51 protein-coding genes, 3 tRNA genes, 1 pseudogene and 2 riboswitches (2 of these 57 cut by a window edge) are annotated in these 57,496 nt (G+C 60.0%); of the genes and pseudogenes, 35 read left to right on the top strand and 20 right to left on the bottom strand.

The features are described from left to right. The 6 genes from gltB to spoVAD all read right to left on the bottom strand — a co-directional run. A protein-coding gene (gene gltB, locus B5G42_RS02545; protein WP_087266340.1) for a glutamate synthase large subunit crosses the window boundary here: on the bottom strand, positions 1-232 show its 5' end (the start). Its footprint begins 4,307 nt before the window's first position; only the first 232 of its 4,539 coding nucleotides appear in the window; it begins with the start codon at positions 230-232; its stop codon lies beyond the left edge, outside the window. Between the two features lie 114 nt (positions 233-346). After that, positions 347-883: an ANTAR domain-containing response regulator gene (locus B5G42_RS02540; RefSeq protein WP_087187413.1), complete on the bottom strand. Its 537-nt coding sequence runs from the start codon at positions 881-883 to the stop codon at positions 347-349. A gap of 41 nt (positions 884-924) precedes the next feature. Next, positions 925-2,256: a type I glutamate--ammonia ligase gene (glnA, locus tag B5G42_RS02535; RefSeq protein WP_087187412.1), complete on the bottom strand. Its 1,332-nt coding sequence runs from the start codon at positions 2,254-2,256 to the stop codon at positions 925-927. Positions 2,257-2,493: 237 nt separating this feature from the next. Beyond that, positions 2,494-4,104, bottom strand: coding sequence for a CTP synthase (locus B5G42_RS02530; RefSeq protein WP_087266339.1), 1,611 nt, complete (start codon positions 4,102-4,104; stop codon positions 2,494-2,496). Positions 4,105-4,219: 115 nt separating this feature from the next. After that, a complete protein-coding gene (gene spoVAE, locus B5G42_RS02525) occupies positions 4,220-4,588 on the bottom strand; it encodes a stage V sporulation protein AE (RefSeq protein ID WP_087266337.1) in 369 nt (122 codons plus the stop codon). Between the two features lie 9 nt (positions 4,589-4,597). Next, on the bottom strand, positions 4,598-5,611 hold the full coding sequence (gene spoVAD, locus B5G42_RS02520; protein WP_087266335.1) for a stage V sporulation protein AD: 1,014 nt from the start codon (positions 5,609-5,611) through the stop codon (positions 4,598-4,600). A gap of 192 nt (positions 5,612-5,803) precedes the next feature. On the opposite strand from spoVAD, the gene B5G42_RS02515 reads away from it, so the two are divergent. The 12 genes from B5G42_RS02515 (at position 5,804) to B5G42_RS02460 (ending at position 20,984) form a co-directional block, all read left to right on the top strand. Continuing rightward, on the top strand, positions 5,804-6,421 hold the full coding sequence (locus tag B5G42_RS02515) for a hypothetical protein (protein ID WP_087266333.1): 618 nt from the start codon (positions 5,804-5,806) through the stop codon (positions 6,419-6,421). A gap of 3 nt (positions 6,422-6,424) precedes the next feature. Next, positions 6,425-7,177 (top strand): acyl-[acyl-carrier-protein] thioesterase, encoded by a 753-nt coding sequence (locus B5G42_RS02510; RefSeq protein ID WP_087266331.1) that lies wholly within the window; start codon positions 6,425-6,427, stop codon positions 7,175-7,177. 39 nt (positions 7,178-7,216) lie between these two features. Further along, positions 7,217-8,692 carry an IMP dehydrogenase gene (gene guaB / locus B5G42_RS02505; protein ID WP_087187407.1) on the top strand — a complete coding sequence of 492 codons (1,476 nt, stop codon included), beginning with the start codon at positions 7,217-7,219 and terminating at the stop codon, positions 8,690-8,692. A 3-nt stretch (positions 8,693-8,695) separates the two neighbouring features. Next, the gene (locus B5G42_RS02500) at positions 8,696-8,953 is read left to right on the top strand and encodes a hypothetical protein (protein WP_087266329.1); all 258 of its coding nucleotides are present in this window, start codon (positions 8,696-8,698) and stop codon (positions 8,951-8,953) included. Positions 8,954-9,067: 114 nt separating this feature from the next. After that, positions 9,068-12,385, top strand: coding sequence for a PD-(D/E)XK nuclease family protein (locus B5G42_RS02495; protein WP_087266327.1), 3,318 nt, complete (start codon positions 9,068-9,070; stop codon positions 12,383-12,385). Positions 12,386-12,509: 124 nt separating this feature from the next. Continuing rightward, positions 12,510-13,925 (top strand): alanine/glycine:cation symporter family protein, encoded by a 1,416-nt coding sequence (locus B5G42_RS02490; RefSeq protein WP_343286682.1) that lies wholly within the window; start codon positions 12,510-12,512, stop codon positions 13,923-13,925. Between the two features lie 44 nt (positions 13,926-13,969). Beyond that, positions 13,970-17,527, top strand: coding sequence for a helicase-exonuclease AddAB subunit AddA (addA, locus tag B5G42_RS02485; protein WP_087266323.1), 3,558 nt, complete (start codon positions 13,970-13,972; stop codon positions 17,525-17,527). 128 nt (positions 17,528-17,655) lie between these two features. Beyond that, positions 17,656-17,862: a 50S ribosomal protein L31 gene (gene rpmE / locus B5G42_RS02480; protein ID WP_007489589.1), complete on the top strand. Its 207-nt coding sequence runs from the start codon at positions 17,656-17,658 to the stop codon at positions 17,860-17,862. A 118-nt stretch (positions 17,863-17,980) separates the two neighbouring features. After that, entirely contained in the window at positions 17,981-18,484 is a 504-nt protein-coding gene (locus B5G42_RS02475; RefSeq protein ID WP_087266321.1) for a flavin reductase family protein, read from the top strand. A 34-nt stretch (positions 18,485-18,518) separates the two neighbouring features. Further along, positions 18,519-19,811 carry a GTPase HflX gene (gene hflX, locus B5G42_RS02470; RefSeq protein ID WP_087266319.1) on the top strand — a complete coding sequence of 431 codons (1,293 nt, stop codon included), beginning with the start codon at positions 18,519-18,521 and terminating at the stop codon, positions 19,809-19,811. A gap of 13 nt (positions 19,812-19,824) precedes the next feature. After that, complete coding sequence (locus B5G42_RS02465; RefSeq protein ID WP_087266317.1) at positions 19,825-20,358, top strand: GNAT family N-acetyltransferase; 534 nt, start codon at positions 19,825-19,827, stop codon at positions 20,356-20,358. Next, entirely contained in the window at positions 20,355-20,984 is a 630-nt protein-coding gene (locus B5G42_RS02460) for a YigZ family protein (RefSeq protein WP_087266315.1), read from the top strand. The genes B5G42_RS02465 and B5G42_RS02460 overlap by 4 nt, the downstream gene beginning before the upstream one ends. A gap of 35 nt (positions 20,985-21,019) precedes the next feature. On the opposite strand, the gene B5G42_RS02455 is transcribed toward B5G42_RS02460, so the two are convergent. The 10 genes from B5G42_RS02455 to B5G42_RS02410 form a co-directional block, all read right to left on the bottom strand. Continuing rightward, positions 21,020-22,075, bottom strand: a complete 1,056-nt coding sequence (locus B5G42_RS02455; RefSeq protein ID WP_087266313.1) for a sulfate/molybdate ABC transporter ATP-binding protein — start codon at positions 22,073-22,075, stop codon at positions 21,020-21,022. Then, the gene (modB, locus tag B5G42_RS02450) at positions 22,075-22,773 is read right to left on the bottom strand and encodes a molybdate ABC transporter permease subunit (protein WP_087266311.1); all 699 of its coding nucleotides are present in this window, start codon (positions 22,771-22,773) and stop codon (positions 22,075-22,077) included. The genes B5G42_RS02455 and modB overlap by 1 nt, the downstream gene beginning before the upstream one ends. A 55-nt stretch (positions 22,774-22,828) precedes the next feature. After that, entirely contained in the window at positions 22,829-23,695 is an 867-nt protein-coding gene (gene modA / locus B5G42_RS02445) for a molybdate ABC transporter substrate-binding protein (RefSeq protein WP_087266309.1), read from the bottom strand. Beyond that, positions 23,688-23,806: riboswitch (molybdenum cofactor riboswitch) on the bottom strand. It overlaps the preceding gene by 8 nt. Before the next feature lie 3 nt (positions 23,807-23,809). Further along, on the bottom strand, positions 23,810-24,295 hold the full coding sequence (locus B5G42_RS02440) for a MogA/MoaB family molybdenum cofactor biosynthesis protein (protein ID WP_087266307.1): 486 nt from the start codon (positions 24,293-24,295) through the stop codon (positions 23,810-23,812). Between the two features lie 2 nt (positions 24,296-24,297). Then, a complete protein-coding gene (locus tag B5G42_RS02435) occupies positions 24,298-24,735 on the bottom strand; it encodes an MOSC domain-containing protein (RefSeq protein ID WP_087187394.1) in 438 nt (145 codons plus the stop codon). A 4-nt stretch (positions 24,736-24,739) separates the two neighbouring features. After that, positions 24,740-25,714, bottom strand: a complete 975-nt coding sequence (moaA, locus tag B5G42_RS02430; protein WP_087266305.1) for a GTP 3',8-cyclase MoaA — start codon at positions 25,712-25,714, stop codon at positions 24,740-24,742. Further along, positions 25,707-26,210, bottom strand: a complete 504-nt coding sequence (mobB, locus tag B5G42_RS02425; protein ID WP_242961105.1) for a molybdopterin-guanine dinucleotide biosynthesis protein B — start codon at positions 26,208-26,210, stop codon at positions 25,707-25,709. The genes moaA and mobB overlap by 8 nt, the downstream gene beginning before the upstream one ends. Continuing rightward, complete coding sequence (gene moaC, locus B5G42_RS02420) at positions 26,203-26,682, bottom strand: cyclic pyranopterin monophosphate synthase MoaC (RefSeq protein WP_087266301.1); 480 nt, start codon at positions 26,680-26,682, stop codon at positions 26,203-26,205. Before moaC ends, mobB begins: the two co-directional genes overlap by 8 nt. Before the next feature lie 32 nt (positions 26,683-26,714). Beyond that, positions 26,715-27,911, bottom strand: coding sequence for a molybdopterin molybdotransferase MoeA (glp, locus tag B5G42_RS02415; protein WP_087266299.1), 1,197 nt, complete (start codon positions 27,909-27,911; stop codon positions 26,715-26,717). Positions 27,912-27,913: 2 nt separating this feature from the next. Further along, positions 27,914-28,939 (bottom strand): molybdopterin-binding protein, encoded by a 1,026-nt coding sequence (locus B5G42_RS02410; RefSeq protein WP_087266297.1) that lies wholly within the window; start codon positions 28,937-28,939, stop codon positions 27,914-27,916. Positions 28,940-29,010: 71 nt separating this feature from the next. Further along, positions 29,011-29,127, bottom strand: a riboswitch (molybdenum cofactor riboswitch). Positions 29,128-29,213: 86 nt separating this feature from the next. Between B5G42_RS02410 and gluQRS the strand changes: the two genes are divergently transcribed. Next, entirely contained in the window at positions 29,214-30,158 is a 945-nt protein-coding gene (gene gluQRS, locus B5G42_RS02405) for a tRNA glutamyl-Q(34) synthetase GluQRS (RefSeq protein WP_087266295.1), read from the top strand. 41 nt (positions 30,159-30,199) lie between these two features. Here gluQRS and B5G42_RS02400 read toward each other — a convergent pair whose 3' ends face one another. Continuing rightward, positions 30,200-31,294 carry a DUF3048 domain-containing protein gene (locus tag B5G42_RS02400; RefSeq protein ID WP_087266293.1) on the bottom strand — a complete coding sequence of 365 codons (1,095 nt, stop codon included), beginning with the start codon at positions 31,292-31,294 and terminating at the stop codon, positions 30,200-30,202. 190 nt (positions 31,295-31,484) lie between these two features. Between B5G42_RS02400 and B5G42_RS02395 the strand changes: the two genes are divergently transcribed. From B5G42_RS02395 to B5G42_RS02375, 5 genes are all read left to right on the top strand, one after another. Next, a complete protein-coding gene (locus B5G42_RS02395) occupies positions 31,485-32,018 on the top strand; it encodes a DUF4364 family protein (RefSeq protein ID WP_087187386.1) in 534 nt (177 codons plus the stop codon). 86 nt (positions 32,019-32,104) lie between these two features. Continuing rightward, positions 32,105-32,190, top strand: a tRNA-Leu gene (locus B5G42_RS02390). 3 nt (positions 32,191-32,193) lie between these two features. Further along, positions 32,194-32,281 (top strand) — tRNA-Leu (locus B5G42_RS02385). Between the two features lie 241 nt (positions 32,282-32,522). Continuing rightward, positions 32,523-33,656, top strand: a complete 1,134-nt coding sequence (locus B5G42_RS02380) for a DUF4317 domain-containing protein (RefSeq protein ID WP_087266291.1) — start codon at positions 32,523-32,525, stop codon at positions 33,654-33,656. Positions 33,657-33,730: 74 nt separating this feature from the next. Then, positions 33,731-34,381: a YesL family protein gene (locus tag B5G42_RS02375; RefSeq protein ID WP_242961104.1), complete on the top strand. Its 651-nt coding sequence runs from the start codon at positions 33,731-33,733 to the stop codon at positions 34,379-34,381. A 71-nt stretch (positions 34,382-34,452) separates the two neighbouring features. Here B5G42_RS02375 and B5G42_RS02370 read toward each other — a convergent pair whose 3' ends face one another. Next, on the bottom strand, positions 34,453-34,656 hold the full coding sequence (locus B5G42_RS02370; protein ID WP_087266289.1) for an FCD domain-containing protein: 204 nt from the start codon (positions 34,654-34,656) through the stop codon (positions 34,453-34,455). A 14-nt stretch (positions 34,657-34,670) separates the two neighbouring features. On the opposite strand from B5G42_RS02370, the pseudogene B5G42_RS02365 reads away from it, so the two are divergent. The 10 genes and pseudogenes from B5G42_RS02365 to B5G42_RS02320 all read left to right on the top strand — a co-directional run. After that, a pseudogene (locus B5G42_RS02365) lies at positions 34,671-35,126 on the top strand (ATP-binding cassette domain-containing protein); the annotation flags it as partial. 131 nt (positions 35,127-35,257) lie between these two features. Further along, positions 35,258-36,913 carry an ABC transporter permease subunit gene (locus tag B5G42_RS02360; RefSeq protein WP_087266287.1) on the top strand — a complete coding sequence of 552 codons (1,656 nt, stop codon included), beginning with the start codon at positions 35,258-35,260 and terminating at the stop codon, positions 36,911-36,913. 189 nt (positions 36,914-37,102) lie between these two features. Next, the gene (locus tag B5G42_RS18815) at positions 37,103-38,389 is read left to right on the top strand and encodes a galactokinase (protein WP_087266285.1); all 1,287 of its coding nucleotides are present in this window, start codon (positions 37,103-37,105) and stop codon (positions 38,387-38,389) included. A 40-nt stretch (positions 38,390-38,429) separates the two neighbouring features. After that, positions 38,430-39,422, top strand: coding sequence for a UDP-glucose 4-epimerase GalE (galE, locus tag B5G42_RS02350; protein ID WP_087266283.1), 993 nt, complete (start codon positions 38,430-38,432; stop codon positions 39,420-39,422). 2 nt (positions 39,423-39,424) lie between these two features. Further along, positions 39,425-40,915 (top strand): UDP-glucose--hexose-1-phosphate uridylyltransferase, encoded by a 1,491-nt coding sequence (gene galT, locus B5G42_RS02345; protein WP_087266281.1) that lies wholly within the window; start codon positions 39,425-39,427, stop codon positions 40,913-40,915. A gap of 324 nt (positions 40,916-41,239) precedes the next feature. Beyond that, positions 41,240-42,517: a hypothetical protein gene (locus B5G42_RS02340; protein WP_162611029.1), complete on the top strand. Its 1,278-nt coding sequence runs from the start codon at positions 41,240-41,242 to the stop codon at positions 42,515-42,517. 38 nt (positions 42,518-42,555) lie between these two features. Beyond that, entirely contained in the window at positions 42,556-43,086 is a 531-nt protein-coding gene (locus tag B5G42_RS02335; RefSeq protein WP_087266277.1) for a hypothetical protein, read from the top strand. 41 nt (positions 43,087-43,127) lie between these two features. Further along, positions 43,128-44,891, top strand: coding sequence for a dynamin family protein (locus B5G42_RS02330; RefSeq protein WP_162611028.1), 1,764 nt, complete (start codon positions 43,128-43,130; stop codon positions 44,889-44,891). Next, a complete protein-coding gene (locus B5G42_RS02325) occupies positions 44,866-46,623 on the top strand; it encodes a dynamin family protein (protein ID WP_087266273.1) in 1,758 nt (585 codons plus the stop codon). Before B5G42_RS02330 ends, B5G42_RS02325 begins: the two co-directional genes overlap by 26 nt. Before the next feature lie 72 nt (positions 46,624-46,695). After that, positions 46,696-48,765: a dynamin family protein gene (locus B5G42_RS02320; protein WP_087187361.1), complete on the top strand. Its 2,070-nt coding sequence runs from the start codon at positions 46,696-46,698 to the stop codon at positions 48,763-48,765. 155 nt (positions 48,766-48,920) lie between these two features. On the opposite strand, the gene B5G42_RS02315 is transcribed toward B5G42_RS02320, so the two are convergent. Both B5G42_RS02315 and B5G42_RS02310 read right to left on the bottom strand, forming a co-directional pair. Continuing rightward, positions 48,921-49,871 carry a homing endonuclease associated repeat-containing protein gene (locus tag B5G42_RS02315; RefSeq protein WP_087266272.1) on the bottom strand — a complete coding sequence of 317 codons (951 nt, stop codon included), beginning with the start codon at positions 49,869-49,871 and terminating at the stop codon, positions 48,921-48,923. 314 nt (positions 49,872-50,185) lie between these two features. Next, positions 50,186-50,271, bottom strand: a tRNA-Leu gene (locus tag B5G42_RS02310). A 151-nt stretch (positions 50,272-50,422) separates the two neighbouring features. Here B5G42_RS02310 and B5G42_RS02305 point away from each other — a divergent pair. The 7 genes from B5G42_RS02305 to B5G42_RS02275 form a co-directional block, all read left to right on the top strand. After that, positions 50,423-51,814 (top strand): hypothetical protein, encoded by a 1,392-nt coding sequence (locus B5G42_RS02305; protein ID WP_087266270.1) that lies wholly within the window; start codon positions 50,423-50,425, stop codon positions 51,812-51,814. A gap of 29 nt (positions 51,815-51,843) precedes the next feature. Beyond that, complete coding sequence (locus B5G42_RS02300; protein WP_087187359.1) at positions 51,844-52,530, top strand: response regulator transcription factor; 687 nt, start codon at positions 51,844-51,846, stop codon at positions 52,528-52,530. Between the two features lie 64 nt (positions 52,531-52,594). Continuing rightward, positions 52,595-54,013: a sensor histidine kinase gene (locus B5G42_RS02295; protein WP_242959421.1), complete on the top strand. Its 1,419-nt coding sequence runs from the start codon at positions 52,595-52,597 to the stop codon at positions 54,011-54,013. 122 nt (positions 54,014-54,135) lie between these two features. Further along, complete coding sequence (locus tag B5G42_RS02290) at positions 54,136-55,116, top strand: DUF1385 domain-containing protein (protein ID WP_087266268.1); 981 nt, start codon at positions 54,136-54,138, stop codon at positions 55,114-55,116. Between the two features lie 54 nt (positions 55,117-55,170). Then, positions 55,171-56,034 (top strand): peptide chain release factor N(5)-glutamine methyltransferase, encoded by an 864-nt coding sequence (prmC, locus tag B5G42_RS02285; protein WP_087187357.1) that lies wholly within the window; start codon positions 55,171-55,173, stop codon positions 56,032-56,034. 41 nt (positions 56,035-56,075) lie between these two features. Continuing rightward, on the top strand, positions 56,076-57,188 hold the full coding sequence (gene recA, locus B5G42_RS02280; RefSeq protein WP_087187356.1) for a recombinase RecA: 1,113 nt from the start codon (positions 56,076-56,078) through the stop codon (positions 57,186-57,188). Next, positions 57,175-57,496, top strand: partial view of a regulatory protein RecX gene (locus B5G42_RS02275; protein WP_087266266.1) — the 5' portion only. It continues 329 nt past the right edge of the window; only the first 322 of its 651 coding nucleotides appear in the window; the start codon lies at positions 57,175-57,177; its stop codon lies beyond the right edge, outside the window. The genes recA and B5G42_RS02275 overlap by 14 nt, the downstream gene beginning before the upstream one ends.

The raw sequence follows: 57,496 nt of genomic DNA, 5'->3' as shown, positions 1-57,496 counted from the left end.
CCTTGGAGAAAAAGCGGTGGGAGATCTGGACCAAAATGCCCACGCCGTCGCCGGTCTTGCCTTCGGCGTCCTTGCCAGCACGGTGTTCCAGCTTCTCCACAATTTTCAGTGCGTCGTCCACTGTCTGGTGGCTGGGTTTGCCCTGGATGTCCACCACGGCCCCGATACCGCAGCTGTCGTGTTCAAAGGCGGGATGATAGAGTCCCCGGGGCGGATAGCCTTCTGTTTTCATGGTTCATTCCCCTTTCCGGGTGAGTTTGGGCAGTGGGACGGTAGTAAAAAACGGCGGCAGTACGTCCCCGACTGCCGCCGTGAGACTGCATTGTCTCGTCCTGTTTAGTTTGCCCTATTCTGCGCTGTCCAGTACCATTTGGGCGGTCTGGAGCAATTTTGTACCGTTGTCCATACTGGACTTCTGTAAAAAGCGGTGGGCCTGCTCCTCTGTCATGCCGTTGCGGTCCATCAGCAGGGCTTTGGCCTGCTGAATGACTTCCAGCTCCTCCGGGGAGCGGCGGGGCCGCAGGGCCCGCTCCAGCCGCCGCCCCATCTGGAGAAGCATCCGCACCGATGCGGTCAGGTCCCCTTTGGATACCGGGGCGGGCAGCTGGAAGAGATCGTCGTTCTGCAGCAGGTCCAGCAGGTTCTGGGAGGCCAGAACCAGGACGGCACAGGAGGAGGGCAGATCGCCTGCCAGAGCCTCCACGCTCTGGTCGGCCAGCTTGAAGCCGCAGATCACTGCGGTGATGTGGAGTTTATTTGCCGTGCGGCGGACCTGGTCGGCAGTCTTGCAGAGAATACAGGAGGCCGTGCCTGAGGTCTCCAGGATCTCCTTGATGCGGCTTGCGCTTTTGGTATTTTCAAAGGCAACGATCACCTGTTCCATGGATCATCACTCCCAACTGTGAGGAGGGTGTTGCTGAGAAATCAATAGTTGATGATGTACTTCTCCCGCTCCCAGGAGGATACACGGGTGCGGTACTCATCCCATTCGGCTTCCTTGCCGGCCAGATAGTTGCTGGTAATGTGCTCGCCCAGAGTGTCCATAATGAGGGAGTCGGCCTTCATAGCCTGGATGGCCTCCTCCAGGGAGCCGGGCAGGGAGTCGATGCCGTGGGCCTCGCGGGTGGCCTGATCCATCACAAAGATGTTCTCGGTGACCTCCGCCGGGGGAACCATGCCCTTCTCGATGCCGTCCAGACCGGCGGCCAGACAGACGGCCAGCTCCAGGTAGGGGTTGCAGGCCGGGTCGGGGGAGCGGAGCTCCACACGGGTGGACTGGCCGCGGGAGGCGGGGATACGGATGAGGGCGGAGCGGTTGGAGGCGGACCAGGCCAGGTAGCAGGGGGCCTCGTAGCCGGGCACCAGACGCTTGTAGGAGTTGACCAGAGGGTTGGTCACGGCGGCCATGCCCTTCACATGGGCCAGCAGACCGGCGATGAAGGAGTAGGCTTCCTTGGACAGGCCCCGCTCGTCACTGGGATCGTAGAATGCGTTCTTGCCGCCCCGGAACAGGGACATATTGGTGTGCATTCCCGAGCCGTTTATGCCGAAGATGGGCTTTGGCATAAAGGTGGCGTGAAGGCCGTTCTTCTGGGCCAGGGTCTTGACCGCCAGCTTGAAGGTCATAATGTTGTCGGCAGCGTGAAGGGCTTCCTCGTACTTGAAGTCGATCTCGTGCTGACCTGCGGCCACTTCGTGGTGGCTGGCCTCGATCTCGAAGCCCATCTGCTCCAAGGCCATACAGATCTCCCGGCGGGTGCCCTCGCCGTGGTCCAGGGGGCCCAGGTCGAAGTAGCCCGCCTCGTCGTTGGTCTTGGTGGTGGGACGGCCCTCGTCGTCGGTCTGGAACAGGAAGAACTCGGCCTCGGGGCCTACGTTAAAGGCATCGTAGCCCATGTCCTTCGCCCGCTGGAGGACACGCTTCAGGGTGCCTCGGGGGTCGCCCACAAAGGGGGTGCCGTCGGGGTTGTGGACGTCGCAGATCAGACGGGCCACCTTGCCGTGGCTGGGCCGCCAGGGAAAGACCACGAAGGAGTTCAGATCAGGATAGAGATACTGGTCAGACTCGTCGATACGGACGAAACCCTCGATGGAGGAACCATCGAACATGATTTGATTGTTGACCGCCTTCTCAATCTGGGAGGCGGTGATGGCCACATTCTTCAGCTGACCAAAGATGTCGGTGAACTGGAGGCGGATAAATTCGATATCCTCCTCGTGGACGATGCGGATGATGTCTTCCTTGGTGTACGACATTGCAGGTATCTCCTTTCCTTCTTTCAAATTGAAAGAAAAAGAAGAAGGCGCTCCCACCCTGGCCGGGTTGGAACGCCTTCGTTCTCAACTGATGGTGTAAGTATAGTGTGGACAGCTGTTTTTGTCAATAGGAAATTGGTGGTACAAATGAATTTAGGAAAGATAACTGTAAACGGGATGCTTTGACAAGCTAAATTTTATGCAACTAGCGATATATAGACTTGCATAAGCGGGAGATCAGGCCTGACGATGGCAATGAGCGGCAGCGGCCACGAAGCCGTGGAACAGGGGATGAGGACGATTGGGGCGGCTCTTAAACTCCGGATGGTACTGCACGCCCACATAAAAGGGGCTGCTGGGCAGTTCCACAGCTTCCACCAGCCGGGCGTCGGGGGACAGGCCGCTGAGCACCAGTCCGGCCTCAGTGAGCGTCTCCCGGAATTGGTTATTGAATTCATAGCGGTGGCGGTGCCGCTCCTGGATCAGGGGCGCACCGTAGCAGTGGTCCAGCGTGGTTCCGGGCTGGACGGCGCAGGGATAGGCCCCCAGCCGCAGGGTGCCGCCCTTGTCAATCTCGTCGCTCTGGCCGGGCATAAAGTCAATGACCTTGTGGGGGCACTGAGGTTCAAACTCACCGGAGTGGGCGTCTGCAAGCCCGGCCCCATGGCGGGCAAACTCGATGACCGCCACCTGCATTCCCAGACAGATACCCAGATAGGGAACCTGGTGTTCCCGGGCATACCGGGCGGCCAGGATCATGCCCTCGATGCCCCGGGAACCGAAGCCGCCAGGCACCAGAATGCCGTCCAGATCCGCCAGTACCTGGGTGTAGTTCTCTTCGGTGACGGTCTCCGAGTCGATCCAACGAATGTCGATCTTGGCTCCCAGGGGATAACCGGCGTGGCGGAGCGCCTCGGCGACAGACAGATAGGCGTCATGAAGCTGCACATATTTGCCCACCAGACCAATGGTGACAGTGGAGCGCAGACCTTTGATCTGTTCCACCAGGGCGGTCCACTCGGCCAGGTCGGGTGCGGGGGCCTCCAGTCCCAGCTCCCGACACACCACGGAGGAAAAACCGGCGGCTTCCAGCATCAGGGGAGCCTCATAGAGGGTGGGAAGGGTGACGTTTTCGATGACGCAGTCCGGTTTTACGTTGCAGAACCCGGCGATTTTTTCAAAAATACTGCGGTCGGTGATGGGCTCGTCGCACCGCAGCACGATAAGATCGGGAGAAATGCCCATGCCCTGCAGCTCCTTCACCGAGTGCTGGGTGGGCTTGGACTTATGCTCACCAGAGGCCTTCAGGTAGGGAACCAGAGTCACATGGATGTAGAGGGCGTTGCCAGGGCCAACCTCCCGGCCTACCTGGCGAATGGCCTCCAGAAAAGGCTGACTCTCCATGTCACCGGTGGTGCCGCCGATCTCGGTGATTACCACATCCGCATTTGTTTTCCTGCCTACCGTGTAGATAAAGCGTTTGATCTCATCGGTAATGTGGGGGATGACCTGAACTGTCTTGCCCAGATATTCTCCCCGGCGCTCCTTGGCAATCACGTTGGAATAGACCCGGCCGGTGGTCAGGTTGGAGAACTGATTCAGATCCTCGTCAATGAAGCGCTCATAGTGGCCCAGATCCAGGTCGGTCTCCGCCCCATCCTCGGTTACAAAGACCTCGCCGTGCTGATAGGGGCTCATGGTGCCCGGGTCCACGTTGATATACGGGTCCAGTTTCTGAGCGGCTACCTTCAGCCCCCGGGCCTTCAGCAGCCGGCCCAGGGAAGCGGCCGTAATGCCCTTGCCTAAACCAGAAACCACGCCGCCGGTCACAAAAATATACTTTGTCATCCAATCCCCTCCTGACAATAAAAAGCGAGGGCGTCCATCAAAGGAGGCAGTACGGCCTCATTTCATGGAACGCCCTCGTTCACGGCGGATACTTTACCACCACAGGGACGGTTTGTCAAGATTTTGGGCGGGATTTGAAAAGCAGCGCCCCTAGCAGGCCGAAAAGCACCGCAGCGGTGATCCCGCCTGCCGCGGCAGTAATGCCGCCGGTCAGAATGCCCAGGGCTCCCTTTTCAGCCACTGCCTCCGCCACACCCTTGGACAGCAGATAGCCGAAGCCGGTGAGGGGCACGGTGGCTCCTGCTCCGCCCCACTCCACCAGCCAGGGGTAGATTCCCAGGCCCCCCAGGATCACCCCGGCCACCACATAGAAGACCAGAATGCGGGCGGGGGTGAGGGAGGTCTTGTCAATGAGAATCTGCCCGATGAGGCAGAGGGTCCCGCCGCAGAGAAAGACCCGGGCATAGGTCCAGAAAATCTCCATGGATATACCTCACTTTCTGATGTCCAGCGCCACCGCATGGCAGATGGCGGGGATACTCTCCCCCTGCTGGGAGGAGGTGGGGGAGAGGAGAGCGCCGGTGCCGCAGAACAGGATACGTTTCCAGCGGCCTCCTGCCATACCGTTAAGGAGCATCCCGGCCAGCACCACTGCCGAGCAGCCGCAGCCGGAGCCACCGCAGTGGACGTCCTGCCCCTCCAGATCGTAGATCAGAGTACCGCAGTCATTGAAGTTTTTCAGGTCCATGCCGTCCCGGTGGAACCAGTCGGCCACAATGTCCCGGCCCAGCTGACCCAAATCGCCGGTGACGATCAGATCGTAGTCGGAGGGTTTGCGGCCTGTGTCCTGAAAATGGGCTGAGAGCGTGGAGTAGGCGGCGGGCGCCATAGCGGCTCCCATATTGGCGGCGTCCTTGATGCCCTTGTCCACAACCTTGCCGGTGGTAACGTGGGTGATATAGGGTCCCGGCCCCTGGTCGGCCAGAATGACGCAGCCCGACCCGGTCACCGTCCACTGGGCGGTAGGAGTGCGCTGGCCCCCATATTCCAGGGGGGTGCGGTACTGCCGCTCGGCGGAGCAGAAGTGGGAGGAGGTCATGGCCGCGATCTTTGTGCCGTATCCCCCGTCCAGCAGCATGGAGGCCAGGGACAGACTCTCCGCCATGGTGGAGCAGGCCCCGTACAGCCCCAAGAAGGGCACATCCTGTCCCCGGACGGCAAAGCCGGAGCCGATACACTGGTTGAGCAGATCTCCCGCCAGCAGGTAGTCCAGACCGGATACACTGAGGCCGGCCTTGCTGAGGGCGGCGGCCAGAGCCAGCTTCTGCATGGCGCTCTCCGCCTTTTCCCAGCTCCGTTCTCCAAAGGAATCGTCCTGGCTGATGTGATCGAAGGTGGCGGCCAGAGGACCTTCCCCTTCTTTTTTGCCCACCACGGCTGCGCTGCCGATGACCGAAGGCGGGTCCTGCAGGGCCACGGTCTGCCGGCCCAGTTTTTTGTTTGCCATATCCTCACCTCTGTTTGCTTGGGCGGCTGTCCGCCTGACAAATACTATTTTGAACGAAAAGTACGCAAAATATGACTCTGGATTTTGTAGGCGGACTGGCTGGTCAATCCGTCCTGTTTGCGTTATAATGTAACATATATATTGCCGGGTCACCGGCACAACCGGCCTTACGGGCCGAACGGGAGGTCCGCTATGGAAGAACAATCCAAACGTACCCTGGCCTATCTGTGCCCTTCCTGCCACCAGAGTGTAGCGGTGGAGCGTACGGTGTTTCAACTGGCGGCGTCCGCCAATGAACTGCCCTGTCCCTGCGGCAAGTCTGCCCTTCGGGTGGAGATGATGGGGGATCGGGTGAGATTGACGGTGCCCTGCCTCTCCTGCGGCCGGGACCACACCGTGACCTGCTCCACCCAGGCGTTCTTACACCAGAAGGTGCTGGCCTTTTCCTGCGCCCAGTCCGGCCTGGACTGCTGCTATGTGGGTGAAGAAGGTCCGGTATTTGCTGCCCTCCAGCGGCTGGAGGCCGCCGCCGATAAGCTGGAGCGGGCGGAAGGGGAGGAGAAAGGCGCCTTTTTGGACGAGCTGGTGATGCACGAGGTGCTCTCCGAGCTGAAGGAGATTGCCCAGCGGGACGGTATTTCCTGCACCTGCGGGTCCCACCGCTGGAAGCTCCAGGTCAACTACAGCTCCATTGATCTCTTCTGTGCCGACTGCGGAGCTGCCATGCGTATCCCGGCGGCTACCGACAATGACATTGACGACATCTGCTGCAAAACAAAGCTGGTCATCCGTGGTAAAAAGGAGGGGTAAGCGGTGTATTTTGAGGGCGGCTACCCCATTGATTCCCGGGATGTAGACCCCTGGAACCACTGTAAGCCCTCCGGCCTGATGGGTATTTTGCAGGAGGCGGCGGTGGCCGCGGCCTGTGAGCTCCATGCCTCCCGGCCGGAAATGATGGAAAAGTACAATTTGTTCTGGATGCTGGCCCGGATGTGGTACCGGCTGGACCGGCCCCTGAAGTGGAATGAGACCCTCAACATCCGTACCTGGCACCGGGGAGGCAGCGGAGCCTCCAGCTACCGGGATTTCGACCTGTTTGTGGACGGCAAGACGGTAGGTGAGGCGGTCTCCGTGTGGGTGCTGGCTGATGCGGATACCCACCGCCTGGCCCGTATGAGCAAGATTGAGGAGTTCCAGGGTACCGATGGCGGTGTGCTCTGCAAGGACAAGACCCTCTCCCGGTTCAAGCTGCCCCAGGAGATGGCGGCGGCGGATCATCGGGCTATGCACTACAGCGATACCGACATCAACGGGCATGTGAACAATGTTCGCTATGCCGACTTCATCTGCGATGCCATCCGAATGGATCAGCTGGGGCAGGATTTTTACGTCTCTGCCCTCCAGGTGGACTATCTGGCGGAGTGTATGGCGGGTGAGACCATCACCCTCTTTACCGGGGAGCAGGATGGCCTGCGATATGTCCGGGGCGCTGATACGGCTGGAAAAAGCCGTTTTGAAGGTGCGGTTACCCTGACGCCACTTGACAGAGCGTCTGCAATCAAGTAGAATAGGTAAAATTTTATAAAAAGAAAAAGGAGATGCACTATGGTCAACACTGACGAGCACCAGAAGTTTCTGAAGCAGGGCCTTACCTTTGACGACGTGCTGCTCATCCCCGCGGAGAGCGACGTTCTGCCTGCGGACATCGACCTGCACACCAGACTCACCCGCAAAATCAAACTGAATGTGCCCCTGATGAGCGCTGCCATGGACACGGTGACCGAGTACCGCATGGCCATCGCCATTGCCCGTGAAGGCGGCATCGGCATCATCCACAAGAATATGTCCATCGGCGCTCAGGCTGAGCAGGTGGACATGGTCAAGCGCAGTGAGAACGGCGTTATCACCAACCCCTTCTGGCTGGCTCCCGGCCATACGCTGGCCGAGGCCGACGCCCTGATGGCCAAGTACCGGATCTCCGGCGTGCCCATCTGTAAGGACGGCAAGCTCATCGGTATCATCACCAACCGGGACATGAAGTTTGAGACCGACATGAGCCAGCTGGTGGACAACGTCATGACCAAGGACAACCTGGTCACCGCCAAGGAGGGCGTCACCCTGGAGGAGGCCAAGGAAATCCTCCGCAAGCACAAGATTGAGAAGCTGCCCATCGTGGACGACGAGTACCGCCTGAAGGGCCTCATCACCATCAAGGACATTGAGAAGGCCACCGTGTATCCCAACTCCGCCCGCGACGACAAGGGCCGCCTGCTGGTGGGCGCCGCCATCGGCGTCACCTCCGACGTGCTGGATCGTGTGCGCGCTCTGGTGGATGCCGGCGCCGATGTACTGTGCCTGGATTCCGCCCACGGCCACTCCCACAATATTCTGGACTGTGTCCGCCGCATCAAGGCCGTCTACCCCGACGTGCAGCTCATCGCCGGCAACGTGGCTACCGCCGAGGGTACCCGCGCTCTCATTGAGGCGGGTGCCGACTGCGTGAAGATCGGTATTGGCCCCGGCTCCATCTGTACCACCCGCGTGGTGGCCGGTATCGGCGTGCCCCAGATCACCGCTGTCTATGATGCCGCCCGTGTGGCCGCTGAGTACGACATTCCCATCATCGCTGACGGCGGCGTGAAGTACTCCGGCGATATCGCCAAGGCTCTGGCCGCCGGCGCCAACGTGGTCATGCTGGGCTCCCTGCTGGCCGGCTGTGAGGAGTCCCCCGGGGACACCGAGGTCTATCAGGGCCGTCAGTTCAAGGTCTACCGCGGCATGGGCTCTCTGGGCGCCATGGCTTGCGGCTCCAAGGACCGTTACTTCCAGCAGAACAACAAGAAGCTGGTGCCCGAAGGCGTGGAAGGCCGCGTACCCTACAAGGGACTGACCGGCGACACCATCTACCAGCTCACCGGCGGCCTGCGGGCCGGTATGGGCTACACCGGCTGCCACAACATTGAGGAGCTGCACACCAAGGCTCAGTTCATGCAGATCACCGCTGCCGGTCTGAAGGAGTCCCATCCCCACGATATCTATATCACCAAGGAAGCTCCCAACTATACCGTCAATCCCCAGTAAGGTATGGAGCGTATCACCGAAAAGGATTCTTCCGGTCGCTGGAGCATCCCGTCGGAGCAGAACGAAGCTGCCGCTGCCCGTCTGGCCGCCTTTGAAAATGCCTATGAGCGCCTGATCGCCCGCCAGAGCGAGATTGCCGCCAAAATGGAGGCATTGAAGGCCCAGGGGAAGCAAAAGACGGCTCAGTTCCGGGAGCTGTTTGGGGAAAAGCTCATGAATCAGAATACCCTGGCGCTGTGGGAGACTTACGGCGTTCGGTAAAGTACCAAAAAGGGGACTGCCGCCTTTGCGGCAGTCCCCTTTTGTGCGCGGTGCATTGTGTGGGAGCGGTAAATATGCTATAATCTCACCACTGACCAAAAAGGAGGGAGTACCATGCTCAAGATGCTGTTGGGCCGGGCGGGCACCGGCAAGACCTACGCCATGCTTACCGCTATGGGGGCGGCTACCCGGCCACAGGTTCTCATCGTGCCCGAGCAGCACTCCCACGACATGGAACGGCAGCTGTGTGCCATTGGCGGAAACGCGGTCTCTCTCCACGCTGAGGTGCTCTCCTTCACACGGCTTGCTAACCGGGTGTTCTCTGCCCACGGCGGTCTGGCCGCGCCTACGCTGGACCAGGGAGGACGGCTGCTGCTGCTGTATACCGCCCTCAAATCGGTGTCCGATCAGCTCATGGTTTACCAGCGGCCCTCCCGCAAGCCTGCCTTTCTCAGCAGTCTGCTGGCCACGGTGGACGAATTGAAAAGCTGCTGCATTACCCCGGAACAGCTGTGGGAGGCTGGCAGCGATACCGGAGGCGGGGAGGGGGACAAGCTCACCGACCTCTCCCTTATCTTTGGCGCTTATGAGGCCTTGACCGCCCAACGGTGGGCCGATCCCAGGGACAAGCTGACCCGGCTGGCTGAGCAGCTGACCCGGACCAAATGGGCGGTGGGCAAGGACTTCTATGTGGATGCCTTCACCGACTTTACCCCCCAGGAGCGGCAGATGCTTTCCGCCCTGCTGGATAAGGGTGCCTCGGTGACGGTGGCCTTGACCTGCGATCAGCTGGAGGAGGATGAGGGGGGTACCGGTATCTTTTCCCCCGCCCGGCGTACTGCCCGGCAGTTGCTGCGGCTGGCCAAGGACCGAGGCGTGCCTGCTCAGGTGGAGGTGCTGACGGGGGACCGGACCGGCCGAAGAGTTGCCCTGGCCCATGTGGAAGGACAACTGTTTGCTGCCCGCCCTGCCCCTCTGGAGGAAGGTGGGGAGGAAATCACCCTCTTTACCGCCAACACCCCCTACTCCGAGGTGGAGTGGACGGCGGCGGAGATCCTGCGCCTGGTGCGGGAGGAGGGCTATCGCTTCCGGGACATCGCCGTGTGTGCCCGCAGCATGGAGGGGTATGGACCCACCATTGAAACGGTGTTTGCCCGCTACGGGGTACCGGTATTTCTCAGCCGCATGAGTGACATCCTGGAAAAGCCCATCCTAACCTTCATTACTGCGGCACTGGATACCGTATCCGGGGGCTACCGGTACGACGATCTCTTCCGCTGCCTCAAAACCGGCCTCACTGATTTGAGTCAGGAGGATGTAGATCTGTTGGAAAACTATGCCCTGACCTGGGGTCTGGAGGGAAGTGCCTGGACCGGCAAAAAGGACTGGACCAACCACCCCAAGGGCTATGGGCGCAAATTCACCGAGGAGGACACCGCCCTGCTGGCCCGGCTCAACGGCCTGCGGCGGCAGGTGACCGCCCCTCTGGAGGAGCTGCGGAAGCAGCCGGACAAGACAGGAAAGGGCCAGGCCATGGCTCTCTACCGCCTGCTGGAGGCTATGGGGGTACCCGAGCGTCTGGCACAGCGGACCCAGGAACTGCAAGAGCGGGATCAGGCCGCCCTGGCGGAGGAGTACGCCCAGCTGTGGGACATTTTGTGCGGCGGTCTGGAACAGTGCGCCCAGATCCTGGGGGATACCCCCATGGAGCTGGAGGAGTTCTCCAGACTGTTCTCTCTGGTACTCTCTCAGTACGACGTGGGTTCCATCCCTGTGTCCCTGGACCGGGTGAACGCTGGCGAAATGCCCCGGCTGGCTCACAAGGGTTACCGTGCGGTGTTCCTGCTGGGGGTGGACGACGGGGCTATCCCGGCGGTGTCCCCCTCTCCCGGCCTGCTCAGCGACGATGACCGCAGCCTGCTGGCCTCCTATGGCCTGGAGCCTGCCCCACGGACAGGGGACAAGCTGTACCGGGAGATGACCATCGTCTATGAGACCTGCGCCCTGCCTCGGGAACGGTTTTATGTCAGCTGGTCTGCCGCAGGGGCCCAGGGAGAAGAGCACCGCCCTGCCTTCCTGGTGTCAAGGCTGAAAGCCCTGCTGCCCAATCTGCGCCGGGTGGAAGAGGGAAGGCTGGACGGTTCCTTCCGCCTGGCGGCCCCACGGCCTGCGCTGGAGCTGGCTGGACGGTTCCCCCAGGCGGCGGCAGCCCTCACGGCTCTGCCGGAGTACGCTCCCCTGGTGGAGCGGATGACCTCTGCTGCCTGCCGGGAACGGGGGCGGCTGTCAAGACCGGCGGTGGATGTACTCTACGGGCGGCGGGTGCCCATGTCGGCCTCCCGAATGGACAAGTACAAGGCCTGCCACTTCTCCTACTTCATGCAGTACGGACTGAAGGCGGAGCCCCGGCGGGCCGCCGGGTTCCAGGCTCCTGAGTACGGTACCTTTATCCACTTTGTGCTGGAACACGTCCTCAAAGCCTGCCAGGAGCGAGGGGGCGTGAAGGAAGTGTCGCCCGAGGAACTGCGTGCCATTACCGATCAGGTGGTGGAGCAATATGTGCAGGAAGAGCTGGGGGGACTGGAGGGGGAGAGCCCCCGGTTCCAATATCTGTTCCGCCGCCTTCGCAAGTCGGTGTACGCCGTGGTGGACAACGTGGCCCAGGAGCTGCGGGCCTCTCAGTTCCAGCCCATCTCTTTTGAATTGGGCTTCGGCAGCGGCAAAGATTTGCCTCCGGTGGAGCTGAATGTGGACGGGATCACCGTCAGTATCTCCGGCTTTGTGGACCGGGTGGACGGCTGGGTTCACGACGGACGGCTATACCTGCGAATTGTAGACTACAAGACGGGACGCAAGTCATTTGACTTGACAGATATCTGGCATGGAATGGGCCTTCAGATGCTGCTCTATCTTTTCACGCTGGAGCGTGAGGGAAAAGACCTTTACAATCAAGATGTGACAGGGGCTGGCGTCCTTTACCTGCCCGCCAGAGACGCAGTGGTGGCGGGCAGCCGGGCCATGAGCGATGAGGCACGGCAAAAGAAGGTGGACACGGAGCTGCGCCGCAAGGGCGTGGTGCTGGACGACCCCGCCGTGGTGGCCGCTATGGAGGACCCGGAGGAGGGGCCCATCCGTTTCCTGCCTATCCGGGTAAACAAGAGCGGCCAGATCACCGGCGAGGCCTTGGTGTCCGCCCAACGGCTGGGCAAGCTGGCCCGGCACACCGACCATATCCTGCGGGAGATCGGTCAGGAACTGGCGGCAGGCAACATCAACGCCGACCCCTTCTGGCGGGGACCGGAGCACAATGCCTGCCAGTGGTGCGACTACGCTGCTGCCTGCCATTTTGAGGAGGGCAGGGGGAACGATAAAAAGCGGTGGTTGCCCACAGTCAAGAGCGAGAAGTTCTGGGCGGCTGTGGAACAAGAGTAAAATTGCCTCCAGTTTCGGACAGGCTATAGAAGGCCTGGTGTTTAAATCCAACCGAGCAAGCACAAAATCTCCTTAAGAGATAAGAGAAAGGAACTAAAACTCTATGGCGTTTTTTGGAAGCTTTTTGAGCAACACAAGCAACTTCCTCTACACCTATATTTTGATTGCCCTGCTTATCTTCGCGGGGCTCTACTTCACCATCCGCACCAAGGGCGTCCAGTTCCGCCTGTTCCCTGAGGCCATCCGTGTGCTGGGGGAGAAGAAGAAGGACGGCAAGGATATCTCGTCCTTCCAGGCCTTGATGATCTCCACCGCCTCCCGGGTGGGTACCGGCAACATCGCCGGTGTGGCCAACGCCATCATCGCCGCCACCCTCATCGGCGGCTACGGCGCGGTGTTCTGGATGTGGCTGCTGGCCCTCATCGGTGCCGCCTCCGCTTTCATTGAGAGCACTCTGGCCCAGTGCTACAAGGAGAAGCACGGGGAGAACTGGGTAGGCGGCCCGGCCTACTATATCCAGAAGGCGCTTGGCAGCCGGTTCTTCGGCGTGGTGTTCGCCGTGCTGCTCATTGCCTGTTTTGCCTACGGCTTCAATGCCCTCCAGGCCTATAACGCCGGTTCCGCCCTCCAGTATTATCTGCCCGACTACTCCAACAGCATCTGGCCCATGGTGGTGGGCGCGGTGCTGGCCATCCTCACCGGTGTGTGTATCTTTGGCGGCGTGCGCCGCATCAGTGCCATCACCTCCGGCATCGTGCCTGTGATGGCCGCCATCTATATCGCTTTGGGCCTCTTCATCACCATTAAGAACATCGGCCAGGTGCCCCACATGATCTCCCTGATCTTCTCCCAGGCCTTCGATCCCAAGGCCATGTTTGCCGGGATCGGCGCCTCCTGCATCATGCAGGGCATCAAGCGGGGCCTCTACTCCAACGAGGCCGGTATGGGCTCCGCTCCCAACGCCGCTGCTGCCGCTGATGTGTCCCATCCGGTGAAGCAGGGCCTGGTGCAGATGCTGTCCGTGTTCATCGACACCATTGTGATCTGCTCCACCACCGCCTTTATGCTGCTCCTGTCCGGGGTGCCCATTGACGCCTACAGCGAGGGCATGAACTTTGTCCAGGCGGCGGTCCACGCCCAGGTGGGTTCCTTTGGCCCCATCTTCATTACCGTTTCCATTTTCCTCTTTGCTTTCAGTTCCCTGGTGGGTAACTACTACTACACCGAGTCCAACTTTAAATTCATTCGTGACTCCAAGACCGGCCTGATTATCTTCCGGCTGACCTGCGTGGCGGCCATCTTCATCGGTGCCCAGATGAATTTCTCCATGGTGTGGGACCTGGCTGATGTGCTCATGGGCCTGATGGCGCTGGTGAATCTGGTGGCCATTCTGCTGCTGGGGGGCAAGGCCCTGAAGGTGCTGAAAGATTATGTGAACCAGAAGAAGGCGGGCAAAAACCCGGTATACCGCTATGAGGAGGTGGGCGTAGGCGACCCCCAGATCTGGGACGAGGCCCACGCCCGCAAGTGGGAGAACTGATATTCCGTAGATAAAACCCGATCCCATAGAAAGGGGGAAACCAGATGGCCTTTTCCCTGACAGAAGAACAACAGGCGGCGGTAGATAACCGGGGGGGCGGCCTTCTGGTCTCCGCTGCGGCGGGCTCCGGTAAGACCCGGGTGCTGGTAGAACGTCTGCTGGCCCGGGTGGAGGAGGGGGCCGACGTAGACCGCTTCCTGGTCATCACCTACACCAAGGCTGCCGCTGCCGAGCTGCGGAGCCGTATTGTGCAGGAGTTGTCCGACCGGCTGGCTCTGCGGCCCACCGACGGCCACCTGCGCCGTCAGGCCACCCTGGTGTACAAGGCGGGCATCTCCACCATCCACGCCTTCTGTGCCCAACTGCTGCGGGAGTGCGGCCACCTGCTGGATCTGGACCCGGATTTCCGGCTGTGCGACGAGGGGGAGGCGGGCATCCTCATGCTCCGCGCCCTCAACGATGTGCTGGACAGGCGGTATGAGGCCATGGACAGCGATTTTGCCCAGTTGGTGGACACCATGTCAGCCGGGCGGGACGACGCCCGGCTGATCCAAATCGTGCTGGACATCCGGGGCCGGGTCCAGGCCCACCCCAATCCCGCAGCTTGGCTGGAGGAACAGGAGCGGACCTTTGCTCTGGAGGGAATCTCCGACCCGGTGCAGACACCCTGGGGGCAGCTGCTGCTGGCTGATGCCGCCGGGCAGGCCGCCTATTGGCGGCGGCGGATGGAGGAGGCCCGGGATCTGTGTGAGCGGGACGCCAATCTGCTGGCCAATTACGGGGACAGCGTAGCCCAGACCGCCCAGGCCTTACAGCAGTTTGTGGAGGCGGCGAGCCAGGGGTGGGATGCTGCCCGGGCTCTGCTGCCTATTCCCTTCCCCACAGTGGGACGGAAGAAGATGGTGGATGACCCCGCCGCCGTGGAGCGGGTGAAGGTCATCCGCAGCGCCTGCAAAAAGCGGCTGGAAAAACTGGAGGACTGGTTTGCCGACAGCGGGGACGACCTGTTGGCTGACCTGCGGACGGTGTACCCCGCCATGCGGGGGCTGTTCGCCCTGGTGCGGGACTTTGAGGAGGCCTATGCCGCCGAGAAGGCCCGGCGTGGGCTGGTGGACTTCTCCGATCTGGAGCATATGGCGGTACGCCTGCTGGTAGGGGAGGACGGCCAGCCCACCGAGCTGGCCCGTCAGTGGAGCACCCGGTACGATGAGATCATGGTGGACGAGTACCAGGACACCAACGAGGTACAGAACGCCATTTTCTCCGCTCTGTCCAAAGATGGGACTAATCTGTTTATGGTGGGCGACGTGAAGCAGTCCATCTACCGCTTCCGTCTGGCCGACCCCACCATCTTCCTGGGCAAGTACCGCTCCTTCAAGCCTTACACCGAGGCTGGAGAAGGGGAGGAGCGGCGGGTCATTCTATCCCGCAACTTCCGTTCCCGGCCCGAGGTGCTGGAGGGATGCAACGACCTGTTCCGGGCCGTCATGTCGGTGCCCTTTGGTGAGATGGAGTACTCCGACGACCAGGCCCTCTACCCCGGAGCCCCTTTCCAACCGGACTCCACCTACTGCGTGGAGCTGGACGCCCTGGACGGGGATATCGATGGAGAAGAGGGCGCGGAGAAGGTGAGCCGGGACCTGCTGGAGGCCCGGTTTGCCGCTCGCCGCATCCAGGAGCTGCTGGACCAAAACTTCCCTGTATCCGACGGGGAGGGGGGCACCCGGCCAGTGCGTCCCTCCGATATGGTGATCCTGCTCCGTTCCCCCAACACGGTGCTCCGCCACTATGCCCGGGCCCTGGCTGAGCGGGACATTCTGTGGGAGGCCGAGGGGGGCGGGAACTTCTTCGGCTCCACCGAGATCTCGGTGGCCCTGTCCCTGCTCCAGATTGTGGACAATCCCCGGCAGGATGTGCCCCTCATCTCGGTACTGCGCTCCCCGGTGTACGGCTTCTCCGCCGACCGGCTGGCTGAAATTCGCTCGGCCAGCCCGGACACCGACTTCTACGCCGCCCTGGCTGCCGACGACGGGGCGGACAGCCGGGCTTTTTTGGCCGAGCTGGACGACCTGCGGTTTGGGTCAGGGGACATGAGCAGTCACCAGCTGCTGTGGCACATCTATGACCGCACCAATTTGCTGGGTATCTTCGGCGCCATGGAGGAGGGAGAGACCCGGCAGGGCAACCTGCTGGCCCTGGCCGAGTTGGCCCGGCAGTTCGAGGGGGAGGGCCACAAGGGCCTGTTCCGGTTCCTCACCTACCTGACCCGGCTGAGGGAGAACGGAAACACCCTGATGCCTCCCACCCCCGGCCGCACCGGCGGCGGAGTGCGGATTATGAGTATCCATAAATCCAAAGGTCTGGAGTTCCCGGTGGTGCTGCTGTGCGGTCTGGCCCGGCGGCTCAACCGGGAGGACATGAGCCGCCCAATTCTGTTCCACCCCAAGCTGGGTGTGGGCCCCAAGGGTCTGGACGTGGAGCGGGGCATCGAATATCCCACTCTGGCCCGGATGGCGGTTGCCCGCCAGCTGGAGCGGGAGATGATGGCGGAGGAGCTGCGGCTTCTCTATGTGGCTATGACCCGTGCCAAAGAGAAGCTGATCCTGTCGGTGGCCCTCACCGGAGGGGGGAAGGATCTGGAGAAGCTGGCAGGGGACGCAGGTGATCCGGTGGACCCCCAGGTACTGCTGGCCTGCCAGAGTGTGGGCCAGTGGGTGCTGCTCCATGCTCTGTGCCGCCCTGAGGCGGGAGCCCTCCGCCGGGCGGCAGGACAGGACGAGGTGGTCTTGGATACCTCCTTTGGTCCGGCGTGGGACATCCGATTTGTGGATGGAACGCCCTTGGCGCAGATGCCGCCTCACCGCTGGACAGCTCCGCAGCGGGAGCAGGAAGAGGAAGAAGGTGGGGAGGATCTGACCGACCTGCTGCGCTGGACCTATCCCCATGAGGCGGAGGTGGCTATTCCCTCCAAGCTTACCGCTACTCAGCTGAAGGGCAGGGCTTTGGACGAGGAGGCGGCGGAGGAGGCCCCACGGCCTGCCAGACCTCTCAGCTTTGGACGGCCCCGGTTTGCCGCCGAGGAGATGGGTCTCACCGCCGCTCAGCAGGGTACCGCCCTTCATCAGGTGCTCCAGTACATCGACTTTGAGCGGTCCGAGACGGTGGAAGGGGTGCGGGCGGAGATAGCCCGCCTGGTGGAACAGCAGTACATCACCCCCCAGCAGGGGGAAGCGGTGGACCCTGCCCCCATCGCCGCCTTCTTCCAGTCGGACCTGGGGCAGGAGCTGCTCTCCTCCGTCTCCCTGCAGCGGGAGTTCAAGTTCTCCATTCTGGAGCCCGCCAACCGCTACTATCCCCAGGCGGGAGAGGAGGAGCAGGTGCTCTTCCAGGGCGTGGTGGACTGCTACTATGAGACCCTGGAGGGCATCACGGTGGTGGATTTCAAAACCGACCGGGTGACCAAGCGCACTGTGGCGGAACGTGCAGAGCACTACCGCCCCCAGCTGGAGGCCTACAGCCGTGCCCTGGCGGAAATCACTGGGAAACAGGTGATTCGCCGGGTGCTGTGGTTCTTTGCGTTGAACCAGAGTGTGGATCTGTAGCAATTTGAAAATTTCTGAAAAAAACTGTTGCAATCCACCAGGCTTTGTGCTATTATATTCTAGCGTTTATAAGGCGTGGAGGTTTGCTGCGCCGCTTCATCCGGAACGAGAAAGAGGTGAACACAACAATGAAGGAAGGCATCCATCCCAACTACGAGCAGACCACCATCAAGTGTGCCTGTGGTAATGTGATCGAGACCGGCTCTACCAAGAAGGACATCCGCGTGGAAGTTTGCTCCAAGTGTCACCCCTTCTTTACTGGCAAGCAGAAGATGGTGGATACTGGCGGACGTGTCAGCCGCTTCAACAAGAAGTTCGGCCTGGACAAGAAGTAAGTCCGTATACAAGGGCCCGTACCGGTTTCGGTACGGGCCCTTTTTTACTCCTATTAGCACCTTTCTTTTTTTCGAAAAGACACATATAATAGAGCAGAGACAACAGGAGGTGTGCGCTATGTTTGAAAAGATCGACCCCAAGGCGTTGGATCAAAACGTCTTTTCCCTCATCGGGGATCAGTGGATGCTCATTACCGCCGGAACCAAGGACCAGTGCAACACCATGACCGCCAGCTGGGGCGGCCTGGGGGTGCTGTGGGGCAAGCCGGTGGCTACGGTCTACATCCGGCCCCAGCGGTACACCCTGGAGTTTGTGGAGCGGGAGGACACCTTTACCCTGTGCTTCTTTGGAGAGGAGTACCGGAAGGCTCTGGCCCTGTGCGGTTCCAAGAGCGGCCGGGATGTGGATAAGGTGAAGGAGTGCGGCTTCACGGTTGCCACGGCGGAGGGCGCCCCCTACTTTGAGGAGGCCGACCTGGTGCTGGTGTGCAAGAAGGCCTACTGGCAGGACATGGACCCCACCCACTTCCTGGACAGGGAGATCGACAGCAAGTGGTACCCCGAAAAGGATTATCACCGTATCTTCATCGGCGAGATCCTGGAGGTCTTGCGGAAAGTATAACGTAGGGGCGCACCCTGCGCCCATCGGAGGACACATGACAGAAAACCAAGAGAAAAAAGCAATCAACCGGGCAGTGCTGGTGGGCCTCAACGCCCACTGCCTGTCCGAGGCGGAAAATGCCGACGACTCCTCCATGGAGGAGCTGGCCGACCTGCTGGAGACGGCGGGCGGCCAGTGCGTGGGCACCGTGTTTCAAAATAAGGATACCCCCGATCCCCGTACCTTCATCGGTGAGGGCAAGGTGGCGGAGGTAAAGGAACTGGTGGACGCCATGGGGGCGGACATGGTTATCGTGGACAACCCCCTGTCTCCCTCCCAGCAGCGTGCCCTGTCTGAGGACCTGAAGGTCCAGGTGCTGGACCGGGCGGCCCTCATTCTGGACATCTTCGCCCAGCGGGCCCGCACCAAGGAGGGCCGTCTCCAGGTAGAGCTGGCCCAGTATCAGTACCTGCTGCCCCGACTGCTAGGTATGTGGACCCACCTGGAGCGGCAGGAGGGCGCCATCGGCACCCGCGGTCCCGGTGAGACTCAGCTGGAGACTGACCGGCGGCACATCCGCCGGAAAATCCAAAAGCTGCGGGAGGAACTGGACCAGGTGCGCCGGGTGCGGGCTACCCAGCGCTCCCGCCGGGAGAAAAATGAGGTGCCGGTGGTGGCCATCGTAGGCTACACCAATGCCGGCAAGTCCACCCTGCTCAACAAGCTGACCGGGGCGGACATCCCCGCCAACAACCGGCTCTTCGATACACTGGATACCACCACCCGCACCCTGGAGATTTCCGACACCTGCACGGTGCTCCTCAGCGATACGGTAGGCTTCATCCGCAAGCTGCCCCACCATCTGGTGGAGGCCTTTAAGGCCACCCTGGAGGAGCTGTCTTACGCCGACCTGCTGCTCCACGTCATCGATACCTCCAACCCGGAGTGGCGGGAGCAGGCTGAGGTGGTGGAGAAGCTGATCTGTGAGCTGGGCGCCGAGCAGACTCCCCGTATCGACGTATTCAACAAGATCGACCGCTGCCCCAGCGAGATTTTGCCCCACGGCGAGGACATCGTGTCCATCTCTGCCAGGACCGGCCAGGGGCTGGACGAGCTGCTCAGCAAGATCGGCGACCGGCTGGACACCGGCGCCCATCGGGTGGTGCTCCACATCCCCTATGACAAGGGCGGCATTGTGGATCTGCTCCACCGGGAGGCCAAGGTGGAGCGGGTGGACTACGGCGAGTCTATTGAGGTGGAGGCTGTGTGTACCCCCATTCAGCTGGGCCGGTTAAAGGACTATATTGTGTCCGGCTGGACGCCCCCCAAGGAGTTTTGGGAAGATTAAGGAGGGCAACACCATGAGACCACTGGAGACCGAGCGCCTGATTCTGCGTCCCTTTACCGAGGAGGACGCGGCCAATTTGTATGCCTATGCCAGCCACCCGGAGGTAGGGCCTTGGGCGGGGTGGAAGCCCCACGCCGACGAGGCGGAGAGCTTACGGGTAATCCGGGAGATCTTCCTGCCCTCTGACACCCTTGCGGTGATTCAAAAGTCCGACGGGCGGCTCATCGGCTCCGCCGGGTTTGTGGGCAAGCACCGCACCGAGCTGGGCACCCCCAGCGAGGAGGTGGGCTACTCCCTGGCTCGGGACTGCTGGGGCCAGGGCCTGATCCCAGAGGCGGTGGAGGCCATCCTCCGCCATTCCTTTGTGGACCTGGGCTATGCCGCTATCTGGGCCGCTTACTACGACGGCAACCGCAAATCCAAACGGGTGATGCAAAAATGCGGCATGACCTACCGCCTGTCCCGGGTGGAGCCGGTGGAGCAGCTGAATGAGACCCGGCTGGCTCACTATTTTGCCATTACCAGAAGGGAGTGGGAGGCCAGATGACCGAATACTACATTCCCACTGCCCCCTCAGAGACCGAATTTGTGGAGAAGCGCTCCCGGTTCATCGGCCATGTCTGGCCGGTGGAGAGCGAGGAGGAGGCCCGGGGTTACATCGAGGCCATGAAGAAGAAGTACTACGACGCCCGCCACAACTGCTGGTGCTACCGCATCAAGGAAGGCGGCGTGGAGCGCTACTCCGACGACGGAGAGCCCCAGGGCACCGCCGGTCAGCCCATGCTCAACGTGTTCCAGCGGGAGGAGGTCACCAACGTGTGCTGCGTGGTGACCCGTTACTTCGGCGGGGTGCTGCTGGGGGCGGGCGGCCTGGTGCGGGCCTACACCCAGAGTGCCAAGGACGCTCTGGATGCCGCCGGGATCTCGGTAGTGCGCCGGTGGGTGGAGACCGCGGTGACCTGCCCCTACTCCTTCTTCGAGCGGGTGCGCCAGGAGGCCGAGGCCCAGGGCGGCGTGCTGGGAGAGAGCGAGTACGCCGCCGACGTTACCGTCCATGTGCTGCTGCCCGAGGAGAACACCGAGGCTTTCGCCGCCCGGCTCACCGAGATGACTGCAGGAGGTGTGGATCCCATGACTTTGGGAGAAGCCTTCCGGGCAGTACCCATCAAATAAAAAGCGTCCCCACGGCAACGCCGTGGGGACGCTTTTTATTTGATGGTCAGCAGCAGCAGGTCTTTGGTGGGCAGCTCCAGCCACAGAGGATCGCGCTGGGACAGAGCGGCCCAGCGGTCCTTCTCCAGCTCAATGCGCAGACGGGAAAAGCCCTGGCTGCCGCCGGGGGTGGACAGCATGACCACCGTGGAGAATACGTTCTCCACCACCCGCTCCACCTGGCAGGGGAGTGCGTTGGGGCCGGGGCCCTCCACCGGCCTGATGTAGTGGGCCCGGACACCGATATGGGTCAGCCCTTCCGGCAGCGGCTGGCCTGGGTCCAGGGTCACGCCCCAGTCCAGAGCCTCTACCTTGCCGTCCGCTGTGGCCTTGGCCCGGGACACATTCTTGCAGCCGGACAGCAGACAGGCCGACAGGGTGCGGGGAGCCTCAAAGAGTTCATGCACCGGCATCATGGCCTGGGAGCGGCCATTGTCCAGTACACACACCTGTTGGCACAGCCGCTGCACCTCATCCCGGTTGTGGGTGACGAAGAGCACCGGTCCGGAAAAGGCGGAGAGAATGTCGGCCAGCTCCAGTTCCACCTGCCACTTCAGATAGCTGTCCAGGGCGGAGAAGGGCTCGTCCAGCAGCAGCACCTCCGGCTGGCTGGCCAGGATGCGGGCCAGGGCCACCCGCTGCTGCTGGCCGCCGGACAGCTGCCGGGGGTATTTGTGCTCCTGCCCCTCCAGGTAGAAGGAGGAGATCAGGCGGTTTACCGTCTCTTTTCGGGCGGCTTTGTCCTGTACCCCCACGGCAATGTTCTGGGCCACCGTCATGTTGGGGAAGAGGGCGTAATTCTGGAAGAGATAGCCTACTTTCCGCTTCTGCGGGGGCAGGCCAATGCGACGCTCCGAGTCGAAGAGTACCTTATCATCCAGCACAATGCGGCCCCGGTCGGGTTTTTTGATGCCAGCGATGCACTTGAGGGTGAGGCTCTTGCCGCAGCCGGAGGCACCCAGCAGGCCGGTGACCTGGCCGCTTTCCGTTTCAAAGGAGCAGTCCAGCTGGAATTTACCGAAGTCTTTGTGAATGTTAACCTGTAACCGCATCACTCCACCTCCCCGGAGACAGGAACGGCCCGGCGGCGGGGCCGACGGTCCTTTTTCTCCAGCATATTGACACACAGCAGCACCACGGCGGAGATGGCCAGGTTGATGAGTACCCATACCATGGCTCCGGCATCATCCCCGGTGCGCCACAGCTGGTACACCGTGGTGGAGATGGTAGCCGTCTTACCGGGGGTGTACCCGGCAATCATGGCGGTGGCGCCGTATTCGCCCAGAGCACGGGCGAAGGACAGCACGGTGCCTGCGATGATGCCCTGCTTGCAGTAGGGCATCATGACCCGCCAGAAAATCCAGGTATTGGACTTGCCCAGGGTGCGGGCGGCGTGGGCCAGAGTCACGTCGAAGGACTCGAAGGCTCCCCGGGCAGTGCGGTACATCAGAGGAAAGGCCACCACTGCCGAGGCGAAGATGGCCGAGTACCATACCATGGTCAGCCGCAGGTCAAAGACCTCCAGGAACCACAGGCCGATGGTCCGCTTGGGGCCCAGCAGCCGCAGCAGGAAATAGCCCACCACGGTGGGGGGGAGGACCAGAGGGAGGGTGAGGACCACGTCCAGCACGCCCTTCACCAGCCGGGGCAGCTTGGCCACATAGTAGGCCGCCAGAATGCCCAGGAAGAAGATAAGCACCGTGGAAATGGCGGCAATGCGCAGGGAATTCAAAAGGGGATAGAGATCCAGAACCGATCACCTGCCTTATCAAATGGGCCTGCCGCACGGCGGCAGGCCCTTGCGTTTACTGAATGACGGTAAATCCCACGCCCTCCAGCACGGCGATGGCGTCGGCGTCGGTGTGCAGATAGTCCAGGAAGGCCTGGGCGGCGGCCTGGCTGGCCTCGCTGCCGCCGCACTTCATGACGGCGGCGGGGTAGATGACCTGATCGCACATCTCGGCGGTGGCCTGATCCACTACGTTGAGCTCATAGGTAAAGGCGTCGGTTGCGTAGATGATGCCGCAGTCAACAGCGCCCTCCTTTACCTGATTGGCCACCTCGGATACGTTGGAGGCGTAGGTCACCTTGCCGGCGTCCTCCAGGGCGGCGATGTCGATGCCCAGGGTGTCCAGAATCTGGAGGGAGTAGGCCCCCACGGGCACGTCGTCGTTGCCCAGGCAGAGCAGGGACAGCTTGTCGGTGGCCAGATCGGAGAAGGACTGGATGTCCTTGGGGTTGTCGTCAGGTACCGCCAGCACCACCTTATTCTCCACAAAGTTGATGCGGGTGTCGGACTGCACGAAGTCCAGCCCCTCATTGGTGCCGGTGGTATCGGTGCTGTCCAGCTGGTTCATCTGCTTCTGAGCGGCGGAGATAAACAGGTCGCACACAGCGCCCTCTTCGATCTGGGTCTTGAGGGTGCCGGAGGAGTCAAAGGTGAAGGTGAGCTTCACGTTGGGAGCCACCTCTTTGTACAGGTCGGCGATCTGAGTGAGTGTGGCCTCCATGGAGGCGGCGGCGAACACCACCACTTCCACCTCTTCGGACTGAGCGGGGGTGGGAGTCTCGCTGTTCTGAGCGGGGCTCTGGGCGGCACCGGAATTGCCGCCGCAGGCGGCTAACGCCAGGATCAATGATAGGGACAGGACCAGGGATACGATTTTTTTCATACTGCATTCTCCTTTACAAAATGGTAGGCGATCCCGTTTCCAGGAGCGCCCCGGCCCGCCGCCATGACATCAAAGGTTTTAGGCGTTACGGGCTCGAAGAATTCAGGACTTATCTTAACGGGCGCAGTTACCCGTAGTCCCCCTTAAAATCTCCAGGCCGTGGGCCAGAGAGGGAAGAATGAACTCCAGGCACTCCCGCACCGCCTTGGGACTGCCGGGCAGGTTGACCATGAGGGTCTGTTTGCGGATGCCCGCCGCCGCCCTGCTCAGCATGGCCCGGGGGGTGATCTGGAGGGACTGCCACCGCATGGCCTCGGCAATGCCGGGGGCGGGGCGCTCGGTGACCGCTAGGGTGGCTTCCGGGGTGAGATCAGTGGGGGAGAAGCCGGTGCCGCCGGTGGTGAGGACCAGGTCGGCCAGATCGTTGTCGCACAACCGCTTTAGCTCGCCGCCCAGCGGCTCCAGCCCGTCGGGCAGCAGGGCGGTGTGGACCACCTCATAACCTGCCGCCTCCACCATTTCCCGGATCACGGGACCGCTCTTGTCCTCCCGCTGTCCGGCATAGCCGGAGTCGCTGAGGGTGATGATGGCTACCCGCATATTCAGCCCTCCTCCACGATGGTGAGGTCGTCCCCCACCGAGATGGTGCCCCCATGGAGCACCTTGGTAAATACGCCCTCCCGGGGCATGATGCAGTCGCCCATGACCTTGTAGATCTCACAGTGGGCGTGGCACTGCTTGCCCACCTGGGTCAGCTCCAGCACCACGTCGTTGCACTTGAATTTGGTGCCGATGGGCAGGGTCTTGAAGTCGTAGCCCTCCACCACCAGGTTTTCCCCAAAAGCACCGTCATCCACCACGGCACCTCTGGCCCGGAAGGCCTCCACCTGCTCGTGAGAGAGCAGGGATACCTGACGGTGCCACTTGCCGGCGTGGGCGTCTCCCTGGATGCCCCAGTCCTCCACGAACTGGGCGGAGCCCACATTTTTCTTCTGGGTGCCCTTCTGTTCACTGACACAGACAGCGATCACTTTGCCCATGGTCTTATCCTCCAATTTGATTCATGTTGCGGCCCTCGTCGGCCGCCTCCCGCTGTCCGCCGAAGTGGTGGCTGGCGGGTTTGTGGTTGATAGCGTCTGCCATGGCAGTTTGCAGGGCCGTATCGTCGGCGCCAGCGTCCAGCAGAGCCTTCAGATCCACCCCGTGGTCGTATTGCAGACAGGTCTTGAGAAAACCGGTGGCAGTGAGCCGCACCCGGTTGCAGCTTTGACAGAACTGATGGGACACCGCACTAATAAAGCCCACCTTGCCCTGAAAGCCGGGAAAGGTCACATTCCGGCTGGGCCCGCCCAGAGCATCGGAGGGGCAAGGAAGGGCGAGGCCGAAGGCGGTCTCCAGCTGCCGTAGCACCTCCTCCTCGGTGCGGCGAGTGAGGGTGTCCCCCAGACCAATGGGCATCAGCTCGATGAAGCGGACGGTCAGGTCCCGGTCCTTTGCCAGCGCGGCCAGAGGCACCAGCTGGGCGTCATTGCCGCCTGAAGGGACGCAGTTGACCTTAACGGTGAGGCCCGGCGCGGCCAGGGCGGCCTCCAATCCAGCCAAAGCCCGGGGCAGCTCGTCTCGCCGGGTGAGGGCAGCAAACTGGGCCCGGTCCAGGGTGTCCAGGCTGAGATTGACTCCATCCAGCCCGGCCTTCAAAAGGTCGGGCAGCTGGTTGGCCAGCAGTACCCCGTTGGTGGTAAGGCTGACGGTGCGGATGCCGTCGATGGCTTTTAACTCCTGCACCAGATTGGCCAGACCCTTGCGGACCAGAGGCTCGCCGCCGGTGAGGCGCACCTTTTCCACCCCCAGAGAGGCGGCCAGACGCACCAGGCGGATGATCTGCTCATAGGTGAGGATGGCGCTGTGGTCCACCCACTCTACGCCCTCCTCGGGCATACAGTAGCGGCAGCGCAAATTGCACCGGTCGGTGACCGATACCCGCAGATAGCGGATGTTTCGTCCAAATTGGTCAAGCATGGCCGCCACTCTCCTTTACTAAGCGGAGCAGAAAGCGGGCCGCCTCGTGGGGCTGGTCCAGGGGCAGCACCGGTACGTCGGGTACCTCCAGAGGCAGATCGGTGACCAGAGCCAGCAGGGTGGCCGGGTCGGACACCGGTTCCTCCGAGTTGCCCTTCCGTACCACCTCCAGCTTGGGCCAGCCGGTGTGCTTGAAGCCCTCCAGCAGGATCAGATCCGCTTCAGGGAATTGCGTGATGAGGAAGTCCTCTGTTACAGGCTGCTTCTTCACGATCTTAAACTTTTCCCCATCAAAGATGGCGGTGCCTGCCGCACCAGCGGCCATAAAGCGGCCGGTATCGGTACCGGGCGGGTCTGCGTCAAAAGAATGGCCGTCGTGTTTGACTACTGCCACAGTGAGACCCGCCTCCGCCAGCAGGGGGAGCATGGCCTCGATGAGGGTGGTTTTGCCGGAATTTTTCACCCCGGACACCGCCACTACCAGGGGCTTAGCCACGGTCATACACCCCCGACTTGCCGCCCTCCTTGTGGACCAGATGGATGCCGCCCAATTCCATCCCCTTGTCCAGGGCCTTACACATATCGTAGATGGTAAGCAGGGCTACAGAGACGCCGGTGAGGGCCTCCATTTCCATGCCGGTTTTGCCGGAGAGCTTGACGGTGCAGGTGGCCCGCACGGCGCAGGCCTCTTCCAGAATTTCGAAATCCACCGACAGGTGGCTGAGCAGCAGGGGATGGCACAGAGGGATCAGCTCCCAGGTGCGCTTGGCGGCCATAATGCCCGCTACCCGGGCCACACCCAGCACGTCGCCTTTGGCGGCGGTGCGTCCGGTGATAGCCGCCAGAATGGGCGGGGTGACTTTGATGGTGCCCTCGGCCACCGCTGTGCGATAGGTGGGCTCCTTGCCGGTCACATCCACCATAATGGCGTTGCCGGCCTCGTCAAAATGATTGAAAGCAGGTTCCATAATAACCTCCTTATAGAATCGATATCAGGTGCTCACAGCAGCCACACCTGGATGGCCTGTCCAGCCTCCACCGGTGGAGTGCCTGCCGGCAGCTCCGCCAAACAGTTGCACCCCACCAGGGAGGCCAGCTGGCCGGAGGAGTGACCCACCGGCAGCGTCACCTGCCCGTCCTCGTATCGGCCACGGAGGAAACGACGCCGGGGACTGGGTTTGTCATAGGGGGTGGTCAGGACGGCCTGCTGCCGTCGGGGGAGCAGGTGGGGCTCTCCCGCAAGCGTAGCCAGCAGGGGCTGAGCCAACAGTTCAAAGGTGGTGAAAGCGGCAAAGGGGTTGCCAGACAGAGACAGGATCGGCTTACCATTATACTGGGAGAACATAGCCGGGGTGCCCGGCTTCAGGTCCACCTTCCAAAATACCCGCTCCGCCCCCAGCAGGGGGAGGGCCTGATGAAAGATATCCTTGTCACCTACCGACACGCCGCCGGTGGTGATGAGCAGGTCACAGCCCTCCAGCATTCCCTCCATGGCCTTCGCCACAGCGGCGGGGGAGTCGGCGGCATGGCGGCAAAGAGAAGGTATGCCAAGCTCCGTCAGCCGGGCGGTGAGAAGAGCCCCGTTGGAGCCGTAGATCTTCCCGGGAGGGAGGGGCTGCCCGGCCTCCACCACTTCGTCCCCGGTGGTGAGCAGCCCCACTTTGGGCCTGCGTCGCACGGCTACCTCTGTGATACCGGCGCTGGCCAATACGCCAAGGGCGGCGGCGTCCAGTCGGGTGCCTGCCGGGAGCAGCAGGCTGCCTGTCCGGTAGTCCTCACCTTGGTAGACATAATTCTTATAAGGGGGGAGAGAGGCGTAGATGGACACCGGGTCGCCTCGGTCAGTATCCTCCTGACGGAGTACGCAGTCACAGCCTTGGGGCAGCATGGCTCCCGTCATGATGCGGATGGCCTGTCCGGGCAGAAGAGGGGATTTTGCTTCATCTCCCGCATACAGGGTATCTACCACCGGCAGACAGATGGGGTGGTCCCGGTCCGCCCCGGCGATGTCAGCAGAGCGGAGAGCATAGCCGTCCAGAGGGGAGCGGTCAAAAGGTGGCTGGTCAACAGGGGCAGTTACGTCAGATGCCAGGGTACGGCCCAGAGCCTGAAGGGCGGGCAGTGTCTCCGATCCCAGGGGGGACAGTTTACCGGTTATCAGCTCAACTGCCTGTTCCAGCGAAATGCCCGTGACCATAGTCAACACCCCTTGCCGAAGGGGCAGATGGGATAGTGGCACTCAGGGCAGCCCAGGCACAGGCCGCCATGGCCCAGGGCCTTCAGATCAGAGCGACTGACCCGTACCCCGGCGGCGATGCGGGGGAGCACCAGGTCGAACACAGTGGCCTTGGCGTACATAACGCAGCCAGGCAGGCCCAGAATGGGGGTACCGTCGGCAAAGTAGCCCAGCAGGAACATGGCTCCCGGCAGCACCGGAGCGCCGTAGGACACGATGTCCGCGCCGGTGTCCTTGATGGCCTTGGGGGTCTTGTCGTCCGGGTCCACGCTCATGCCGCCGGTGCACAGGATCAGGTCCACCCCCTTGGCCTTATAGTCCAGGGCGGCGGCGGTGATGGCGGCCATGTCGTCGCCGGGGAGGCAGTGCTCCGTGACCTGGATGTCGTAGGCAGCCAGCTTGTCGATGATAACGGGGGTAAAGGTGTCCTCAATGAGGCCCTTGGCCACCTCACTGCCGGTAGTGATGAGACCACAGGTTTTCAGCTTCCAGGGGGTGAGGGAGAGGATGGGACCGGTGCCGGCTCGCTCCTCCACCTGCCGTAGCTTGTCCTCGGCGATGACCAGAGGGATAATGCGGGTGCCCGCCAGCTTGTCCCCCTTGTGAACGGCGGTGTTGGTGTGGCGGGTGGCGATCATGATCTCGTCCTCACCGTTGAGGGCGTTGAGCCGCTCTACATCCACCTGAAACAGGCCGTCGATGTCGGCGATGAGCTCGATCTTGCCCTCCTTCACAGCGGTACCGTGCATATGCTCATTCTGGCACAGGGCCTGAAGGCGGAGGGCGGCCTCGTCCTCATGGAGCATCCCGGGCTGGCGCTCCCACACATAGAGGTGCTCCTTGCCCATGCTCAGCAGCACCGGGATATCCTCCTCGGTGATCACATGGCCCTTGCGGAACCGGGCGTCCTTGGTAACGCCACGAATGATCTGGGTCAGGTCGTGGCAGAGCACATGGCCCACCGCGTCGCGGGTATCGATCAGTTTCATCATCTGTTCCTCCCAGTAAACAAAAAGAGGTACCGTCCGATCCGGTACCTCTGGACAGAAGGGTACAATACCCCCCTGTGAAAGAGACTCCTTTTCAAAGACGGAAGGCCGTGCCGTTTCCAGAACGACCCTGGCGGTACGCCATAGGCCAGGCCCTTAGGCGGTTCCGCTCGGAGCACACTCAATTTTCATCAGCATACCACATTTTTTGTTAGATTGCAATGGCCAAGGTGGCACGGGTGTGGTACACTACAGAAAGAAAGGGGAGAGGAGCATGAGAGAGCTGCGGGGACGGTTTGCCCCCAGTCCCAGCGGGCGGATGCACCTGGGCAATCTGTTTTCCGGGCTGCTGGCCTGGTTATCGGTGCGCTCCGCCGGGGGGACTATGGTGCTGCGGATGGAGGACCTGGACCCGGACCGGTGCCGGGCGGAATACGCCGATCAGCTGGCTGACGATCTGCGCTGGCTGGGTCTGGACTGGGACGAGGGTTATCAGACCGGAGGACCTCATGGACCCTATACCCAAAGTGACCGTACAGAATTGTATGCGGACGCCTTCCGAGATCTGGAGAAAAGAGGGCTGATCTACCCCTGCTTCTGCACTCGGGCGGAGCGGCTGGCTGCCTCAGCGCCCCACAGGAGCGACGGACAGGTGATCTATGGTGGCAAGTGTAGACGCTTGACAGAGAAAGAGCGGGCGGAATTGGGTGAAAAACGTTGTCCCGCCTGGCGTTTGATGGTGTCTGACAGGAATATTAGCTTTACAGATAAACTGCAAGGAGCCTATACCGAAAACCTGCTCAAAGACTGCGGAGACTTCATTGTGCGCCGGTCTGACGGGGTGTATGCCTACCAGCTGGCGGTGGTATACGACGACGGGGCCATGGAGATCAATCAGGTGGTGCGGGGGCGGGATCTGCTGGATTCCACCCCCCGGCAGATTTATCTCTACGAGCTGTTGGGACTGACCCCGCCGGAGTTCTGCCACGTGCCTCTGCTGCTGGCCCCTGACGGCAGACGGCTGTCCAAGCGGGAGCGGGATCTGGATATGGGGGCTCTGCGGCAGCGGTTCACACCGGAGGGGCTGACCGGCTTACTGGCCTTCTGGGCCGGGCAGCTGGACAAGCCGGAGCCGGTGCGTCCGGCGGAGCTGGCCAAGGACTTTGACTGGGCGAAAGTCCCGGCGGAGGATATTGTGGTCCATCCCGACCAACTGTAAAAAGGACGCCGCGGCACATTGCCGCGGCGTCCTTTCTATCTTTAGGAGAAACTCACGTTGCAGTCGGTGGGGACCACGCACACATAGGTATTGCCCACACCGAAGGTAATGGGGTTGCCGTCGGCATCCTCATAATAGAACTGGCCGCTGGGGGCCTGCTTGCTCCAGGTCAGCTCGGTGATTTTGCCGCCGCAGGCAAAATAGCCCTTGCCGCCGCTGGACAGGTCCACGGTGATGTGGCCCAGATAGTCGCCGGTGTTGCGGCAGGCGGTCTTGATGATGACTACGTTGGTGACCTCTACCTGCTGCTGGGTGTTGCCGTCTATGTAGGCCGCGCCGTACTCCTCTACGCCGTACTTACCGGTGTTCTCATTGTAGACAAAGCGGCCGGTCTTGTAGCTGGAGACGGGAACGGTGATCTGGGTGGCGTCCACGCCGTCGGCGGGAGTACCATCTTCAGCGAAGTTCATCTCATAGACGTAGCCGTCCTTATGGTCCAGACGGATGTTGTAGGTGGGCAGCCGGTCCATGATGGATTGGCCGGTTGTGACCACCGTGTGCTCCAGGCTGTAGCTTTGCTTGCGCACCGGGTCACGCCACATCAGATTGCTGTTTTCGGTGCTGCCCAGATAGGGGCCCCGTACCGCGTCCAGGGCGGTGACGCCCCAGGTCTTGATTTTGCTGTAGGCGTCCTCGCTGCCGCCGGCATGGAGGAACACGGCGTCGTGGCCCAGGGCAACCTCCAGATAGTAGGGACGGGCGGAGCGGATAGAGCCGATGGTGCCCACTCCGTCCAGGGACTGATAGACGCCAACCATTCGGGTGATGCCGCCCTCGGCGGGAATCTCATAGATGATATCAGCCTGAGACTGGCCCAGCTGGGGGAGGGCCTGCTTCAGGTTGTTGAGCATGATGGCCACCGGCCGGCGGTTGACCCACTCTTCGCCCATGGGCAGGCCGGTGAGTGGGTTGAGGGGACCGTCATAAGGGGTCTCGGTGGGTGTGGGCGTAACACTTTCCACCACGGGGGCGGAGGAAGTGGGCGGCGCGGGGGAGTCCTCCGGTTCCGGAGACCCACCGCAGGCGGAGAGCAGCAGGGGCAGCGTAAGCAGCAGGGACAGCAGTTTTTTTCCCATGACGGTATCCTCCGTTTTCTTGCCGGGCGCCCGCCGTGGGGGCCGGGGCTCCGCAGTGTGGTACCTTTATCATACTCTGTGGGACAGGTTCCCGTCAAGGTGGCCGGAGCCGGGAAATTGCACTTGTGATTTTACTCGTGCTTGGGTATAATGATTAGTAAGCGGCAAGCGCTTCGGAAAGGAGAACTCCATGGCACGTCACGGTTTTATCCACGACAAACTGGATATCAAGTTCCTGATCCTCTACATCATGGCGCGGGTGGCGTCTCCCATCGACTTCCACGCCCTTACCGACCTGACCATGTGCGATGACGGGGTGGACTACTTCGAGTTTGCCGAGGCGGTCTCTGAATTGGTGGAAACCGGGCACCTGACCCTGGAGAACGACCTGTACGCCATCACCGACAAGGGACGTTCCAACGGCGCCGCCTGTGAGAGCAGCCTGCCCTACACCGTCAAGCAGAAGTGCGGTGTCAATCTGGCCCGGATCAACGGCATCCTCCGGCGCAACGCCCAGGTGCGCGCCCATGTGGAGGACCGGCCGGAGGGGGGCAGCACGGTGAAGATGGAGTTGGACGATGACAAGGGAAATCTGTTCACGCTGGAGCTGTTCTGCGGTACCCGGGAGCAGGCCCAGCGGATGGCCAAGGGCTTTAAGGAGGAGCCGGAGCGGGTGTATAATGATGTGATCACCGCTCTGCTGGAGTGGGAGAAAAATCGATAATTTCCCGGGAAAGAAAAAATAAGTGTTGACAAAGCCTGGTCGGGGCGCTATAATAACCGAGCAGTCTTTTGACGGGGCTGTGTTTTGCGGATGTGCTGGAACTGGTAGACTGGCTAGCTTGAGGTGCTAGTGGCCCACGGCCGTACGGGTTCGAGTCCCGTCATCCGCACCATATGCGCGAGTGGTGGAATTGGCAGACTCGCTAGATTCAGGTTCTAGTGTGCATTACGCACGTGCGGGTTCAAGTCCCGCCTCGCGCACCAAAAAAGAAGGACATCCGTAAAGGATGTCCTTCTTTTTTGGATACCTCAAGAAATCAAAATGCTCGGGGCAAGTGAATTGCCCCTGCGCCGAGTTTTTGGGCTGACAGCCCAAAACGCTCGTACGGCGCAAAAGCGCCGACGGCCCAAAGGGCCGGTTTTAAATACTGCAAGAAATGAAAGACATTGATACGGCCCGATGCAAGATGGGCCGCCATTATCCCGGAAATGGAGGACCAGGACCATGAATGAAAAGGAAGTAGGGGAGCTGCGCCGCCGGTTCAAGGCGGACAAGAGTGCCATCACCCATGTGCGGGGCTGCTACGTCAACGAAAAGAAGGAGATCGTCTCTCAGTTTAACCAGTCCCTGGCGCTGATGAGTGAGGAGGAGAGTGAAAAGCTGCTGGCCATTCTGCGCCGCACCCTCTCCGGCGGCATCGACCGCAATCTGATCGACATCAGCTTTGCCACCAAGCAGGTGGCGGAGGGGGAGAAGCACAAGCTGCTCATGGTCCTGCGGGATTCCGGCCTGGGGGACGAGGAGGCTGTCCAGGCCTTTTTCCAGAAGGCCATCGACAGCCTGGATCTGGAAGGCAGCTATCTGATCCTGCTGGCTCATGACCGGTACGACGTACCCTACCGGGCCAAGGACGGCGAGACCCAGAAAGACGCCTCCGAGGAGGTCTATTCCTACATCCTGTGCAGCATCTGCCCGGTGAAGCAGACCAAGCCCGCCCTCAGTTTCCAGGCCCGGGAGAGCCGCTTCTATAACCGCCAGGCTGACTGGCTGGTGTCCCCGCCGGAGGTGGGCTTTCTGTTCCCCGCCTTTGACGAGCGCACAACCAATCTCTACGACGCGCTGTATTATAACAGGGACGTGGGGGAGAACCACCAGGACTTTGCTCAGGCGGTCTTTGCCTCTCCCATCCCCATGCCCGCCCAGGCCCAGAAGGAGACCTTCCAGTCCATTCTGGGGGAGACTTTGGGGGAGGAGTGCAGCTACGATGTGGTCCAGGCGGTCCATGACCAGCTGCGGGAGCTGGTAGAGGAGCACAAGGAGAATAAGGAAGAGGAGCCTCTGATGGTGTCCAAGGGGGCGGTGAAGTGTGTGCTGCTGTCCTGCGGCGTGTCCGAGAGTCATGTAAACGCCTTTGACAGCCGCTACGACGACAGCTTTGGCGCGGAGACCCGGCTCAGTCCCCGGAACCTGGTGGATGCCAAGCAGGTCCAGGTCTCCATGCCCGACGTAACCATCAAGGTGTCCCCGGAGTACAGCGCCCTGGTGGAGACTCGCTCCATCAACGGGAAAAAGTACATCCTCATTCCGGCGGAAGGGGAAGTGGAGGTCAACGGGGTGCCCATCCACATCGACGGCTGACCACAAGCTGGGAATTGCATCTCTTTGAAAAATAGAGTAGAATCAGGTATCGACTTTTGCAGGGAGGCATTGCCATGGGAATCTTTAACCCGGAGCACGGCATCTACCGCCTGACGGAAAAGATAGCCGATCTGGTGATTTTGAGTGTGTTTTGGCTGGTGTGTTCCATTCCCCTGGTGACGCTGGGGCCAGCCACCACCGCGCTCTACAACACGGTGGTACGCTGTATCCTGGGCGATGAGCGTAACAGCTGGGTCCTGTTTTTCCGTACCTTCAAGCAAAATTTCAAGGTGGGTGCACTGACCAGCCTGGTGGTAGTCCCGCTGATGGCGGTGCTGGTCATCCTCCACGAGGTGCTCTATCAGATGGCTCTGACGGACGATGTGGGCTATACGCTGTTTTTTGCCTACCGGGTCTTTCTGCTACTGCCCATCGGTTTTATCTGCTACCTCTTTCCGGTGCTCTCCCGGTTTACCTTTCAGGTCAACGGCTTGTTGGTGACCTGCGGCAAGCTGGCCATCGCACACTTGCCCAGCACCGTGCTGATGGCGGTGATCGCTTTTGTCGCCCTCATCGTATGCTCTAATGTGCCCATTCTGGTTATGTTGCTGCCCACTATCGTGACTTGTCTGCACGCCTTTCTGCTGGAGCGGATTTTCCGGCCCTATATCAAGAAGCAGCAGCCGGACGTGGACGATGAAGAGGACGACGAAGATGAAATGTAAATGAATATATCAATTATCAATGAAAAAGCCGCGCCGGCTTCCACGAGGGAAGCCGGCGCGGCTTTTTTGCGTCAGAGGGAGGAGTGCATCATGGTATTGATGGCCTCCTGATAGGAGAGCTGGATGTGCTCGGTGAGCAGCTGGCAGGCAGTTTCCTGCTGCTGCTGAAGAATGGCGTCCAGAATGGCGATATGCTCCTGATTGCTCACCTGATAGCGCAGGGGGCGCCATGCGGTGATGCGGATCAGGTTCAGATAGTCCACCAGACTGCGCATCAGCTGGGAGGCATAAGTGTGACGTTACCTTTAACACCACCATTGCCAACCTGCAGCAGTACAAGTCCGGTGTGGCTCTGTCCACGCCCAAGATGGTGAAGGCCACCAACAAGGAGATCAAGGTCATGCACACCAAGTGCATGGGACCGGACGACATGATTACCAGCCTGTCCGGCGGTAACCAGCAGAAGGTCATCTTCGGCAAGTGGCTGGAGCGGGAGCCCCAGGTATTTATGATGGACGAGCCTACCCGCGGCATCGACGTGGGCGCCAAGTATGAGATCTATGAGCTGATCATTCAAATGGCCAAGCAGGGAAAGACCATCATCGTGGTCTCTTCCGAAATGCCCGAGATTCTGGGCATCACCAACCGGATCGGCGTGATGTCCAACGGACACCTGTCCGGTATCGTCAACACCAAGGAGACCAATCAGGAGGAGCTTTTGCGCTTGAGTGCAAAGTACCTGTAATGGTGGAGGGGACAAAGCATACGTGCTTTGTGTGTATTGCAACAAAGGCTGAACGCCATGATATGGTAAGGCCCCGCAGATCACCCGTACAGCGGATGATCTGAGCGACATTATAGTGGGAGAAATTGCTTATGGTAGCAAATAATTCGAAAATTCTGACGGCTGAGCAGGAGGAAAAACTGCGTCAGCCTATTGACGAGTATGTCGGTAAGATCCAGGCACAGATCGACGCCCTGCGGGCGGACGGCACAGACAAGGTTATCGACATTCAGAATAGCATTGACAGCCTGAAGCGGGATAAGATCTATACGGCCCAGGAGAAGGCTGCCAAGCTGAAGGAGTATCAGGCAGAGCTGGCAAAGGCCAAAGAGGTGGAGGCCAAGAACAAGGAGCAGGTTTCCAAGCTGATTGGCGATGCCGAGGCCTATCTGAAAGCACACTTTGACACCGACTATTATCAGGCGGTCACCGCCAGCTGCAAAGAAGAGAAGCAGCAGGCCCTGACCAATTACGCCGCAGCGGTGGATCAGCTCAACAAGGAGCATCAGGCGACCCTCTCCAAGCTGAGCGATCCCCACGAGATCAAGGACGAGAAATACGTCCACAAGAACCGCCTGTTTGACGCCAAGATGAAGCGGACCAAGGACCTGCAGGAGGTCAAGGACCGCCGCCATGCCGCCTTCGATCACAAGTTCCACCTGATCGATATGCTGCGGATGAGCAAGTTCACCTTCGGTGAGACCATGTCTCAGAAGTGGGAGAACTACAAGTACACCTTCAACCGCCGTGACTTCCTGCTGAGAAACGGCCTGTACATCGCCATTATCATTATTTTCATTGCCCTTTGTATTGCCACCCCGATCATCAAGAATGTCCAGCTGCTGACGGTAAACAACGTGCTCAACATTCTGTCTCAGGCCTCTCCCAGAATGTTCCTGGCTCTGGGCGTGGCGGGACTCATCCTGCTGGCTGGTACCGACCTGTCCATCGGCCGTATGGTTGGTATGGGCATGACGGCAGCCACCATCGTAATGCACTCCGGCCCCAATACCGGCGGCGTGTTCGGTTACCTCTTTGACTTCTCCGGCATCCCCGTGATCGTCCGGGTGTTCCTGGCTCTGGTGGTCTGCATCGTGCTGTGCACCATCTTCACCACCATCGCCGGTTTCTTTACCGCAAAATTCAAAATGCACCCGTTCATTTCCACCATGGCCAATATGCTGGTCATCTTCGGCCTGGTGACTTATTCCACCAAGGGCGTTTCTTTCGGCGCCATTGATTCCAGCATTCCCAAGATGATCATCCCCCGGATCGGCAGCTTCCCCACCATCATCCTGTGGGCTGTTGCGGCGGTAGCCGTGGTGTGGTTCATCTGGAACAAGACCACCTTTGGTAAGAACCTGTACGCCGTGGGCGGCAACCCTGAGGCCGCCGCGGTTTCCGGTATCTCCGTGTTCAAGGTCACTGTGGGCGCCTTCGTCCTGGCCGGTGTGCTCTACGGCTTCGGTTCCTGGCTGGAGTGCCTGCGCATGACCGGTTCCGGCTCCGCCGCTTATGGCCAGGGCTGGGAAATGGACGCCATCGCGGCCTGCGTGGTGGGCGGCATCTCCTTCACCGGCGGCATCGGTAAGATCTCCGGCTGTGTGGTGGGCGTGTTCATCTTCACCGCCCTGACCTACTCTCTGACCACTCTGGGCATCGACACTAACCTGCAGTTTGTGTTCTCCGGCATCATCATCCTCGTGGCTGTTATGCTGGACTGCCTGAAGTACGTGCAGAAGAAGTAATTCCATCAAGCAAAAGCGCGAAGCCGCTGCAAGGCAGACGCGGGGGACCGCTCTGCTTTGCAGCGGTTTTTCTTTGTACACCGCTCTGTCAGGGATTGGATTTGAGGGCGGAATGTGCTATGATGAAAAAAACAGTCCGAGGAGTGGGGCCTGCCCGCTCTGTCCGGAACGCAAAAGGAGAGAAGAACCATGCAAGAACTGGGCGCTGTGCGTAACGCACTGAACGCAGGGGAGCTGGATGGCCCGCTGAAGGGCCTGCTGTGTCACGACCTTACCGCCGGCAGGAAACGGGTAGCGGATCTGCTGGATGGGTTTCAAAAGACCTTTGGGGCGGGGGAGAACACACCTGTGACCCTGTGCTCCGCCCCGGGCCGCACCGAGATCTGCGGCAACCATACCGATCATCAGCACGGCCGGGTGCTGGCCGGCGCGGTGGACCTGGACTTTTTGGCCTGCGCCGCCCCCAACGGCACCAACACCATCCGGTTCCAGTCTGAGGGCTGGCCCCTGGTGGAGGTGAACCTGGACACCCTGGAGCCCAAGGAGGAGGAGAAAGAGTCCACTGCTTCTCTGGTCCGGGGTATGGCGGCGCAGGCTGCCCAGCGGGGCTATCCTGTATCCGGCTTTGATGTATATGCCACCTCTGAGGTGCTGCCCGGCTCCGGCCTGTCCTCCTCGGCGGCCTGCGAGGTGCTGCTGGGTGTCATCGAGAATCATCTGTTCTGCCGGGACGAACTGGACCCGGTGACCATCGCCCAGATGGGCCAGAAGGCAGAGAACATTTACTTCGGTAAGCCCAGCGGCCTAATGGACCAGACAGCTTCCTCCGTGGGCGGCGCGGTGGCCATCGATTTTGCCGACCCTGCCGCCCCTGTGGTGCGGACGGTGGCGGTGGATCTGGCCGGCCTGGGCTATGCCCTGTGTATCATTGACTCGGGGGCCAGCCACGCCGACCTGACGGCTGAGTACGCTGCGGTGCCTCAGGAGATGGGGGCTGTGGCGGCCTACTTCGGTAAGCAGGTGCTGCGGGAAGTGGAGGAGGATCAGGTGATCCAGGCCCTGCCCCAGCTGCGGAAGGCGGTAGGGGACCGGGCGGTGCTCCGTGCCCTCCACTTCTTTGCCGACGACAAGCGGGTGAAGCTGGAGGCCGACGCCCTGGAGCAGGGAGATATGGATACCTTCCTGGAAGTGGTGAAACAGTCGGGCCGTTCCTCCTGGGATCTGCTCCAGAATATTACTCCCATCGGCGCGGTGAAGGAGCAGGCCATGGCGGTGGCGCTCACCGTGGCGGAGCGGGCTCTGTCCGGCCGGGGCGCTTGCCGGGTTCACGGCGGAGGCTTTGCCGGTACCATCCAGGCCTTTGTGCCGCCGGATCTGCTGGAGAGTTTCCGCAAGCAGGTGGAGGCCTGCCTGGGGGAGGGCAGCTGTCATGTGCTGTCCATCCGCCCTGTGGGCGGCACCGTTCTCTGGCCCTGAACAAGTGCATACAGTGAAGTGAAAGGAGCGCGTCTGAACAATGGCGATTTTGGTATTGGGCGGAGCCGGATACATCGGCTCCCATACGGTATATGAACTGATTGACGCCGGCCGGGACGTGGTGGTGGCCGACAACCTGCAGACTGGCTTCAAAGCCGCAGTCCATCCCAAGGCAAAATTCTATCAGCTGGACATCCGGGATCGGGGGGCTCTGGATACCCTGTTCCAGGCTGAGGACATCGAGGGCGTCATCCACTTTGCCGCCTCCTCCCAGGTGGGAGAGTCCATGTCCGATCCTCTGAAGTACTATGACAACAACCTCCACGGCACCATGGTGCTCCTCCAGTCCATGGTGGCCCACGGCGTGGACAAGATCGTATTCTCTTCCACCGCCGCCACCTACGGTGAGCCGGAGCGGGTGCCCATCCTGGAGGACGACCGTACTGTGCCCACCAACTGCTACGGCGAGACCAAGCTGTCCATGGAGCACATGATGAGCTGGGTGTCCAAGGCCCATGGCCTGAGGTATGTGGCTCTGCGCTACTTCAACGCCTGCGGTGCCCATATCTCCGGCCAGATCGGCGAGGCCCATAATCCTGAGACCCATCTGATCCCCATCATTCTCCAGGTGCCCCTGGGACAGCGAGAGGCGGTCAGCGTCTTTGGCGACGACTATCCCACCAAGGACGGCACCTGCATCCGGGATTATATCCATGTCACCGACCTGGCTCAGGCCCATATTCTGGCTCTGGATTACCTGCTCAAGGGCGGGGAGAACAACGTGTTCAACCTGGGCAACGGCGTGGGCTTTACCGTAAAGGAAGTAGTGGACGTGGCCCGGGCAGTTACCGGACACCCCATCCCCGCCAAGATGGCTCCCCGCCGGGCGGGCGATCCCGCTCAGCTCATCGCCTCTTCGGAGAAGGCCATCAAGGTGCTGGGCTGGAAGCCTCAGTACAACGACCTGAACACCATCGTGGCCTCTGCCTGGGCCTGGCATAAGAGCCATCCCAACGGCTTTGAGGAGGGCTGAGCATGGAGCGTGACCAGGCTATTGCCAAGCTGGTGTCTTACGCCGTGGAGAAGGGTCTTGTCCGGCCTGAGGAGCGGATCTGGGCAGTAAACACCCTGCTGGACATCCTGCGGGTGGACAGCTGCGCCCTGCCGGAAGTGGGACAGGTAGGGGAGGAGGAGTTGCCCGTCATTCTGGGCGCCCTCACCGACGACGCCTGTGCCCGGGGAATGCTGCCCGAGGACACCGTAACTTACCGGGACCTGTTTGACACCCGGCTTATGGGTGCCCTTACGCCTCGTCCCGCCCAGGTCATTGACACCTTCAACGACCTGTTCCGTCAGGACCCCAAGGCGGCTACCGATTGGTACTATAAATTCAGCCAGGACACCAACTATATCCGCCGGGACCGCATTGCCAAGGACGTGCAGTGGAAGGCCCAGACCGAGTATGGCGAGCTGGACATCACCATCAATCTGTCCAAGCCGGAGAAGGACCCCAAGGCCATTGCGGCGGCCCGCAACCTGCCTGCTTCCGCCTATCCCCGGTGCCAGCTGTGTGCCGAGAATGAGGGCTATGCCGGACGGGTAAACCATCCCGCCCGCCAGAACCACCGCATTGTGCCCATTACCATTAACGGTTCTCCCTGGTTTTTGCAGTATTCTCCCTATGTGTATTACAATGAGCACTGTATCTGCCTGAACAGTGTCCATACCCCCATGAAGATCGACAAGGCCTGCTTCGGCAAGCTACTGGACTTCGTGGGTCAGTTCCCCCACTACTTCGTGGGGTCCAACGCCGACCTGCCCATTGTAGGCGGCTCCATCCTGGCCCACGACCATTTCCAGGGCGGCCGCTATACCTTCGCCATGGAGAAAGCACCGGTGGAGACCCCCTTCACCTTCCCGGGCTATGAGGATGTGCAGGCCGGCATTGTCAAGTGGCCCATGTCGGTGGTGCGCCTTACCTGTGCCGATCCCCAGCGGCTCATCGACCTGGCCGACCGCATCCTGACCAGCTGGCGGGGCTATACCGATGAGAGCGCTTTCATCTACGCCGAGACCGACGGTGAGCCTCACAACACCATTACCCCCATCGCCCGGCGGCGGGGGAGCGACTACGAGCTGGACCTGGTGCTGCGCAACAACATCACCACCGAGGAGCATCCCCTGGGCGTCTATCACCCCCATGCCGAGCTCCACCACATCAAGAAGGAGAACATCGGCCTCATCGAGGTCATGGGCCTGGCGGTACTGCCCGCTCGGCTCAAGACCGAACTGGCGGCGGTGGCGGACAAGCTGGCACAGGGCGGCGACCTGCGCTCCGATCCGCTGACTGCAGCCCATGCTGACTGGGCAGAGGGCTTTGCCTCCCAGGTTACTCCTGACAATGCCCTGGATGTGGTCTACCATGAGACCGGCCTGGTGTTTGCCAAAGTGCTGGAACACGCCGGTGTCTACGCCCGTACTCCGGAGGGCAAGGAGGCCTTCCTCCGTTTCCTGAGCCAGGTGTAAGACAGTTCAACTTCATACGGCTGAAATCCCCCGGCGCGATTAGCGCCGGGGGATTTTGCATATGCGGCTCTGTGAAATTTGGATATTCTGTAAGGTGCGTCCATCTTTCTATTGTCAGAGAGGAATAAATTGGGTATACTGGAAGAGATAAAATTGCAGAATCCAGTCGGAACTGGTCGGAACTGTGGGCCGGTGGCGGCACACGGAGGGAAGACAGTGAAACGAGGAAAGAAATGGTGGGCGGACCGGCCTGCCCAGGCCGAAACAGCCCTTTCCCAAGACGCAATCAGCGGTATAAATCCAGAGATGAGTGCAGAGAGGAGCATGATCATGTTTGCGGATATGTTGGACAACTTCATGGACCTGTTTGACCTGGATGACCTGCCGAAGGAGCCGGACGATGGGCTAATGTCCCAGGCAGGAGGGCAGGAGCAAAACAGTGACCCGGTACTGGTGGACCTGGACGGGGACGGTATCCCCGATATGGTGGTCCAGCAGCAGGGGTTAGATTTGGACGGGGATGGCATTCTGGAGACCCAGCTGGTCAACCAGGCTTTTGATCTGGATGGAGACGGCATCATCGATGCCCAGCGGGTAAGTGTGGGTGTGGACGGTGATCTGGACGGAGTTGCCGATCTGAATGTGGATACCGTTGCTGTGGACCTGGATGGAGACGGTCTGGCTGATTATCAGCAGATGGGTATGGATCTGGATGGGGACGGTGTGTTTGAACGCCTGGACCAGTTTGTGGATCTGGACGGAGACGGTGTCTTTGATATGGCCCATACGGCCATGGACACAGATGGAGACGGCCGCTTCGATGCATTCCAGATGACAGAGGACCTGGATGGCGACGGTGTGTTCCACGGCGTGGAGCTTGCGCCCGACGACCGTGAACCTCAGGCGGACGACCAAAATCGTCCCGATGATCAGGACGGTCAGATCTTTGACGACGAGGCGGAACCATTCTACGAACCGGAACCTCAGGCGGAAGTGGAGCCTCAGCCAGACCCCGGCTATGGCGCAGTCCCCAACTTTGAACCCTTTGACCCCGATGAGGCCGACCCTGACAAGGTAATCGGTGATCCGGAAAGTGCCATGGAGAACTGGCACTGGCAGGAGACTGGAAGCAGCTGTGCGGTGGCCTCCCAGGAGTTTGTGCTGGAGGAGCTTACCGGGCAGGAATTTGAGGAGTCGGACCTGCGGGATCTGGCCGAGGCCAACGGCTGGTATATGCCCCAGGCGGGTACCCCCATGGACGACGTGGGCAACATTCTGGAACATATGGGACTGGACGTGGAGCGCAGCCAGGGCAATTCCATCGATGATATCGCTCAATGTCTCCAGGACGGCGGTCAGGTCATCGTAGCGGTGGACAGCAGCGAGCTGTGGGAAGGGGTCAATGACGACAACTTCGGCCCCGGTATGCAGGCCGATCACGCGGTACAGGTCATTGGCATCGACTATACCGACCCGGATGAGCCTATGGTGATCCTCAATGACCCCGGCGCCTCCAACGGCGGCGGCGCTCAGGTCCCTCTGGACGAGTTTATGGACGCCTGGGAGGACAGCGGCTGCTATATGGTGGAGGCTTACGCCTGAGGGAACAGACGTGTCATTGGTGAAAGGAGCAAAGTGCGATGCAAGAGATGCAGATACCATCCGTTTATCAGCTGATCCGCAGCTTTAACCGGGGCGAATTCCGGCGAAAAAGCATTCCCCAGGAACTGGTGTCCGGCTGGCCTGCCATCCGGCGGCTGGGCAAGACCCTGTGTGTGACCATCCCCTATTATGCCCGGGGACGGGCGGGGGATAAGACCATCCTTTATCCCCTGTACTGTTCGGCCACAGTGCCCCTGGGCAACCCGGATATGCTGTTGGATTATACCGTTTATCCCCATCAGCAGGGCTGGCAGGACCTGGACTGGTCAAAGCCTGTGGGATCTTTTCCCCATGAGGCCCTTGCGGGGATAGGGCGAAAGGAATACCAGGCTTTGTGTGCCCGCTTGTATGACTATTACGATGAGATGGTACGGGCTATTCTTCAGGGTAAGCCCTTTGCTGCCCGGGAGGAGATGGGGGAACTGTTCTGCCGGCTGATGGAGCCGGACCAGTATCCCCAGTATCTGCGGATCGATCAGAGATTTTATCGCTTCTTCTGTCCCATCTGAAGGCACGGAAGAGATTATCATGGAGAAGAGGGTGGGCGGACGTGTGGAAAGAGGAATATACCCAGGCCTGCAGTATTTTGGCGGCAGGGCGCTATGCTAAGCTGGCCAAGCAGGCGGAGGGGCTCCATCGCTGGGTGAATGCCCGTAAATTCAGCGTAGTGGTGGTGGGGGAGTTCTCCCGGGGCAAAAGCCGTCTCATCAACGAGTTGCTGGACCGGCCGATTTTGCCGGTCAGGACCCTGCCCACGACTGCCCTGCGTACCACAGTGACCTACCATAACAAAGAGATGCTGGTCCATGTAGGCCCTGACGGAAAAAAGACGGGCTACCCCCTAAAGGAGCAGGCATGGCAGCAGTTTCTGGCCGGAGAGGGCAGAGCGGACCCGCAGGGCACCCTCTATGTGGGCGTGGACATTCCCTGGCTGGGTCAGCACCGGCTGGAGCTGGTGGACACTCCGGGCACCGGGGATCTTGTGGAGCGGCGGACCATCCTGGCGGAGGAGGCCCTCACCGGCGCGGACGGCGTGATCATTGCCGTTTCGGCCCGTACGCCGGTCAGCGGCACGGAGCGCAAATGGATCCAGAGCCGGCTGCTGGCCCGGGAAGTGCCCCGCATCATGGTGGTCATCACCAAGCTGGACCAGATCGAGGAGGAGTCCCGGGCCAGGGTAGTGGCCCATATCCGGGACAAGGTCCGGGAGATCAGTCCGGTGGTGGAGGTGTACGTGGCCCATGGCTGGAGCGGGGAAGAGGGAGTCCCCGGCGGCCGAGAGCAGATCATCAGACGGCTGATGGACTGGGCAGATGCCCCGGAGCACAGCCAGCTGCGGGAGCAGGCGGCCCGGGACCGGCTTGCCGGGCTGTTGACCATAGCGGCCGACGATCTGCGCTGCCGGGCGGAGCAGGCCAGGAATCAACGAACCCAAAAGGCTCAGGACCAGCAGCAGGCAGCCAGACAAGCCGCAGAGCAGGCGGGACAGCTGTGGGATATGATGATTTCCGAACTGAAGGACCGGGCCCCGGCGTGTATCAGCAGCATCCGCGGCTTTGCCGCTGAGAAGGAGCAGCTGCTGCTGGAGAAATTCCAGTATGAGCTCTCTCATGTCAGCGAACCCAAACGGTGGTGGGAGGAGGACTACCCCTACCGGATGAAAATGGAGATGACCGGGTTTTCCACCGCCATGGAGCAGGAGTTTGCCAGGACCTTCAGCGATGATCTTCGGGGAATCAACGAGACTATGGCCCGCAACTACCGGCAGACCCTGTCGGTGGGCCGCATCGGCATCATGGACAAGGATCTGATCGATATCAGCAGCGGCGAACAGATCGCCGGACTGGAGGACATCCAGAAGAAAAAGGTCAACTTTCAGGTAGGACGAACCCTGGCTACCGCCGCCGGGTATGTACTGCTGGCCGGTACAGGCGGTCCCGCTGCCATTGTTACCAATCTGTGCCTGGGTGCGGGCAGCACGGTGCTGGGTGAGAAGGTATTCCGCTCCAGTGTGGACGTGCAGAGGGGCAAGGTGCTGGAAGCGGTCAAGGGACAGGTGGAGCAGTTTACCAAACGGGCAATTTCCGCCGCTGAGCAAAACATCAATCAGGCCTACCGCCGGATGTGCGGCGAGATCATGCAGCGGAAGGAACTCTGGTTGGATACACAGACCAGAAAACCGGCGGAATCCATGGCGGACGAGCGGGGCGGCAGCCTGGACAAGCTGCTGCTGGAGACAGAGAACCTCATCGCACGGCTGACCAGACATCAAGGTGGAGGTACGGACGATGGAGCACTCTGTCAAGGCGGTTGAGTTTCAATTATATGAGGATTTGGTCCAGCTGCAGAAGATGCTGGAGGTCATGGAGCTGGACCCGGCCCTGACGGAGCGGTTGGAGGAGTGCAAAGAGCTGATCCGCACCAAGCGCTACCGCGTGGCGGTGATGGGTGAGTTCAAGCGGGGAAAGAGTACCCTCATCAACGCCATGTTGGGCCTGCCGGTGCTGCCGGCGGACGCTACCCCCACTACTGCCACCGTAAACCGTATTACCTACGGAGTGGAGGAGCGGGCTGTGGTGCGCTTCCGGGACGGTCGGGAGCAGGAGATCCCGGTGGACCGGCTGGCGGACTATGTGACCAAGCTGACGGAAGAGGGCCGGGCAGTCTCCGAGACTGTGCAGGAGACGGTGCTGTACTATCCCAGCGTTATCTGTCAGAACCATATTGAGATCATTGACACTCCGGGCCTGAACGACGAGCGGGAAATGACCCGCATTACCCTGGAGACCCTGCCCCAGGTGGATGCGGTCATTATGCCCATCCACGCCCGGGTACCCTTCAGCAGCACCGAGCGGGACTTTGTGTGTCAGATGCTGGAGAGCAAAAACATCGATGACATTATCTTCGTCATGACCTTTCTGGACCAGCTGGACGAGGACGACTATGTGTACGAGGACTACGTGGAGGCGGTGAGCCGCCGCATCCGGCAGGAGGTTTTTGGGGCGCTGGAGGAACGCCGGGCCTCAGAAGAGGTGCTGCGGAAGGCTCACCGGGTTCTGGACCAGGTTCGGCTCAGCGGTGTCTCGGCCTCCCTGGCCCTGAAGTCCTTTGTAAGCAATCAGAAAAAGCTGCTGGCTCAGAGTCATTTTGAGGGCTTTCTCAACGACCTGAAAAAGACCCTGGCAGGCCGCCAGATGGAGTGTGCCGTCTGGAAGGCGGCTGCCGGTATGGAGTGGGTAGTGACCCATCTGGAGGAGGCCCAGCGGGAGCGGGAGGGCTTTTTCCGGCGGGAAGAGGATAGACTTCGGGAGATGCAGCGGCGTACCCAACGCTTTTTTGGGGATTTTTCCCAACAGCTGGAGGAACTTTTCCGGCAGCAGCCGGACGTCATGGAGCTGGTGCTGGAGCCCCTGCGTCAGGAGGAAGAGAAGGCGACAGCCGCTGTGATCCGGGCGCTGAGCGGGGTCAGGGTTGCGGAACATATGGTGGTATTCCAGGCGATCAATCCGGTGATCTTGCAGATCCCGGAACAGATGGATGGCTGCTGGCAGCAACAATTAAAACCCATGCTGCTCAGCCGGCTTGCCCAGGTGCTGGAGCAGATCAGCGTGGTGGGCAACCAGGCCGGTGTGGATGAGCCGCTGATGAAGGAGTACGGCTATCTGTTGCAGGAAGCAGAGGATACATGGACTGCCCAGAGCTTTGTTTGGGTGGACGGCCCTTATCCCAACGTGCCGGATCTGGCTCACTGCAACTTCATCCGCTATTTCCGCCCCTATTTGCAGCGCTCGGTGCAAGCCATGGCTCAGCGAATTGTAGACACCGCCGAGGCGGTGAAGGGCAGCTGTTGCGCTCAGCTGCCGGAGCGCAATGAACCACTGCGGGAACGCCTGGCCCAGAGGCAGCAGGAGCAGTATCGCCAGCTGGACGGTCAGCGCAGGGCCTACGAGCAGAATCTGGACAATCTGCGCCAGACGGTCAATCAGGCCTGGAGTAATACCCAGGCTTTGCTGCGGGAGTGGGAAGACGGTCCCAGAGTTGGATAAGATACAGAGAACGACCGGAAAAGGAGACCCTCTTTTCCGGCGCCATTGACAGAGAGAAAGGCGGGAACACCTATGGCAGAGGAGAAGAACAGCCAGGAGACTTCATTCAGCGGATTTATCAACTATAAGCAGACCATGACCAGCATTACTACCGATCTGAAGAAACTGCGGGAGTACAGTGAGAAGCTGGATCTGAACGGCAACATCAATGGCATTGACGAGATCCTCAAGCGGATGGCCAATGACAACTTCAACGTGGCCATTGTGGGTGAGTTCAAGCGGGGCAAGAGCACCGTCATCAATGCCCTGCTGGGCAAAAACATCCTGCCGGTGGACGTGCTGCCTACTACCGCCACCCTCAATAAGATCACCTACAATGTGACGCCCTTCGTCACCGTGGAATATAAGGACGGACGCAAGGAGCAGATCGGCATTGAGGAGCTGGACAACTACGTCACCAAGCTGACCCGGGAGAGTGAGGAGCGGGCTAAGACCATCAAGGAGGCAGTGGTTTATTATCCTATCAACTACTGCAAAAATGGCGTTACCATCATCGATACCCCCGGCCTCAACGACGACGCGGCTATGACCGAGGTGACCATGTCGGTACTGCCAACCATTGATGCCGCCCTGATGGTTATCATGGCTCAGGCACCCTTCTCCGAGTCGGAGCGGGACTTCCTGGAGAGCAAGATCATCACCAGTGATCTGGGACGGGTGCTGTTTGTGGTCACCGGCATCGATCTGCTGGACGAGGAAGATGTGGACCGGGTCCTGGAGAACATCAAGCGCCGCATCCAGGAGCACGTGCTGAAAAAGGCGGAAAGCGTCTATGGCGTGGATTCCCGGGAGTATCAGACCTATCAGCGTAAGCTGGGCAACATCAATCTGTATGGCCTGTCCGCCAAAAAGGCGCTGAAGGCCAAGGTCAAGGGCGATGTGCAGATGCTGGAGGACAGCTGCTTCCCCACGTTTGAAGCGGCACTGGAGAAGTTCTTGTCGGAGGAGCGGGGAGCGATTACCCTCAGCGTGCCGGTGAGCCGGATCAAAACCGCCTCCATGGAGCTGGTGAAGGCCATACAGCTGCGGATGAGCAGCATGGACATGATGGCCAGCGAGTTTGAAAAGAAATATACAGCTGCGCTGGGGGAGATTGAGTCGGTCCGAAAGGAGCGCAGCCGGGAATTTGATACCGTCAATGAGAATGCCGACAAGGCCTTTGCGGGCCTGCTGCCCATGATCGACAGTTACTGGGATACAGTGGAGCAGGCGGTATCCGATGCCATTGACGCCTATCCCATCAGCAACTCCGACCTGAAGAAGGAAAATGCCGCTGCCACGGCCCAGGCGCTGACCAACCAGGTGAAAAACGCGGTGGCCAAGGTAAGCCAGACGGTAAGCGAGCGCATCCAGAACGCCATCAATGTGGCACTGGAGGGGGAGGCCCAGCGCCTGGCTGGCTTTGAGAATTACTTCTTCCAGGCTACCGAGCGCATCCATGGAATGTTTATGCCCCAACGTACCAGCGCGTCGGGAGGCGACTCGGTGATCGGTGTGGTGGCCAACTCGCTGGTGGGTTTCGGCATCGGCGGTGTGTATGTAGGCTTCAAGGAGGCCGGTTGGAAGGGGGCGCTGCTGGGCGGCGCCACTGGTGTGGGCGGCATGGCCCTGGGCAACATCGGTGTGTTCGGCCTGCTGATGCCTGCGCTGGCCATTCCGATCACCTGGCCGGTAGTGATTGTTGGCTCCCTGGTGGTAGGAACCCTCAGCCTTTTCAGCAGTAAGTGGGTGGTGGACAAGACCTTCTCCCGAGAGAAGATCGAGACCTACAAGGCATCCTTCAAGGCGCAGGTGCTGGAAGAAATCCAGCGGATGAAGGGTGAGAACAACTTCGCCGAGACGGTGCGCCGGCAGGTGGACGAGGCGTTTGGTGCTCTGAAGGAGAAGATCCGCAAGGAGACTGAAAATATTCTGGAGGATACCCAGAACCAGCTGACCCAGATCAAGGTGGAGCTGGCCCAGCAGCAGGTATCCGGCTCCAAGGAGAAGGAACAGCTGGATGAGATGCTGGAGAGCATCAACCAGATCTGTGTCCGGGCAGAGGAACTGGAACAGCAGTTGGTAGGTATTTTGTCCCGATGAAGCAGAAAACGGAAGGCACACCGTTGGGTGTGCCTTCCGTTTGTTATCGGCATAAAAAGACGTCGGAGCAAGCGATACAAAGCCTGCTCCGGCGTGGAACATCGCAACACTATAGATGCCTGCTAAAAATAATGTAATAATGTATGGTCATATATTTATTCGATCAAGTCACTTTTTCCCAAATTGCATTTACTACAAAGTGTTTGCAAATTTCCTATGACCGTTTCTCCACCTTTAGACCAGGGAATAATGTGGTCAACGTGAAGTTCGACTTCTGAATCTTTTGCTGGAGATGCTCCACAGACACAGCATTTAAAATTATCACGTTTCATCACCAGGAACCGAAGTCGAAGGTTAATGTCTCGTTTAGTTTTGTGCTTTATAATAGACAGAGGAGTGTCCTGAGGGACTAAATCTTTTTTGGGGATAAGCGGATCGTCCTCTACACTCTGGTCTGTTTTACTCTCCATTGCCTGAATATCATTTTGTTCATCATTAATCCATACGACAAAGGCTTCAAGTGCATTTCGCCAACCGCCGAACCGGCGACTAAAAGTATTAAGTGCATATTTTGAGTATCCGTTTTTTATATCACTTACTGTTGGCTGCCGTCCTAAAGTAATCCACATGCGTTCTATTTCTTCAAGAAGGGAAACAGTTTCAATGCGTTTTTCCGAAATTTGCTTATAAGGTTGAAGTCCCGCTTTATCTAATGCATCGTTCCATGATTTAAAGCGTTTAAAAACAGTTGAACTACTATATTTTGCAAGGTCATTATACTCCCTGCTGCTAAAAGACTCTTTGCCCAAAATCTTTGAAACACGAATAATATCATCTAATAAAAACAAATTTGAAATCGAAGTATACAAATGAGAACTACTTGCGGCAGCCAATTGGAACTGATTTGATTCCAGTTTACATAATTTGAGAACTTTGAGCCAACTGCCAAAACGTCTACAAATTGTTTCTACGCCATATTGACCGTTTTGTGTATATTCCACTTTAGTTAAATTCGCCTTGTTTAAGGCCTTTGCTACACGAGCAACATCATTTAATAAATCTTTATCAGAGATATTATGGTGGTATTCGTTTAGTTTAAATTCCATAATATGCCTTTCTTTGCACTATAGTGTTGCAACATTTTGATTGACTTTCGTGTGGCGCTCACTTAAGATTATTTTTTATTGTAATATAAGTTTATACAAATTACAAGAAACAAGTAAACTGTAATGCTTGTTGCTTTTCGGAAAGTATCGTCTAAATCTCTGCCCAACATAAAAATATTGTTTTTGCATTTGAAGAATTTTGAAAAACAAATCAGGGGCTACAAAAAGTGGAAAGTCCCTTACTACAAGGCTTTCCACATACGATGAGCCCCGCTTTTCAATAAAACAGTTCGAAAAGCGGGGCTCATTCATTATGGTGCCGGTGGTGGGACTCGAACCCACACGGTGTTGCCACCAACGGATTTTGAATCCGTCACGTCTACCATTCCATCACACCGGCGTCCTATATGCGGTCTGGATGGTATTATACACGAATTGCGGACAGATGGCAAGCCCTGTAATCGGAATAAATTCAGAAAACGCCATACCATTTCACCGGAAGATGTGTTATGATAACACTATCGAAAATTCCCACGGAGGGCAGAAAATCCATGAAAAAACTCAGACTGATTTTGGCGGCAGGGCTGTTAATGCTGCTGACAGGCTGCTTTTCCCAGTCGGTGGACGACCTTTACGCCCCGCCCAGAGCGCCGGACGACTATCTGAAGCTGGATAATAAGATCAACGAAGTCCTTAACGCCGGCGGCGAGTACGCCGCCCCCCTCACCGGAGAACTGACCCAGAAGGTACAGCTTCAGGATCTGGATGGCGACGGTGTGCAGGAGGCCATCGCTTTTTTCCGGGTCAGTTCGTCGGAGCGCCCCCTGAAGATCTACATTTATCGTCAGACCGGAGACGACTATGAGGTGGCGGCCATTATTGAAGGCGAGGGTTCGGCCATCAACTATGTCTCCTATGAGAATTTGGACGACAGTCCCAGCAAGGAGATCATCGTCAGCTGGCAGATGATGAGCGATCAGAACCACTCCCTGGCTGCCTATTCCATTCATAACGGCCAGGTACTGGAGCTGATGCGTACCAATTATACCAATTTCCAGATCTGCGATATGGACCAGGATGGCCAGGACGAGGTCGTGGTGATCCAGACCGGCGCCACTGAGGAGAGCAACCGGGTGGAGCTGTACAACTACAAGAACGGTATCCTGGGATTGGACTCCTCGGCACCTCTGTCCCACAATGTTACCAGCCTGCCGGAGGGCGGAGTTAGGACTGGATATTTGCAGGATAACATCCCGGCGGTTTTTGTCAGCTCTGCCTATGGCCGCAGCGGCAGCGAGACCGATTACGATTCCAGCACCGCCTACAGCCAGACCGGGCAGATCACCGATATTTTCGCCTGGAAAAACGGACGGATCCAGAACATCACCCTGGATCCTGAGACAGGGGAGAGTGACAATACCATCCGTTGGTATACAGCGGTGACAGCAAAAGACATCAATAATGACGGCATTATGGAGCTGCCTGACCCCTATGCGCTGCCTGATCCCAGCAGCACCAGCATTGCGGTGAACTTCTGGGCCATCCGCTGGCGGCAGTACGATATCAACGGCAACTCCCATCCGGTCTTCTCCACCTACTACAACGATCAGGACGGCTGGTATTTTATCCTGCCGGATAGCTGGGACGGCAAGATCACATTGTCCCGCAGCGACGTGGCCGGCGGGGGAGAGCGGGCGGTCATCTTCTCCTACTGGGAGGGAGACGCCAGTGTGGACCCGGCCCCCTTCCTGGTGATCTACACCCTGCGGGGTGACAACCGCTATATGCGGGCCAATATGTCGGGCCGCTTCCGGCTGCTGGAGGGGGATGACGACAGCGACACCATCTATGCCGCCCGCTTCATCCAGAACAGCTGGGATTGCGGACTGGACGAGAGCGGTGTGAAGGCACATTTTGCACTGATTACCAACGACTGGTCCTGACACGGACAGGAATATAAGGAGGGAATGGGATGAAAAAGGTACTCGTACTGGAAGACGAGGCCAACATCCGCAGCTTTGTGGTCATCAACCTGAAGCGGGCCGGTTATGAGGCCATCGAGGCCGAGACCGGCGAGGAGGCCCTGGCCCAGCTCAAGCGCAATCCGGATATCAAGGTGGCGTTGCTGGACATTATGCTGCCTGATATGGATGGCTTTGAGGTATGCCGCCGTATCCGGGCGGGGGACAATAACATCGGCATCATTATGCTCACCGCCCGCACTCAGGAGATGGATAAGGTCACCGGGCTGATGACCGGCGCCGACGACTATGTGACCAAGCCCTTTTCCCCGGCGGAGCTCACCGCCCGCATTGATGCCCTGTACCGCCGTACCGGCGGGGCGGAGGCGGTGGATACTGGCGAGATCAGTCAGCCGCCCTTCCTGCTGAATACCCGCAACCGAACTCTGGAGAAGAACGGACAGCGGGTCAAGTTGACCCAGGTGGAGTATTCCATTATGAAGCTGTTTATGGATAATCCGGGGAAGGCTCTGTCCCGGGAGGAGATTCTGGACTCCGTGTGGGGCCGGGACTATTTCGGCGAGCTGAAAATCGTGGACGTGAATATCCGCCGCCTGCGCATCAAAATCGAAGACGACCCGACGAATCCTACCTTTATAACAACGGTATGGGGCTACGGCTACAAGTGGGGCTTCTGACGGCGGCCGCCCAACCCTGTGACGCGCTATTTTTTATCAAACCCAGGTGGTGAAACATCGACCTATGAAGAAAATCAAAGGCATCCGCGGCATTCGGAAGCGGTGGATGGTCAACTCCATCAGCGTGGTGCTCTTCATCGTGCTGCTGGCGGTGACCGCCTTTTCCGCAGCCATGGGCAGCTACTACTATTCGACCCTCAGCGAATCTCTGTCCCAAAAGGCGGAAAGCGCGGTGCGCAGCTTCAACTACTACCGGGCCAGCGGCGACTCCTACTATGAGTATGCCCGGACGCTGGTGGGCAGCGACCAGTCCAGCGACCAGCTGGAGGTGGAGTTCCTGGACGCCAGCGGCCAGATCCGCTACTCCAGTTCGGACCTGACTGCTTTCCGTTCTCCGGGTACCCCTGATATCTCCAAGGCGCTGAGCCAGGGCAAGACCGAGGTGTGGACCGGCTCCGACCCCAGTACCGGGGAGCATATTATGGCTGCCACCAGCCCCCTCATTATCGACGGGGAAGTGGTGGGTGCCATGCGCTACGTTACCTCTCTGCGGAACGTGGACTGGCAGATCGTTATTGTGGTAGCCATCTCCCTGGGCATCGGTATGGTGATCCTGGCTATTGTTTACTTTTCCAACCTGTACTTTGTCCGCTCCATTGTGGAGCCGGTGGCGGGAATCACGGAGACTGCCAAGCGCATCGCCGCCGGGTCCTACGGCGTGCAGATCGAAAAGCGCTTTGACGACGAGATCGGTGATTTGACCGACGCTATCAATGATATGTCTCTGAAGATCAACCAGAGCGAGAAGATGAAGAACGAATTTATCTCCTCGGTGTCCCACGAGCTGCGTACCCCTCTGACGGCCATCAACGGCTGGGCGGAGACCATCATGAACGGCGAGGTGCGGGACGGTGCCGATGTGAAGAAGGGCATGGGCATCATCGTCTCTGAGGCCCGGCGGCTGACCAACATGGTGGAGGAGCTGCTGGAGTTCTCCCGCATCCAGGACGGTCGTTTCACCCTGTCGGTGGAGCCCATGGACATCAAGGCGGAGCTGGAGGACGCGGTATACACCTACCGGGAGTTCTTCCGCCGGGAGGGCATCGAGCTCAACCATTTCGACTGCGACGAGGAGTTTCCGCCCATTGAAGGCGATCCGGAGCGGCTGCGGCAGGTATTCTGCAACCTACTGGACAACGCCGCCAAGCACGGCGGCTCGGGTAAACGCATTGATACCGCCATCCGCAGGGAGGAGGATATGGTGGTTATCACCATCCGGGATTACGGTCCTGGTATCCCCGAGGAGGAGCTGCCCCACGTCAAGTACAAGTTCTACAAGGGTTCCTCCAAAGCCAGAGGTTCCGGCATCGGCCTGGCGGTGTGCGATGAGATTGTCAGCCGCCATGAGGGTGTACTGGAGATCGGCAACGCCGAGGGGGGCGGCTGTATCGTTACCGTCCGTCTGCCCATCCAACCCCAGTGAGGAAATGTCAGGCAAATCGAACATCTGTTTTAAAAAAGAGACCCGCACCCCTTGCAATCGGGGTGCGGGTCTGATACAATATGTTAGATATGAATCCAAATAGCAAGGAGAACATGGAACGAATGTCAAAACAGACGAAACGTGCCTGCGACACGCCGTATAAGACCATGATCGGCGGTCAGGCCCTGATCGAAGGCATCATGATGCTGGGGCCGGAGAAAAAGGCCGTGGTGGTCCGCAAGCCGGACGGGGAACTGGCCGAGCAGGTAGAGGAGCGGGTGCTCATCAAGGACAAGCATCCGGTGCTGGGTGTGCCCTTCATCCGGGGCGTCTTTAATTTCTGTTCCTCCATGGCCAACGGCGTCAAGGCGCTGATGTACTCCGCATCCTTCGTGCCTGAGGACGAGGAGGAGCCGGAGGAACCCTCTAAATTTGAGCAGTGGCTGGACAAGCACCTGGGCAGCGAAAAGGCAGCCTCCGCCCTGGTGACCCTGGCAGTGGTGCTGGGTATCTGCTTCTCGGTGGGACTCTTTATTCTGCTGCCTACCGCCCTGGTGGGCCTGTTGGGCCACTTTACCCCTCTGGCCATGTGGCTGCGCAACGTGCTGGAGGGCGTGGTTCGTATTGTGATCTTTGTGGGCTATCTGATCCTGTGCTCCCACATGAAGGATATCCATCGGGTATTCCAATATCACGGGGCGGAGCATAAGACCATCTTCTGCTATGAACACGGTCTGCCCCTGACGGTGGAGAACGTCCGCAAGCAGCCCCGGCACCATCCCCGCTGCGGTACCAGTTTCCTCTTTGTGGTCATCGTGGTAAGCATTCTGCTGTCCAGCGTGGTGTTTTCCTTTGTGGAGGTGACCAATACCTTCCTGCGGATGGGCCTGCATCTGCTGATGCTGCCGGTGATCGTCAGCCTGACCTACGAATTCAACCGCCTGGTAGGCCGGCATGACAACTGGTTTACCCGGATGATGTCCGCCCCCGGTATGTGGCTCCAGAACTGGACCACCTTTGAGCCGGACGATTCCATGATTGAGGTGGGTATCCGGGCCTTTACCCTGGTGCTGCCTCAGGAGCAGGGCAAAGATCGGTGGTAACACCCAATAAAGGTGTTTTGAGAGAGAACAAGAGAAACGAGGAGTGGTTACAGCATGGCAACCACCTACAACAACCTCTATCTGGACGTACGCCGCCGCCTGCGGGAAGCAGGGGTGGAGGGTGCCCAGCTGGAGGCCCGGGAGTTGGTGTGCGCTGCCGCCGGAAAGAACCGGGAGCAGTATTACCGGGATATGGCCCTTTATGCTTCTGACGCGGTGGAGGAGAAGCTGAAGGAGCTGGTGGAGCGGCGGCTGTCCGGAGAACCGGTGGCCTACATCATTGGAGAGTGGGAATTTTACGGCCTGTCTCTCACCGTCAACCGGGATGTACTCATCCCCCGCATGGATACTGAACTGCTGGCTGAGCGGGCTATTCTGCTGGCCCGGGCGGCAGGGGAGGGGGCACGGGTGCTGGATCTGTGCGCTGGCAGCGGCTGCGTGGGTCTGGCGGTGGCCTCCAACGTGCCCGACTGCCGGGTGGTGCTGGCTGACCTGAGCGAGGCGGCCCTGAAAACCTGTAAGCAGAACATCCGCCGGTGTGACCTGAATGCCCGGGTGACCTGCTTCCAGGCCGACGCCCTTCAGCCTCCGGACGGAGCGCTGTGGGATTTTGACGTCATTGCCTGCAACCCGCCATACATTCCCACCGGAGATATTGCCGGGCTGGACCGCTCTGTCCGGGATTTTGAGCCTCGTACCGCTCTGGACGGCGGCGCCGACGGCCTGGATTTCTACCGGGCGGTGACTGCCCAGTGGGGCCCCGCTTTGCGGCTGGGCGGCTCCCTCCTTTTTGAGGTGGGGATTGGACAGGCTCCGGATGTGGAGCAGCTGCTGATTGAGCAGGGCTTCTCCAACGTGCAGTCCAGTCAGGACACCCAGGGCATCTGGCGTGTGGTGGAAGGCGTTTTGAATCGGTAAGGGCGGGCTTCTGGCCCGCCGTGAAAGGATGAAAAGGATACATGGCAGACAAGAAGAAATCTGTGGTGGAGAGCGCCGCTCCTGCCTCTGACAAGAAAAAGGCGCTGGAGACCGCCATGGCCCAGATCGAGAAGGCCTACGGCAAGGGCTCCATCATGCGCTTGGGCGACAACGCCGACATTGTGGTGGAGGCCATCCCTACCGGCTCTCTGTCCCTGGACCTGGCCCTGGGCATCGGCGGCGTCCCCAAGGGACGTATCATTGAGATCTATGGCCCCGAGTCCTCCGGTAAAACCACCCTGGCCCTCCACATTGTGGCCGAGGCCCAGAAGCGGGGCGGCGAGGTGGCCTTTATCGACGCCGAGCACGCCCTGGACCCCTACTATGCCCGGGCTCTGGGCGTGGACATCGACTCCATGCTTATCTCCCAGCCCGACACCGGCGAGCAGGGGCTGGAGATCTGTGAGGCCCTGGTCCGCTCCGGCGCCATCGACGTGGTGGTGGTGGACTCGGTGGCTGCCCTGACCCCCCGTGCCGAGATCGAGGGCGACATGGGCGACTCCCATGTGGGTCTGCTGGCCCGCCTCATGAGCCAGGCTCTGCGGAAGCTGGCCGGCTCCATTGCCAAGACCAACTGCGTGGTCATCTTTATCAACCAGCTGCGCGAAAAGGTGGGCGTTATGTACGGCAACCCGGAGGTCACCACCGGCGGCCGGGCTCTGAAGTTCTATGCCTCCGTCCGTATGGATGTGCGCCGGGTGGAGTCTTTGAAGAATGGCTCTGAGATCATTGGTAACCGTACCCGGGTCAAGGTGGTCAAGAACAAGGTTTCTCCTCCCTTCAAGGAGGCGGAGTTTGACATCATGTACGGCGAGGGCATCTCCAAGGTGGGCGAGATCCTGGATCTGGCCACCAAGCTGGACCTGGTTCAGAAGTCGGGTTCTTGGTTTGCCATGGGTGAGACCCGTCTGGGTCAGGGCCGGGATGCTGCCAAGCAGTACCTGAAGGACAACCCGGAGGTATGCGATCGGCTGGAGGCCGACATTCGGAAGAACTCCTACAAGCTGATGAGCAGCCAGGCCCGGGCCGCTGCCCGTGCTGCTGGCCGGGCGGTGGATGTATCCGCCGAGGACTTCGAGGATGCGGATCAGTAAGCTGGCCCCCTCGGAGCGCATTCAAGGCCGCTGGCTGTGCCACCTGGAGGATGGGACCATCCTCCGCATCACAGAAAATGAGATCGTCGCCTTTGGGCTGTGTTCCGGTCTGGAGCTGAGCCCGGAGCAGTTGGAGCAGGTGGAACGGGCTGCCAAAGCCGCCGCTGTGCGGGACAAGGCTCTGGACCTGCTGGCTGCCCGCCCCTTGTCCCGGAAGGAACTGGTAGACAAGCTGACTGCCCGGCCCCGGAACCGTGAGAAGGAACCGCTGGCTGACCGGGAGACCGCTGAAGCGGCGGCCGACCGGC

Source organism: Flavonifractor sp. An91, assembly GCF_002159225.1.
Lineage (GTDB): Bacteria > Bacillota > Clostridia > Oscillospirales > Oscillospiraceae > Flavonifractor > Flavonifractor avicola.
This window is presented reverse-complemented; position numbering and strand designations above follow the sequence as displayed.

What these genes read in the sequence shown, in the direction of transcription:
- B5G42_RS02540 (WP_087187413.1), bottom strand. Translation starts at nt 883, where the DNA reads ATGGAACAGGTGATCGTTGCCTTTGAAAATACCAAAAGCGCAAGCCGC.
- glnA (WP_087187412.1), bottom strand. Translation starts at nt 2,256, where the DNA reads ATGTCGTACACCAAGGAAGACATCATCCGCATCGTCCACGAGGAGGAT.
- B5G42_RS02530 (WP_087266339.1), bottom strand. Translation starts at nt 4,104, where the DNA reads ATGACAAAGTATATTTTTGTGACCGGCGGCGTGGTTTCTGGTTTAGGC.
- spoVAE (WP_087266337.1), bottom strand. Translation starts at nt 4,588, where the DNA reads ATGGAGATTTTCTGGACCTATGCCCGGGTCTTTCTCTGCGGCGGGACC.
- spoVAD (WP_087266335.1), bottom strand. Translation starts at nt 5,611, where the DNA reads ATGGCAAACAAAAAACTGGGCCGGCAGACCGTGGCCCTGCAGGACCCG.
- B5G42_RS02515 (WP_087266333.1), top strand. Translation starts at nt 5,804, where the DNA reads ATGGAAGAACAATCCAAACGTACCCTGGCCTATCTGTGCCCTTCCTGC.
- guaB (WP_087187407.1), top strand. Translation starts at nt 7,217, where the DNA reads ATGGTCAACACTGACGAGCACCAGAAGTTTCTGAAGCAGGGCCTTACC.
- B5G42_RS02500 (WP_087266329.1), top strand. Translation starts at nt 8,696, where the DNA reads ATGGAGCGTATCACCGAAAAGGATTCTTCCGGTCGCTGGAGCATCCCG.
- B5G42_RS02495 (WP_087266327.1), top strand. Translation starts at nt 9,068, where the DNA reads ATGCTCAAGATGCTGTTGGGCCGGGCGGGCACCGGCAAGACCTACGCC.
- addA (WP_087266323.1), top strand. Translation starts at nt 13,970, where the DNA reads ATGGCCTTTTCCCTGACAGAAGAACAACAGGCGGCGGTAGATAACCGG.
- rpmE (WP_007489589.1), top strand. Translation starts at nt 17,656, where the DNA reads ATGAAGGAAGGCATCCATCCCAACTACGAGCAGACCACCATCAAGTGT.
- B5G42_RS02475 (WP_087266321.1), top strand. Translation starts at nt 17,981, where the DNA reads ATGTTTGAAAAGATCGACCCCAAGGCGTTGGATCAAAACGTCTTTTCC.
- hflX (WP_087266319.1), top strand. Translation starts at nt 18,519, where the DNA reads ATGACAGAAAACCAAGAGAAAAAAGCAATCAACCGGGCAGTGCTGGTG.
- B5G42_RS02465 (WP_087266317.1), top strand. Translation starts at nt 19,825, where the DNA reads ATGAGACCACTGGAGACCGAGCGCCTGATTCTGCGTCCCTTTACCGAG.
- B5G42_RS02460 (WP_087266315.1), top strand. Translation starts at nt 20,355, where the DNA reads ATGACCGAATACTACATTCCCACTGCCCCCTCAGAGACCGAATTTGTG.
- B5G42_RS02455 (WP_087266313.1), bottom strand. Translation starts at nt 22,075, where the DNA reads ATGCGGTTACAGGTTAACATTCACAAAGACTTCGGTAAATTCCAGCTG.
- modA (WP_087266309.1), bottom strand. Translation starts at nt 23,695, where the DNA reads ATGAAAAAAATCGTATCCCTGGTCCTGTCCCTATCATTGATCCTGGCG.
- B5G42_RS02440 (WP_087266307.1), bottom strand. Translation starts at nt 24,295, where the DNA reads ATGCGGGTAGCCATCATCACCCTCAGCGACTCCGGCTATGCCGGACAG.
- B5G42_RS02435 (WP_087187394.1), bottom strand. Translation starts at nt 24,735, where the DNA reads ATGGGCAAAGTGATCGCTGTCTGTGTCAGTGAACAGAAGGGCACCCAG.
- moaA (WP_087266305.1), bottom strand. Translation starts at nt 25,714, where the DNA reads ATGCTTGACCAATTTGGACGAAACATCCGCTATCTGCGGGTATCGGTC.
- moaC (WP_087266301.1), bottom strand. Translation starts at nt 26,682, where the DNA reads ATGGAACCTGCTTTCAATCATTTTGACGAGGCCGGCAACGCCATTATG.
- glp (WP_087266299.1), bottom strand. Translation starts at nt 27,911, where the DNA reads ATGGTCACGGGCATTTCGCTGGAACAGGCAGTTGAGCTGATAACCGGT.
- B5G42_RS02410 (WP_087266297.1), bottom strand. Translation starts at nt 28,939, where the DNA reads ATGAAACTGATCGATACCCGCGACGCGGTGGGCCATGTGCTCTGCCAC.
- gluQRS (WP_087266295.1), top strand. Translation starts at nt 29,214, where the DNA reads ATGAGAGAGCTGCGGGGACGGTTTGCCCCCAGTCCCAGCGGGCGGATG.
- B5G42_RS02400 (WP_087266293.1), bottom strand. Translation starts at nt 31,294, where the DNA reads ATGGGAAAAAAACTGCTGTCCCTGCTGCTTACGCTGCCCCTGCTGCTC.
- B5G42_RS02395 (WP_087187386.1), top strand. Translation starts at nt 31,485, where the DNA reads ATGGCACGTCACGGTTTTATCCACGACAAACTGGATATCAAGTTCCTG.
- B5G42_RS02380 (WP_087266291.1), top strand. Translation starts at nt 32,523, where the DNA reads ATGAATGAAAAGGAAGTAGGGGAGCTGCGCCGCCGGTTCAAGGCGGAC.
- B5G42_RS02375 (WP_242961104.1), top strand. Translation starts at nt 33,731, where the DNA reads ATGGGAATCTTTAACCCGGAGCACGGCATCTACCGCCTGACGGAAAAG.
- B5G42_RS02370 (WP_087266289.1), bottom strand. Translation starts at nt 34,656, where the DNA reads ATGCGCAGTCTGGTGGACTATCTGAACCTGATCCGCATCACCGCATGG.
- B5G42_RS02360 (WP_087266287.1), top strand. Translation starts at nt 35,258, where the DNA reads ATGGTAGCAAATAATTCGAAAATTCTGACGGCTGAGCAGGAGGAAAAA.
- B5G42_RS18815 (WP_087266285.1), top strand. Translation starts at nt 37,103, where the DNA reads ATGCAAGAACTGGGCGCTGTGCGTAACGCACTGAACGCAGGGGAGCTG.
- galE (WP_087266283.1), top strand. Translation starts at nt 38,430, where the DNA reads ATGGCGATTTTGGTATTGGGCGGAGCCGGATACATCGGCTCCCATACG.
- galT (WP_087266281.1), top strand. Translation starts at nt 39,425, where the DNA reads ATGGAGCGTGACCAGGCTATTGCCAAGCTGGTGTCTTACGCCGTGGAG.
- B5G42_RS02340 (WP_162611029.1), top strand. Translation starts at nt 41,240, where the DNA reads ATGATCATGTTTGCGGATATGTTGGACAACTTCATGGACCTGTTTGAC.
- B5G42_RS02335 (WP_087266277.1), top strand. Translation starts at nt 42,556, where the DNA reads ATGCAAGAGATGCAGATACCATCCGTTTATCAGCTGATCCGCAGCTTT.
- B5G42_RS02325 (WP_087266273.1), top strand. Translation starts at nt 44,866, where the DNA reads ATGGAGCACTCTGTCAAGGCGGTTGAGTTTCAATTATATGAGGATTTG.
- B5G42_RS02320 (WP_087187361.1), top strand. Translation starts at nt 46,696, where the DNA reads ATGGCAGAGGAGAAGAACAGCCAGGAGACTTCATTCAGCGGATTTATC.
- B5G42_RS02315 (WP_087266272.1), bottom strand. Translation starts at nt 49,871, where the DNA reads ATGGAATTTAAACTAAACGAATACCACCATAATATCTCTGATAAAGAT.
- B5G42_RS02305 (WP_087266270.1), top strand. Translation starts at nt 50,423, where the DNA reads ATGAAAAAACTCAGACTGATTTTGGCGGCAGGGCTGTTAATGCTGCTG.
- B5G42_RS02300 (WP_087187359.1), top strand. Translation starts at nt 51,844, where the DNA reads ATGAAAAAGGTACTCGTACTGGAAGACGAGGCCAACATCCGCAGCTTT.
- B5G42_RS02295 (WP_242959421.1), top strand. Translation starts at nt 52,595, where the DNA reads ATGAAGAAAATCAAAGGCATCCGCGGCATTCGGAAGCGGTGGATGGTC.
- B5G42_RS02290 (WP_087266268.1), top strand. Translation starts at nt 54,136, where the DNA reads ATGTCAAAACAGACGAAACGTGCCTGCGACACGCCGTATAAGACCATG.
- prmC (WP_087187357.1), top strand. Translation starts at nt 55,171, where the DNA reads ATGGCAACCACCTACAACAACCTCTATCTGGACGTACGCCGCCGCCTG.
- recA (WP_087187356.1), top strand. Translation starts at nt 56,076, where the DNA reads ATGGCAGACAAGAAGAAATCTGTGGTGGAGAGCGCCGCTCCTGCCTCT.